General features: G+C 64.3%; 50 protein-coding genes and 1 tRNA gene. 18 read left to right on the forward strand and 33 right to left on the reverse strand.

Going from position 1 to position 56,184, the window contains the following annotated elements; all coding sequences use genetic code 11:
• Nucleotides 1-286 precede the first annotated feature (286 nt).
• Nucleotides 287-892 carry a YceI family protein gene (locus JYP50_RS19100; protein ID WP_206562168.1) on the forward strand — a complete coding sequence of 202 codons (606 nt, stop codon included), beginning with the start codon at nt 287-289 and terminating at the stop codon, nt 890-892.
• A gap of 101 nt (nt 893-993) precedes the next feature.
• Here JYP50_RS19100 and JYP50_RS19105 read toward each other — a convergent pair whose 3' ends face one another.
• From JYP50_RS19105 to JYP50_RS19115, 3 genes are all read right to left on the reverse strand, one after another.
• The gene (locus JYP50_RS19105) at nt 994-3,285 is read right to left on the reverse strand and encodes a tetratricopeptide repeat protein (RefSeq protein WP_347136853.1); all 2,292 of its coding nucleotides are present in this window, start codon (nt 3,283-3,285) and stop codon (nt 994-996) included.
• Nucleotides 3,286-3,377: 92 nt separating this feature from the next.
• Nucleotides 3,378-4,478 (reverse strand): MJ1255/VC2487 family glycosyltransferase, encoded by a 1,101-nt coding sequence (locus tag JYP50_RS19110; protein WP_206562169.1) that lies wholly within the window; start codon nt 4,476-4,478, stop codon nt 3,378-3,380.
• Nucleotides 4,478-4,999 carry a phosphatase PAP2 family protein gene (locus JYP50_RS19115; protein ID WP_206562170.1) on the reverse strand — a complete coding sequence of 174 codons (522 nt, stop codon included), beginning with the start codon at nt 4,997-4,999 and terminating at the stop codon, nt 4,478-4,480. Before JYP50_RS19115 ends, JYP50_RS19110 begins: the two co-directional genes overlap by 1 nt.
• A gap of 199 nt (nt 5,000-5,198) precedes the next feature.
• On the opposite strand from JYP50_RS19115, the gene JYP50_RS19120 reads away from it, so the two are divergent.
• Nucleotides 5,199-5,900, forward strand: a complete 702-nt coding sequence (locus tag JYP50_RS19120) for a glutamine amidotransferase-related protein (RefSeq protein ID WP_206562171.1) — start codon at nt 5,199-5,201, stop codon at nt 5,898-5,900.
• Between the two features lie 253 nt (nt 5,901-6,153).
• On the opposite strand, the gene JYP50_RS19125 is transcribed toward JYP50_RS19120, so the two are convergent.
• Together JYP50_RS19125 and JYP50_RS19130 are read right to left on the reverse strand one after the other, a co-directional pair.
• On the reverse strand, nt 6,154-6,594 hold the full coding sequence (locus JYP50_RS19125; RefSeq protein ID WP_206562172.1) for a VOC family protein: 441 nt from the start codon (nt 6,592-6,594) through the stop codon (nt 6,154-6,156).
• 431 nt (nt 6,595-7,025) lie between these two features.
• Nucleotides 7,026-8,516, reverse strand: a complete 1,491-nt coding sequence (locus tag JYP50_RS19130; protein WP_206562173.1) for an FAD-dependent oxidoreductase — start codon at nt 8,514-8,516, stop codon at nt 7,026-7,028.
• Nucleotides 8,517-8,732: 216 nt separating this feature from the next.
• On the opposite strand from JYP50_RS19130, the gene rdgC reads away from it, so the two are divergent.
• The 3 genes from rdgC to selD are packed head-to-tail and all read left to right on the forward strand — an operon-like array spanning nt 8,733 to nt 12,980.
• On the forward strand, nt 8,733-9,638 hold the full coding sequence (rdgC, locus tag JYP50_RS19135; protein WP_206562174.1) for a recombination-associated protein RdgC: 906 nt from the start codon (nt 8,733-8,735) through the stop codon (nt 9,636-9,638).
• 7 nt (nt 9,639-9,645) lie between these two features.
• Entirely contained in the window at nt 9,646-10,743 is a 1,098-nt protein-coding gene (gene mnmH / locus JYP50_RS19140; protein WP_206562175.1) for a tRNA 2-selenouridine(34) synthase MnmH, read from the forward strand.
• Entirely contained in the window at nt 10,743-12,980 is a 2,238-nt protein-coding gene (selD, locus tag JYP50_RS19145; RefSeq protein WP_206562176.1) for a selenide, water dikinase SelD, read from the forward strand. Before mnmH ends, selD begins: the two co-directional genes overlap by 1 nt.
• A gap of 14 nt (nt 12,981-12,994) precedes the next feature.
• Here the strand turns inward: selD and JYP50_RS19150 are convergent, their stop codons facing one another.
• The 4 genes from JYP50_RS19150 to JYP50_RS19165 form a co-directional block, all read right to left on the reverse strand.
• Entirely contained in the window at nt 12,995-14,056 is a 1,062-nt protein-coding gene (locus tag JYP50_RS19150) for an efflux RND transporter periplasmic adaptor subunit (RefSeq protein ID WP_206562177.1), read from the reverse strand.
• A 71-nt stretch (nt 14,057-14,127) separates the two neighbouring features.
• Nucleotides 14,128-17,232, reverse strand: a complete 3,105-nt coding sequence (locus tag JYP50_RS19155; protein ID WP_206562178.1) for an efflux RND transporter permease subunit — start codon at nt 17,230-17,232, stop codon at nt 14,128-14,130.
• Between the two features lie 133 nt (nt 17,233-17,365).
• A complete protein-coding gene (locus tag JYP50_RS19160; RefSeq protein ID WP_206562179.1) occupies nt 17,366-18,175 on the reverse strand; it encodes a LytR/AlgR family response regulator transcription factor in 810 nt (269 codons plus the stop codon).
• Nucleotides 18,172-19,269, reverse strand: coding sequence for a sensor histidine kinase (locus tag JYP50_RS19165; protein WP_206562180.1), 1,098 nt, complete (start codon nt 19,267-19,269; stop codon nt 18,172-18,174). The genes JYP50_RS19160 and JYP50_RS19165 overlap by 4 nt, the downstream gene beginning before the upstream one ends.
• A 210-nt stretch (nt 19,270-19,479) precedes the next feature.
• Between JYP50_RS19165 and JYP50_RS19170 the strand changes: the two genes are divergently transcribed.
• Entirely contained in the window at nt 19,480-19,695 is a 216-nt protein-coding gene (locus JYP50_RS19170; RefSeq protein WP_206562181.1) for a DUF1653 domain-containing protein, read from the forward strand.
• On the opposite strand, the gene JYP50_RS19175 is transcribed toward JYP50_RS19170, so the two are convergent.
• From JYP50_RS19175 to JYP50_RS19190, 4 genes are all read right to left on the reverse strand, one after another.
• Nucleotides 19,692-20,195 carry a GNAT family N-acetyltransferase gene (locus JYP50_RS19175; protein ID WP_206562182.1) on the reverse strand — a complete coding sequence of 168 codons (504 nt, stop codon included), beginning with the start codon at nt 20,193-20,195 and terminating at the stop codon, nt 19,692-19,694. The two genes, JYP50_RS19170 and JYP50_RS19175, sit on opposite strands and share 4 nt — an antisense overlap.
• 23 nt (nt 20,196-20,218) lie before the next feature.
• Nucleotides 20,219-20,491 carry a TMEM165/GDT1 family protein gene (locus tag JYP50_RS19180; protein ID WP_206562183.1) on the reverse strand — a complete coding sequence of 91 codons (273 nt, stop codon included), beginning with the start codon at nt 20,489-20,491 and terminating at the stop codon, nt 20,219-20,221.
• A 110-nt stretch (nt 20,492-20,601) separates the two neighbouring features.
• A complete protein-coding gene (locus JYP50_RS19185; RefSeq protein WP_206562184.1) occupies nt 20,602-21,027 on the reverse strand; it encodes an ion channel in 426 nt (141 codons plus the stop codon).
• A 73-nt stretch (nt 21,028-21,100) separates the two neighbouring features.
• On the reverse strand, nt 21,101-22,762 hold the full coding sequence (locus JYP50_RS19190; RefSeq protein ID WP_206562185.1) for an aminotransferase class V-fold PLP-dependent enzyme: 1,662 nt from the start codon (nt 22,760-22,762) through the stop codon (nt 21,101-21,103).
• A gap of 155 nt (nt 22,763-22,917) precedes the next feature.
• On the opposite strand from JYP50_RS19190, the gene JYP50_RS19195 reads away from it, so the two are divergent.
• The gene (locus tag JYP50_RS19195) at nt 22,918-23,367 is read left to right on the forward strand and encodes an Lrp/AsnC family transcriptional regulator (protein WP_206562186.1); all 450 of its coding nucleotides are present in this window, start codon (nt 22,918-22,920) and stop codon (nt 23,365-23,367) included.
• A 45-nt stretch (nt 23,368-23,412) separates the two neighbouring features.
• Here JYP50_RS19195 and JYP50_RS19200 read toward each other — a convergent pair whose 3' ends face one another.
• Together JYP50_RS19200 and JYP50_RS19205 are read right to left on the reverse strand one after the other, a co-directional pair.
• A complete protein-coding gene (locus tag JYP50_RS19200) occupies nt 23,413-24,378 on the reverse strand; it encodes a M56 family metallopeptidase (protein WP_206562187.1) in 966 nt (321 codons plus the stop codon).
• The gene (locus JYP50_RS19205) at nt 24,371-24,802 is read right to left on the reverse strand and encodes a BlaI/MecI/CopY family transcriptional regulator (RefSeq protein WP_206562188.1); all 432 of its coding nucleotides are present in this window, start codon (nt 24,800-24,802) and stop codon (nt 24,371-24,373) included. The genes JYP50_RS19200 and JYP50_RS19205 overlap by 8 nt, the downstream gene beginning before the upstream one ends.
• A 109-nt stretch (nt 24,803-24,911) precedes the next feature.
• On the opposite strand from JYP50_RS19205, the gene JYP50_RS19210 reads away from it, so the two are divergent.
• Genes JYP50_RS19210 through JYP50_RS19225 form a run of 4 tightly spaced genes read left to right on the forward strand, consistent with a single transcriptional unit; the run spans nt 24,912 to nt 28,998 of the window.
• On the forward strand, nt 24,912-25,712 hold the full coding sequence (locus JYP50_RS19210) for a HupE/UreJ family protein (protein ID WP_206562189.1): 801 nt from the start codon (nt 24,912-24,914) through the stop codon (nt 25,710-25,712).
• Nucleotides 25,713-25,744: 32 nt separating this feature from the next.
• Nucleotides 25,745-27,793, forward strand: a complete 2,049-nt coding sequence (locus JYP50_RS19215) for a TonB-dependent receptor (RefSeq protein WP_206562190.1) — start codon at nt 25,745-25,747, stop codon at nt 27,791-27,793.
• Between the two features lie 60 nt (nt 27,794-27,853).
• Nucleotides 27,854-28,543: a DUF4198 domain-containing protein gene (locus tag JYP50_RS19220; protein ID WP_206562191.1), complete on the forward strand. Its 690-nt coding sequence runs from the start codon at nt 27,854-27,856 to the stop codon at nt 28,541-28,543.
• Entirely contained in the window at nt 28,543-28,998 is a 456-nt protein-coding gene (locus tag JYP50_RS19225) for a hypothetical protein (RefSeq protein WP_206562192.1), read from the forward strand. The genes JYP50_RS19220 and JYP50_RS19225 overlap by 1 nt, the downstream gene beginning before the upstream one ends.
• 618 nt (nt 28,999-29,616) lie before the next feature.
• On the opposite strand, the gene JYP50_RS19230 is transcribed toward JYP50_RS19225, so the two are convergent.
• The 8 genes from JYP50_RS19230 to mutY form a co-directional block, all read right to left on the reverse strand.
• Complete coding sequence (locus JYP50_RS19230; RefSeq protein WP_206562193.1) at nt 29,617-31,326, reverse strand: tetratricopeptide repeat protein; 1,710 nt, start codon at nt 31,324-31,326, stop codon at nt 29,617-29,619.
• Nucleotides 31,327-31,467: 141 nt separating this feature from the next.
• Entirely contained in the window at nt 31,468-34,689 is a 3,222-nt protein-coding gene (locus tag JYP50_RS19235) for a type I restriction endonuclease subunit R (protein WP_206562194.1), read from the reverse strand.
• 1 nt (nt 34,690) lies between these two features.
• On the reverse strand, nt 34,691-35,929 hold the full coding sequence (locus tag JYP50_RS19240) for a restriction endonuclease subunit S (protein WP_206562195.1): 1,239 nt from the start codon (nt 35,927-35,929) through the stop codon (nt 34,691-34,693).
• Entirely contained in the window at nt 35,926-37,479 is a 1,554-nt protein-coding gene (locus JYP50_RS19245; protein WP_206562196.1) for a type I restriction-modification system subunit M, read from the reverse strand. Before JYP50_RS19245 ends, JYP50_RS19240 begins: the two co-directional genes overlap by 4 nt.
• 40 nt (nt 37,480-37,519) lie before the next feature.
• Entirely contained in the window at nt 37,520-38,029 is a 510-nt protein-coding gene (locus JYP50_RS19250; protein ID WP_206562197.1) for a DUF4124 domain-containing protein, read from the reverse strand.
• Between the two features lie 226 nt (nt 38,030-38,255).
• A tRNA-Phe gene (locus JYP50_RS19255) sits at nt 38,256-38,331 on the reverse strand.
• A gap of 77 nt (nt 38,332-38,408) precedes the next feature.
• Nucleotides 38,409-38,681, reverse strand: a complete 273-nt coding sequence (locus JYP50_RS19260) for an oxidative damage protection protein (protein ID WP_206562198.1) — start codon at nt 38,679-38,681, stop codon at nt 38,409-38,411.
• Nucleotides 38,682-38,726: 45 nt separating this feature from the next.
• The gene (mutY, locus tag JYP50_RS19265) at nt 38,727-39,773 is read right to left on the reverse strand and encodes an A/G-specific adenine glycosylase (protein ID WP_206562199.1); all 1,047 of its coding nucleotides are present in this window, start codon (nt 39,771-39,773) and stop codon (nt 38,727-38,729) included.
• Between the two features lie 157 nt (nt 39,774-39,930).
• Here mutY and JYP50_RS19270 point away from each other — a divergent pair, with 157 nt between their 5' ends.
• From JYP50_RS19270 to hisF, 5 genes are all read left to right on the forward strand, one after another.
• Entirely contained in the window at nt 39,931-40,698 is a 768-nt protein-coding gene (locus tag JYP50_RS19270; protein ID WP_206562200.1) for a glucose 1-dehydrogenase, read from the forward strand.
• Between the two features lie 155 nt (nt 40,699-40,853).
• On the forward strand, nt 40,854-41,447 hold the full coding sequence (gene hisB, locus JYP50_RS19275) for an imidazoleglycerol-phosphate dehydratase HisB (protein WP_206562201.1): 594 nt from the start codon (nt 40,854-40,856) through the stop codon (nt 41,445-41,447).
• A 5-nt stretch (nt 41,448-41,452) separates the two neighbouring features.
• Nucleotides 41,453-42,100, forward strand: coding sequence for an imidazole glycerol phosphate synthase subunit HisH (gene hisH, locus JYP50_RS19280; RefSeq protein ID WP_206562202.1), 648 nt, complete (start codon nt 41,453-41,455; stop codon nt 42,098-42,100).
• Nucleotides 42,094-42,828 (forward strand): 1-(5-phosphoribosyl)-5-[(5-phosphoribosylamino)methylideneamino]imidazole-4-carboxamide isomerase, encoded by a 735-nt coding sequence (hisA, locus tag JYP50_RS19285; RefSeq protein ID WP_206562203.1) that lies wholly within the window; start codon nt 42,094-42,096, stop codon nt 42,826-42,828. The genes hisH and hisA overlap by 7 nt, the downstream gene beginning before the upstream one ends.
• Entirely contained in the window at nt 42,828-43,601 is a 774-nt protein-coding gene (hisF, locus tag JYP50_RS19290) for an imidazole glycerol phosphate synthase subunit HisF (RefSeq protein ID WP_206562204.1), read from the forward strand. The genes hisA and hisF overlap by 1 nt, the downstream gene beginning before the upstream one ends.
• Here the strand turns inward: hisF and JYP50_RS19295 are convergent.
• From JYP50_RS19295 to JYP50_RS19340, 10 genes are all read right to left on the reverse strand, one after another.
• Entirely contained in the window at nt 43,598-43,966 is a 369-nt protein-coding gene (locus JYP50_RS19295; protein WP_206562205.1) for a YciI family protein, read from the reverse strand. The two genes, hisF and JYP50_RS19295, sit on opposite strands and share 4 nt — an antisense overlap.
• A 34-nt stretch (nt 43,967-44,000) precedes the next feature.
• Nucleotides 44,001-44,408, reverse strand: coding sequence for a VOC family protein (locus tag JYP50_RS19300; RefSeq protein WP_206562206.1), 408 nt, complete (start codon nt 44,406-44,408; stop codon nt 44,001-44,003).
• Nucleotides 44,409-44,579: 171 nt separating this feature from the next.
• Complete coding sequence (locus JYP50_RS19305; protein ID WP_206562207.1) at nt 44,580-45,059, reverse strand: nucleoside deaminase; 480 nt, start codon at nt 45,057-45,059, stop codon at nt 44,580-44,582.
• Nucleotides 45,056-45,232 (reverse strand): hypothetical protein, encoded by a 177-nt coding sequence (locus JYP50_RS19310; RefSeq protein WP_206562208.1) that lies wholly within the window; start codon nt 45,230-45,232, stop codon nt 45,056-45,058. The genes JYP50_RS19305 and JYP50_RS19310 overlap by 4 nt, the downstream gene beginning before the upstream one ends.
• A 68-nt stretch (nt 45,233-45,300) precedes the next feature.
• The gene (locus JYP50_RS19315; RefSeq protein WP_241263339.1) at nt 45,301-45,906 is read right to left on the reverse strand and encodes a TrmH family RNA methyltransferase; all 606 of its coding nucleotides are present in this window, start codon (nt 45,904-45,906) and stop codon (nt 45,301-45,303) included.
• 345 nt (nt 45,907-46,251) lie between these two features.
• Nucleotides 46,252-48,714 (reverse strand): TonB-dependent receptor plug domain-containing protein, encoded by a 2,463-nt coding sequence (locus JYP50_RS19320; RefSeq protein WP_206562209.1) that lies wholly within the window; start codon nt 48,712-48,714, stop codon nt 46,252-46,254.
• Nucleotides 48,715-48,896: 182 nt separating this feature from the next.
• Entirely contained in the window at nt 48,897-49,826 is a 930-nt protein-coding gene (locus tag JYP50_RS19325) for a tetratricopeptide repeat protein (RefSeq protein WP_206562210.1), read from the reverse strand.
• Between the two features lie 59 nt (nt 49,827-49,885).
• Nucleotides 49,886-51,427: an L-piperidine-6-carboxylate dehydrogenase gene (amaB, locus tag JYP50_RS19330; protein WP_206562211.1), complete on the reverse strand. Its 1,542-nt coding sequence runs from the start codon at nt 51,425-51,427 to the stop codon at nt 49,886-49,888.
• Nucleotides 51,428-51,528: 101 nt separating this feature from the next.
• Entirely contained in the window at nt 51,529-52,614 is a 1,086-nt protein-coding gene (locus JYP50_RS19335) for a dipeptidase (protein ID WP_206562212.1), read from the reverse strand.
• Nucleotides 52,615-52,784: 170 nt separating this feature from the next.
• Nucleotides 52,785-53,408, reverse strand: a complete 624-nt coding sequence (locus JYP50_RS19340; RefSeq protein WP_206562213.1) for a helix-turn-helix domain-containing protein — start codon at nt 53,406-53,408, stop codon at nt 52,785-52,787.
• Between the two features lie 455 nt (nt 53,409-53,863).
• Here JYP50_RS19340 and JYP50_RS19345 point away from each other — a divergent pair, with 455 nt between their 5' ends.
• Entirely contained in the window at nt 53,864-54,658 is a 795-nt protein-coding gene (locus tag JYP50_RS19345; RefSeq protein ID WP_206562214.1) for a tetratricopeptide repeat protein, read from the forward strand.
• A gap of 68 nt (nt 54,659-54,726) precedes the next feature.
• Nucleotides 54,727-56,136 carry a pyridoxal phosphate-dependent decarboxylase family protein gene (locus tag JYP50_RS19350; protein WP_206562215.1) on the forward strand — a complete coding sequence of 470 codons (1,410 nt, stop codon included), beginning with the start codon at nt 54,727-54,729 and terminating at the stop codon, nt 56,134-56,136.
• Nucleotides 56,137-56,184 lie beyond the last annotated feature (48 nt).

Genomic DNA, 56,184 nt, shown 5'->3' on the forward strand with positions numbered 1-56,184 from the left:
AATTACCGTAGTCTTGTTCATGGTCTCCTCCTCATCCCGTGCAGATAGGATGTACATCTCTATCTTGGCGCATCGCGACGCCGTTGGAGAGGGGAGGAGACCATCTCATCGACCAAAAACGGTGCTCACGGCATCAGTGGCCGAATAAATTCGGCCCTACAACGGTTAAGTAGATGCCATTAGTATCAATCCCCTTTTACCCGGCTGGTCCTGCTTGCGATCCAGGCGTGGTACAGTGTGCGCCGAGTAATTGCACTGTTTCCATTGCCACGATAAGGAGTCAGCCATGAAAGCCCCACGCAGTATTGCGCAGTTGGTCGCGAGCCTGGGAATGCTTGTGTTCGCGGGGAGCGCCCTTGCCCAGTGGGAACTGGATAACGAGCATTCCAGCCTCAATTTCATCTCGATCAAGAATGACGCGGTGGCCGAATCCCACCGCTTTGACTCCCTGGTCGGTTTTATTGGCGCGGAGGGCGCGGTGCGGCTTGCCATCGACCTCGGCAGCGTCGATACCCTGATCGAGATCCGCGACGAGCGCATGCGCGAGCTGTTGTTCGAGACGGCGAAATTTCCCTCCGCCAATGTCACTGGCGATGTCGACCCCGCCATACTGCAGGCCCTGGAACCGGGGAGCGTGGTGACCACCGACATCGAATTGCGCCTGTCCCTGCACGGGCAGGAATCCACCGTGAGCGCGCCGGTGGTGGTGATCAACGAGTCCACCGACGACCTGCGAGTGATCAGCTCCCGACCGGTGCTGCTCAACGCCGCCGACTTCGGCCTGGTCGGGGGCATCGCGGCGCTGCAGAAAGTGGCGGGCCTGGCCAGCATCGACACCGTGGTGCCGGTGACCTTCCACCTGGTGTTCAAACCGGTGGCGCCCGCTTCCTGATTCGCCGCGCAACAGCACCGGCCGGCGAGTGATGATGTCGCCGCCGGCCGAATATGCGCCCCGGCAGGTTGTTGAGTAAGATCCCGCCAGGGCGCGTCCGATCAGCCCCCGGCGGCCCGCAGTCGCTGCGCCAACTGGCGATAGGCGGGATTGTCGGGCGCCAGGCGAAGTAAGGCCTGGGCCTGGCGCCTGGCGCCGTCGATATCGCCCTGTTCCTCCAGATAACCCGCCAGCGCCAGCAGGATGTCGGGGTTTTGCGGCGCTTCGCGTCGCAGGCTCTGGAGTTGCTGGATCGCCGCCCCGGGTTGCCCCAGGTCGTGCAGGGCGACGGCGTAGACGTAGCGCAGGCGCACCCCCTGTTCCTCCGCGGCAGCCGCCCGGCCCAGGTAATCCAGGGCTTTCTCCCGGTTGCCCGCCCGTGTTTCCAGCAGGCCCAGCGCGTGCAGCGCGTTGGCGTTTCCAGGATCTGTCTCCAGCGCGAGGGCCAGCTGCGCCCTGGCCTCGTCTTCCCGCTGCTGGGCGCGCAGCAGGTCCGCCAGGTTGAGGCGCGCGGGAATCAATTGCGGGTTGAGGTACAGGGCCTCGCGATAGGCGGCCTCGGCGCCGGGCAGGTCGCCGCGATTGCCGAGGAACACTGCGAGCTGCATTTGCGAGCCCGGCATGTCGGCGTGGCGTTTGGCGATGTCCTGGTATTCGTGGAACAGGGCCACCAGCTCCGCGGCCCGCGCCTCGGGAAGTTGGTCCAGGGGGACTCCGGCCAGCGCCTCGGCGACGGCCAGGCGCACCGAGGTATTGTCGTCGTCGATCAGCGGCGACAGCAGTTGATAGCGCTGGGGTAGCGGCAGCCAGTCGAGGCTACTCACCGCGCTGGCGCGCAGCAGCGGGGCCGGCGATTGCAGTAGGGGGCGGGCGGTGTCCAGGGCCCGCCGGTCGGCGGCGGTGCCCAGCGACTCCACCGCCGCCGCGCGCCAGATGGGCGCCGCCGACGGATCCGCGGCCAGCTCCGCCAGGCGCGGGTAGCCCCGCTGGTCGCCGTTTGCGAGCGCCGCGAACGCCCGGGCCGGGTGGGTGCCGGTGTCGCTAAAGCGCACGCCCCAGTCGCGCAGGGATTGCAGCGCCCATTCGTCGTTCCGATCCGTGTGGCATGTGGTACAGGCATTGGGCGTGTCGAGCATCACGCTCAGGTCCGGCCGCGGAATGCGCATGCTGTGGTCGCGCCGCGGATCCACCACCATGTAGGTGGTCTCGGGCATGTGGCAGTTGGCGCACAGGGCGCCGTCCGTGCCCGCGGGATGGTGGTGGTGATCCGCGGTGTCGTAGACCTCGGGTTTGTGGCACTGGGCGCAAACCCCGTTGCCCTCGGCCCGCAGTTGCAGGCTGTGGGGTTCGTGACAATTGCTGCACACCACTCCCGCCTGGTGCATCTTGCTCTGCACGAAGGAGCCGTAGACATAGACCTCGTCGAGAATCTGGCCGTCGTGGTGGTACTGGGGTGACTGCGGCAACGACAGTCGGTGAGTGTCGGTCAGGGGATGGCCGTGGTGGTAGTCGCCGAGGGTGCCCCGGCGGGCATGGCAGCGCCCGCAGGTGTCGATCTGGGTGTTGGAATCCAGCGTTTGCCGGCGTTGGGCGATGGCGCCGTCGGCGGGGAAGGCCCACTCCCCGCGCTGCGCCAGGTCGGTGGCGAAGCCGGCATTGTCGGCGCCGCCGAGCTTGCCGGCCAGCGCCAGATCCCGGTGTTGTTGGCCGGGGCCGTGGCAGGCCTCGCAGCTCACATTGATTTCGCTGTAGCGGGTGTCGAAGCTGCGTTCGCCGGCGCGGTAGTTCTTCTCCAGCGCGGTGCTGTGGCACTCCGCGCAGCGGGTGTTCCAGTTCTGGTAGGGGCCGGTCCAGTGCAGGGGGTCGCGGTGGTCGATGGTTTCGTCCGGGTACAGGTGGAACCAGCGCTGGCCACCCTGCGCCGCGGGCCGGCTGTCCCAGGCGATGCTCAGCGCCTGCAGCCGCCCGCGGGACAGGGGCAACAGGTATTGCTGTAGGGGGTAGACGCCGAACACATAGCGCACCGGGAATTCGGTGAGCTCGCCGTCCTCGCCATCGGTGCGCACCAGGTACTGGCCGTCGCGGCGGAAAAAAGTGGTGGTGAGGCCGTTGTAGGTGAATGTGGCGTTGTCGAAATCGCCGAGCACGGTCCGCGGCGCGGGGGTCTGCATGGCCAGGTCGTGATGGGAACCCTTCCAGGCGGCATGTTGCGTGGCGTGGCAGGTCTTGCAGCTGTCGCCGCCGATAAAGCCCGCGATATCGGCGCGCAAGGCGTCGGATCGGGCGGCGGAGGTCCCGGCGAGAAGCGCGAACAGCAGGGCCAGGTGCAACAGCGGTGGGGTGCGGCGCGGCACGGGCGCTCCTTGTCGATGAACACAGCGATCAAAACCGCAAGGCTAGCGCAGGTCGGCGGGAATCCCAAGTCCGCGGCGGCGGAGCGGTCGACTCAGCAGGTGGTCAGCTGCGCGCCGTGTTGATCGCTTCTGCCTTGCCGGCGATCGAGGGCCGGGCGCGGGCGCGCCGGGCCGGCGTTATCGGGCCACAGCCGGCGGTGCAGTTCGGCGGGCGCCTGCGGGCAGCCGGCGGCCAGCCAGTGGGCGAGGACGCTACTGACATCGGCAAAGCGCACCCCGGGCGCCTCGCGGGGCCGGCTCAGCCACTGTGCCAGGCTGTCGCTACAGAGGTCGTCGATAGCCTCGGCGTAGCCCAGCTGGGTGAGCGCCAGGGCGTTGGACAGTTGTTCCATCTGCCCCGCCAGGGGTTTGGTGAGTACCGGTTTTTGCCACTGCAGGCACTCGCTGATGAGCTCGAAGCCACTGTTGCAGATCACCCCGCGACTGCTGGCCAGGTCGCGTTTGAAGGCGCTGACGCTGGTGGGGTGCAGGCGCACGTTGCCGCGGGTTTCCCGCTCCAGGCCGGCGGCGTATTGCACGAATCGGTGCCCGGGGAACTGTTGCAGCCAGCGGGTCACCTCGGCCTGGTCCTCGAAGGGCAGGTAGACCAGCACGTGCTCGCCCTGCTCCCGGGGCAATTCCGGCAGGTCCAGGATTGGCGGCAGGACATTGTCGGCGTAGGGGTGCCAGTGCAGTCCCAGCGGTGTGTCCACCGGCGCGAAGTGGCGCATGATGAAACGCGACAACATATTGCCGCCGCGCACCGGCGTGCCCCCGCCGAAGGCGTATTGGTGGCCGATGCCGATGGTGGGCACTCCCGCCAGCCTGCCCGCCCAGGCGGACACCGGTTCGAAGTCGGTGACGATGGCGTCGTAGCGCGCCAGGCCCAGCGAGCGGATATCGCGCAGGAACTGGAACAGGTTGTTGCCGGTGACCGTACCCAGGTAGGAAATCCCCCCGGAGCGGGTGGCGAAGGTGAGGCCGCGGCGGTGGCGAAAGCCGTCGAAGGGCTCCATGTCGAACAGCCGCTCGCGGGGGCGCCCGGTGAATAGCCAGTCGACCTCTATCGCCAGTGGCGCGAGGGCCCGGGCCATCGCCCGGGCGCGACTGATATGACCCTGGCCGGTGGCCTGAACGCCGTACAGTATACGCATCAAGCCAGGCCCAGCAGTGACGCGACCAACAGGGCGCAGCTGGCGCCCATTGTCGCCCCCGCCAGGGTGTCCCCGGGGAAGTGCACGCCCAGCACCACGCGGCTGAGCGCCACGGCGCTGGCCCACAGGTACATGGCGACCACCGGGCCGCCGTAGACCAGCACCAGGGCGGTGGCGAGCAGGAAGGCGGCGGAGCTGTGACCGGAGGGAAAACTGAACTGGTCGGAGGCGGTGATCAGGCTGCGAAAGCCCGGCACGGCGTCCTGGGGCCGGCGCCGTTTCAGCGAATTCTTCAGTGACCAGTAGAGGCTGCGCTCGAGCAGCAGCGCCGTGCCGAGCAGCAGGGCGAACAGCCCGACGTCCCGGGCGCCCAGCAGGGCCAGCAGCGCGGGTACCAGCAGGTGGAGGTAGCCGTCCCCCGAGCGGGACAGGGCCCGGGCGAGAGGGCGGACCATGCGCCGTTCACCCTGCCTGAAAACGCTGGCGAGCAAACGGTTTTCGAGCTCTTGCAGTGCGTTCATGCTGCGCAGTGTGCACCCGCTACGTGGCAATACGGTGACATTTCGGTGGAGCTTTTGTGACAGCGCCAGCGCGCCCGCCTGCCTCTATGGTGTTATGGACAGTCGCTGGCGGGCTTCCTATGATGGCCGGAGACAGTGGCGGCGCCCGATCGGACAAGGTATGGGCGGTCCGCCGCGAAACCCGCAACAGTGGTGATTTATGAAGCTTGGAATCCTGAAAACCGACGCCGTGCGCCCGGAGTGGGTACCCGATTACGGCGAGTATCCGGACATGTTCATCGCCCTGCTGGGGGGCCTGGATCCGTCCCTGGAATTTGCCGTGTACGACGTCGAGGAGGGCCAGTACCCGGCGGATATCGACGAGGTGGACGCCTACCTGATCACCGGCAGCAAGAGCAGTGTCTACGACGACAAGCCCTGGATCGCCAGGCTGATGGATTTTGTGCGCGAGCTGGACCGGCGCGGGAAAAAGATCGTCGGTATCTGTTTCGGCCACCAGCTGGTGGCGCAGGCGCTGGGCGGCGCGGTGGAGAAGTCCCCCAAGGGCTGGGGCGTGGGCCTGCACACCCACACCTTCGCCGCGACGCCGCGGTGGCACGACCGCGACGACCCGGCCTTCAACATCCTGGTCAGCCACCAGGACCAGGTGGTGCGCAACGCCGATGGCGCCGAGGTACTGGCCAGCTCGCCCTTTTGCGAGAACGCCGTGTGCCAGGTGGGGGAGCATATCCTCACCTTCCAGGGGCACCCGGAGTTCGTGCCCGGCTACTCCCGGGAGATCATGGAATACCGCCGCGAGCAGATCGGCGCGGGGGCCTACGCCGAGGGCGTGGCGTCCCTGGCGCGCAGCCCCGAGAGCGAGCGCATCGGCCGCTGGATTCTCAACTTCCTGCGCGCCTGAACGCCGCGCCTATGCGCGGTGGTCGAATGAATTCGACCCTACAGCCGGCCCGCCACACCCTGTAGGGTCGAATTCATTCGACCAAACGCGAAAACACACCCACCCCTGCAGGGTCGAATTCATTCGACCAAACACCCCCTCCGACCAACCAACGGCCCCGCGCCCGTATCCCGTCCGGGTCGTCACCCAGCTCCCGGCCATCGGTTTACTCCGCCATGCCCGGCAGCCCCGCCTCAAAACCCGGCGCGGCGTTCTACCAGCTGCCGGTATTTTCCATGGAGGCCCAGGGTTCGGCGGGCGGCAGGGCCTCGCCGGCCTGCAGCAGCTCGATGGAGATGCCGTCCGGGGAGCGGACAAAGGCCATGTGACCGTCCCGCGGCGGACGGTTGATGGTGACACCGGCGTCCATCAGGCGCTGGCAGGCGGCGTAGATATCCTCCACGCGGTAGGCCAGGTGGCCGAAGTTGCGCCCGCCCTGGTACTCCTCCGGGTCCCAGTTCCAGGTGAGCTCGACCAGCGGCGCCTGTGCCTCCCGGGCGCGCTCGGCGTCGTCGGGGGCCGCCAGGAAGACCAGGGTAAAACGCCCCTGTTCCACGTCGTAGCGATTGACTTCCACCAGCCCGAGCTTGTTGCAGTAGAAGTCGAGGCTTTCGTCGAGGTCGCGCACGCGGACCATGGTGTGCAGGTATTTCATCGGAATAGGGCTCGTGTGGGGAATACGCCGCCCATGGTAAGAAGGCGCCCCCGCGCTGGCAAGGGCGGGACCTGTGGGGCGAAGGGCCGACCCCTCTTTTTCGGGCTCGGGGGGCTCCTCATTGCGGGTTATTTATTTCGCCGCTTTTTGGTCGAATGAATTCGACCCTACATCGGAGCCCCCCTGTAGGGCGGACAGCGGGCCCCTCATTGCGGGTTATTTATTTCGCCGCTTTTTGGTCGAATGAATTCGACCCTACATCGGAGCCCCCTGTAGGGCGGACAGCGGGCTCCTCTTTGCGGGTTATTTATTTCGTCGCTATTTGGTCGAATGAATTCGACCCTACATTGGCGCTCCCCCCTGTAGGGCCGGATTCATCCGGCCTGGTCGAATGAAATTCGACGCAGTACCTGGCGCGGGGTGGCCGGAGATCAGCCCCCGCGCCTGGCCGCCTGCTGGCCGGCGAGGCGGCCGGTGAAGGTGGCGTCGCCCACCGACATGCCGCTGGCGTAGCCCTCGGCCCGGCGCACCACGCCGCAGGCGGTGCGGCCGGCGGCGTACAGGCCCGGGATCGGCCGGCGCTGTTCGTCGACCACCTCGCCGGTGGGCAGGGTGTCCAGGCCACCGAGGGTGAAGTGGGGCACGAAGGCACCCCTTCCCGGGGTCAGATCCAGGGCCACCAGCGGCGGCTCCAGTGCCTGCAGCCACTGCGGCGCCTTGTGGAACAGGGTGTCTTCACCGGCCGCGCAATCCTCGTTGTAGGTGGCCAGGGTGTGGGCCAGGACGCCGCCGCGCAGGCCAAGCTCCTGCTCCAGTTCCGCCACGGTCTCGCCGGTGCCGGCCACCGGCGCGCCCAGGTAGCTGACCTGCTCGTAGTCGGCGTAGTGCTCCACGGACAGGATCAGGTAGATACGCTCAGAGGGCTGGCGCAGCACGAAGTCGCCCAGCCGCCCGTGGTACACGTCCTCGTTGATGAAGCGCTGGCCCTTGTCGTTGACGGCGATGCCGTAGGTCATGCTCGCCGGCGGGTAGAAGGGCAGGCTGATGAAACCCTCGTGCATGTTGATCGCCGCGCCGCCCACGGCCATGCCCATCTGGATGCCGCTGCCGGTGTCGCCGGGGTTGCCGATGGGCTCGGTGCCCTGGGTCAGTTTGGGGGCGTGCTTGGCCACCATTTCCCGGTTCATCACAAAACCACCGGCGCACAGGATCACGCCGCCGCGGGCGCGCACGTTGAGTTCGCGCTGGTTTTCCCGCACCACCAGGCCGACCACTTCATCGCTGTCGTCGACAATCAGGGTGAGGGCGCGGCTCTCGTAGTGCACGTGGATGTTGTCCCGCTTGTCCACGTTCTCGGTGACGATCTTCATGAACAGGGGGCCGCCGTTGTCGCCCTCCACGTAGAGGTTGTGGCCCCGGGGGCAGGGTTTGGCCAGCGTTGAGAAGGGGTAGGCCTTTTCATTGCCGGTGAACAGCAGGCCGTCGTCGGTCAGGCACATGATCGCCCGCTCGTCGAGGAAGCTGTCCTTGAAGGGCACGCCGATGTCCACCAGCCACTCGAAGTGCTCGACGCTGCGCTCGCAGTAGTTGCGAATCTTGGCCTCGTCCGCCTGCGGCCCGGCGCAGGCCATCATGAACTGGAACATGTCCTCGGTGCTGTCCTCGAAGCCGCTGGCCCGCTGCACCCGGGTGCCGCCACCGCCGCCCATGTAGATTTCGGCGCTGGACAGGGCGGTGGAGCCGCCGCTGGCGCTGGCCAGCTCGAAGATGCGCACCTCGGAGCCGGCGTCCGCGGCCTCGATGGCGGCGCAACCGCCCGCGCCGCCGAAGCCGACAATGGCCACGTCGGTCTCCAGGTCCCACTGGGTGACGTCGCGGCTGTGGCGTGGCTGGCTGGGGTTGGTTTTACTGGCTGCGGCCATGGATCTGCTCCTGTAAGTCATTCAGGGCAAATTAAAACCAGCGGCGACAGCGCTGACAACGCGCGGGCGCGGTGGCGGGGTCAACATGTTGTACGCGCCGGGGCTTTTTACCCGACGCTTTTTCGCGCGGGCCCGGGCGGTTCAAAAGCCCGACCGCGCGCCGCAAGCGCGCCCACCTGCGTTACAATCTGCGCCTTTTGCACGAGAGAATGATTTATGTGGTTCAAGAACCTGCGGGCCTACCGCCTGACCAGCCCCTTCGACCTGTCCGCCGAGCAACTGGAGGAGCAGCTGGCCGGCAAGGCCTTCCAGCCCTGTAGCCCCGCCCAGCCGCTGTCCGTGGGCTGGGTGCCGGCCCTGGGCGAGGGCACCGGAGCCCTGGTCCACGCCGTCAACGGCCGCTACCTGCTGCGGTTGAAGCGGGAGGAAAAGATCCTGCCCTCCTCGGTGGTGCGCGAGCTGCTGGAGGAAAAGGTGGAGCTGATCGAGGCGGAGCAGGGCCGCAAGGTCTACCGCAAGGAACGCCAGACCCTGAAGGACGAGATCGTGCAGGATTGCCTGCCCCGCGCCTTTACCCGCAGCAACGGCCTGTATGCCTACATCGACACCCGCAGCAGCTGGGTGTTCGTCGACGCCGCCACCGCCACCCGGGCCGAGGAGCTGCTCAACCTGCTCCGCGAGTGCATCGGTTCCCTCCCGGTAACCCTGCCCCAGGTGAACAACGCGCCGACCGCCGCCATGACCGGCTGGCTGACCCACCAGAACCTGCCCGACGACTTCGCCCTGGGCGAGGAGTGCGAGCTGCGCGAGCCCGGTGAAGAGGGCGGCGTGGTGCGCTGCCGCGGCGTTGATTTGCTGGGTGAAGAGGTGGAGACTCACCTCAACGCCGGCAAGCTGGTGGCGCGCCTGTCCCTGAACTGGGAGGAGCGGCTGTCGCTGGTGATGGCGGAGGACCTGTGCCTCAGGCGCCTGAAATTCGCCGATGAGCTGATGAAGGAGAACGAGGATTTGCCGGAAGCCGACCGCGCCGCGCGCCTGGACGCGGACTTCGCCCTGATGTCCGACGCGATCAGTGTCCTGCAGGCGCGGGTGATCGCCCTGTTCGGCGGCGAGGCCGAGTAACACCCCAATGGCCCGCCCCGATACCCGGGACTACCGCCGCCTGTTCCTGGAGGACGTGCCGCTGATGGACATGCGCGCCCCCGGCGAGTTCGCCCAGGGCGCCTTTCCCGGCGCCCACAGCCTGCCGCTGATGAACGACGACGAGCGCGCCCGGGTGGGCACTTGCTATAAACAGCGGGGACAGGCGGCGGCTATCGCGCTGGGGCATGAGCTGGTCGCCGGCGAGGTTCGGGAGCGGCGCATGCGGGCCTGGCTGGATTTCGCCCGCGACCACCCGCGGGGCTACCTGTACTGTTTTCGCGGCGGCCTGCGTTCGGCCACCGTGCAGCAGTGGCTGGCGCGGACGGGGGTGGATTATCCCCTGGTGCTGGGCGGCTACAAGGCCATGCGCCGCTTCCTTATCGACAACCTCGAAAAAGCAGTGCTCGAGCGCGAACTGCGCCTGATCAGCGGCCGCACCGGCACCGGCAAGACCCGGGTGGTAGAGGCCCTGCCCCGGGCCGTGGACCTGGAGGGCAGGGCGCGGCACCGGGGCTCGGCCTTCGGCCAGCTGCCGGGCGGCCAGCCCAGCCAGATCGATTTCGAGAACGCCCTGTCCATCGACCTGCTGAAACTCGGCGCCGCCGGCGACGGTCCGGTCTACCTGGAGGACGAGGGCCATATGATCGGCTCAGTGAATCTGCCCCTGGCCCTGCGCCGGGCCATGGCCGCGGCGCCGATGGTGGTGGTTCAGGAGAACCTGGCGGCGCGGGTCGCGGTGGTGGTGGAGGACTACATCGTCGACCTGGGGCGGCGCTATTGCGAGCGTTTCGGCGAGGCCGATGGGCCCGCGGAGCACCGCGCCAAGCTGCGCGCCGACCTGCAGCGCATCCGCAAGCGCCTGGGGGGCGCGCGCCACCAGGCGGTGGACGAGATGCTGCAGTCCGCCTTCGAGCAGCAGTGGCGGACCGGCGATACCACCGCCCACCGGGACTGGATCGCCTCCCTGCTGCGGGACTACTACGACCCGATGTACGACTACCAGCTGCGCCAGCGCGGCGGCCGGGTTCTGTTCCGTGGCAGCCGCGCCGAGGTGATCGCCTGGGCCGGCGGGGCCGCGCGCTAGTGCGGGCATCCCAGCCCCCCCAGCGGGATCTGGTGCTGGTCGGCGGCGGCCATGCCCACGCTCTCGCCCTGCGCATGCTGGCCATGCGGCCCCTGGCGGGGCTGCGCATCACCCTGGTGTCGCCGGACAGCCACACGCCCTACTCGGGTATGCTGCCGGGCCTGGTCGCTGGCCACTACCGCTTCGAGGATACCCACATCGACCTGGCGCGGCTGTGCCAGTGGGCCGGCGCCCGCTTTGTGCGCGCGAGCGCTTGTGGCCTCGATCCCGCGAACAGCCTGCTGGAGCTGGAGGGGCGGCCGCCCCTGGGCTGGGATGTGCTGAGCCTGGATATCGGCTCCCAGCCGGAGCTGGCCAGTGTCCCCGGCGCCGCACGGCATACGGTCCCGGTGAAACCGGTGGCCGGCCTGTGGCGGCGCTGGCGGGCCCTGCGCGAGCGGCTGGACGATCGCGGGGGCGAGCCCGGCCATATCGCCGTGGTCGGTGGCGGCGCCGGCAGTGTGGAGCTGGTATTGGCCATGGCCCACGCCCTGCGGGGGCGGGGTGCGCGCTTCAGTTTGGTCAGCGCCGCGGTGGAGCCGCTGCCGGGCTACAACGCGCGGGCCCGTCGCGCGGTCTCCCGCGCCCTGGCGGCGGCGGGGGTGGACGTCATCTGCAATGCCCGGGTGCGCGAGGTGCGGCCGGGGCGCCTGCTGCTGGAGGCCGGTGAACTCGGCCCCTTCGACGAGATTTTCTGGTACACCGGGGCCGCTCCCGCGCCCTGGGTGGCGGCCAGCGGCCTGCAATGCGACCGCCAGGGCTTCCTGGCGCTGCGCGATACCCTGCAGTCGGTGGACGACGAGCGGGTGTTCGGCGCGGGGGATATCGCCACCCAGCTGGACCATCCCCGGCCCCGGGCCGGGGTCTTCGCGGTGCGCCAGGGGCCGGTGTTGGCGCACAACCTGCGGCGCTACCTGCTGGGCCAATCCCTGCGCGAGCACCGGCCCCAGCGGCGTTTCCTGTCGCTGTTGTCCCTGGGAGAGCGGCGCGCCACCGCCGACAGGGGGCCCTTTAGCGCCACCGGGGCCTGGGTCTGGCGCTGGAAGGATCGTATCGACCGCCGCTTTATGCGGCGTTTTGTCGACCTGCCCCGGAGCATGCCCCGGGGGCATTTTGGCAGCCTTGTGGAACTTGCCAGCCAGGAACCGCAAATGCCCTGCGGCGGCTGCGGCGCCAAGCTCGCCGCCGACGATTTGTCCGCGGCGCTCGCCGCGCTGCGCGCGCGCTACCCTGAGCACTGCCCGCCGGCGGACGCCGCGGACGACAGCGCGCGGTTGCCGGTCACCGGCGGCGCGCCCATCCTGCAAAGCCTGGACATCCTGCGCGAGCTGGTCAGCGACCCCTTCACCATGGGCCGCATCGCCGCCAACCACGCCCTCAGCGACCTCTACGCCAGCGGCGCCGCGCCGGTGGCCGCCCTCGCCGCGGTGACCCTGCCCTTTGCCCGGCCGCGACTGCAGCGTCGCGACCTGGAACAGATGCTGGCGGGCGCGCTGGAGGTGTTCAGCGCGGTGGACTGCGTGTTGCTCGGCGGCCACAGCCTGCAGGGGACGGAGCTGGGGCTGGGTTTCGCGGTCAGCGGCGTGCCGATTGCCAGTGACGGCCGCCTGCTGGGCAAGCGCGGCCTGCGCACTGGCGACAGGCTGTTGCTCACCAAGCCCCTGGGCACCGGGGTCCTGTTCGCGGCCCATATGCAGCTGCGCGCGGACGGGCGCGCGTTGCGCGCGGCTGAAACGATGATGCTGCAGGTCAATCTCGCCGCGGCCCGCCTCGCCCTCGAGCACGGCGCCCGGGCGGCCACCGACGTTACCGGCTTCGGCCTGCTGTGCCACGCCCTGGAAATGCTGGACCCGGCGCAGGGCCTGGCCCTGGACGCGGCGGCCCTGCCGGTGCTGCCCGGGGCCCGGGAGTTACTGGACGAGGGGGTGCGCAGCACCATGCACGCCCCCAACCGCGACAGTGCCCGCGCCATGGGCGCCGCGGTCGGCGACGACGCGCCGCCGATCCTGTTCGACCCGCAGACCAGCGGCGGTTTGTTGATTGGCGTGGCCGCGCCGGCGGCCGACGCCTTGCTGGCGGCGCTGCGCGCCGCCGGGCACCCGCGGGCGGCAATCGTCGGCACTGTGACCGAGGCCGGGGGCGGTAGCGCGGGCAATGAAGCTGGCAATGCCGGGGCCGGACGGCTCGTGCTGGCCTGAGCCGCCGCGCCCGCTCAGGGCGAGATCGCCAGGTGGTGCTGGATGACCCGCAGTGCCTGACCCTCTCGCAGGCGCTCGGCGCCGCGCACCACCACCGCGTCGCCGGGCTGTAATTCGCCCTCGATGGCGATGGATTCACCGCGCCCGGCGCCGGGGGTGACCACCACCTTGCGCGCGGTGTTGTCCTCGTTCACGGTGTACACGAAGACCTCGCCGTCGCGCAGCACCAGGGCGTCCCGGGGCACGCGCAGGGCGCTGTGTCGCACCGAGTCGGGCAACTCCACGGTCACCGCCTCGCCGATCAGCCAGGGGCTGGCGGCCAGCGCCAGGCGCAGCTCCATCATCCGCGAGCGGGTGTCACCCACTGGCACCAGGCCGCGGATACGCGCCATGTCGCGGACCTCGCCGGCTTCCACCTGCACGCTGTGGCCGGGCTGGTTGTGCCGCGCCAGGCGCAGCGGCGCGCTGACGCTGATCTCCAGGGTGTCGGTGTCCACCAGCCGCAGCAGGCTGGCGCCGGTGTTCAGGTATTCGCCCTCGTCGGCGCTGCGCGCGGCCACCACCCCGTCAAAGGGGGCGGCCACCCGGCTGCGCGACAGGTTGTAGCGGGTCCGCTCCAGGGCCACCTCGGCGATCTTGCGCTGCTGGCGCAGCATCTCCAGTTGCGAGCGCAGCTGGTCCAGCTCCGACTGGGCCATGTTGTTCTGTTCGGCGAGGCGCTCCAGGCGCTGTATATGGCGCTGGTGGTAGGCGATGTCCGCGTCCAGGCGGGCGATTTCCGCTGAGTTGTCGCGCTCCTCCAGCCGCAGCAGGTGGTCGTCGAGAATGGCCACCGGGTCGCCCTGGCCCACCCGCTCGCCCACCCGCGCCACCCACATCAGGCGGCCGCTGATCTCCGCGGAGATTTCCGCATCGCGGGTGCTGATCACGGTGCCCGGCAGGCGCACCACCGAGGCGGCCTCGCCCTCGCTGACGCTGGCCAGCTCCACCACCGCCTCCGGCGCCCCCGCCGCGTGGCTCCCCCCCGCGCCGCCCAGCAACAAAGCCAGCACGACACCCTGTAGGGCCGAATTCATTCGGCCAACTGAGGCGGACCGCCCCCCCCAAATTCGCATACCTTGCAAAACACTCATCACAAAACCTCTCATCAAGCCACCGATTTCAACGCGCGCGGCGGCGGCCCGTCGGTGGAACTCACCACCCGAGCCCCGGTCTCGCCCATGCGCAGGAAACAGGGCAGCAGGAACAGGGTGAACAGGGTGCTGACACACATGCCGCCGACGATCACCGCCGCCAGGCCGCGGTAGATCACGCTGCCGGCGCCGGGCATCAGCAGCAGCGGCAGCATGCCGAAAATACTGGTCAGGGTGCTCATGAAGATGGGCCGCAGGCGGGTCTGCAGGGCCTGCTCCACCGCGTGGTGGCGGCTGACACCCTCGCGCTCGGCGCTGCGGGTCTGGTGCACCAGCAGGATGGCGTTGTTCACCACCAGGCCCAGCAGGATCACGAAGCCGATCATGGTCAGCAAATCCAGGGGTTGGAAGCTCACCAGGTTCAGCAGGCGCATGGCGACGATGCCCCCCACCATGGCCAGGGGCATGGCCAGCACCACCAGCAGGCTGTCCTTCATCGAGCGGAACAGGGCCGCCATCAGCAGGAACAGCACCACCAGGGCCAGGGCGAAGTTGCTGCCCATGGACTTTATCGCGCGGGTCAGGGCGTTGGCGCTGCCGCCGTAGAGAATGCTGCCGTCGGCGGGCAGGGCGGCCTTGATTCCGGGCTCCACCTCGCCCTCGATGGTGGCCAGCACATGCTCCAGCGACATGTCCTCCGGCGGGCGCACGTCCAGGGTGATGGTGCGGCGGCTGTCGATGCGGCGCAGCTGGCTGGGGCCCACGGTGCGCTCGATATCGACCAGTTCCGACAGCGGCACCATGTCGCCATTGGGGGTGGCCATGGGCATGGAGGCGAGCTGTTCCGGCGAGTCCCAGGCCCGCGCCCGCAGGATCACGTCCATGCGCTTCTCGCCGTTGAAATACTCGCCCACGTAGAGCCCGTCACCCAGGGCGCGCACCAGGGTGCCCATGTCGGCGCGGGTCCAGCCGGCCTCGGCGATCTTGCGATCGTCCGGGCGCAGGCGCAGTTCAGGTTCGGCCTGTTGCAGGTTGGGGTTCACCCGCACCGTGGCCTCGGGCAGCGCCTCGCGCAGCAGTTCCTCGCCGCGGGCGGCGGCGTCGGCCAGGGCCTCGCGGTCCCGGGATTGCAGGTGCAGGGCCACCACCCGGTCGCCGCCGAAACCGCCGAACAGGTTGCCCTGGGAGGCGAAGTGCTGCAGGTCCGGCAGGTCGGCGAAAATCTCCTCGTTGATGATCTTCTCCAGTTCCTTCACCCGCGACTGGTCCACGACCCGGGCGCCCATGCCGCCGCCCTCGCCCCAGGTGAGGATGTAGTAGTTCTTTAGCGCCGGTTCCCGCTCGCCGCTCATGAAGGGCGCCATGCGCGCGTCCAGCACCTTCACGTACTCCTCGGCCACGGTGCGCTCGGAGATGCCGGGGGGGAACTGGAAGTAGGCGTCCACCGCGTCGCGTTTCACCGGCGGCAGGTAGTCCAGCTCCGGCAGCAGCAGGTAGCTGGTGCCGATGGGCACGCTGATCAACACCGCCGCCAGGGTCCAGCGCTTGCGCGGTGTGCTGGTCAGGCTCATGACCAGGTTGGTGATGCGCCGCCACAGGCCCTTGTTGTGGTCCTCGATGGCACCGCCGGGCAGCCACAGCTTGGCCGCCAGCGGCAGGATGCTCACCGCCACCAGCAGCGACACCACCACCGCGATGGCGATGGTGATGGCCAGGTCGCCGAACAGCTGGCCCTCCACCTCGCGCATGAAGATCACCGGCAGGAAGATGGCCACGGTGGTGGCGGTGGAGGCCAGCAGCGCGCCCCACACCTGGCCCGCCCCCTCCAGCGAGGCGGTGTCGGTGTCGCGGCCCTGCTCCCGCAGGCGCACGATGTTCTCCAGCACCACGATGGCGGCGTCCAGCACCATGCCCACGGCGAAGGCCAGCCCCGCCAGGGAGATCACGTTCAGGGTGCGGCCGGTGAGGTTCAGCACCACGAAGGTGGCCAGCAGCGACACCGGAATGGCGATGGCCACCACCAGGGTGGCGCGGAAGCGGCGCAGGAACCACCACAGGATGGCCACTGCCAGCACGATGCCCAGGGCGATGTTGCCGCCCACCAGGCCGATGGCGCGGTTGATGAACACCGAGGCGTCGAAACTCTGCGCCATCACCAGGCCGCGCTCCGCCACCGGCCCGGCGTTCAGCTCCTCCACCACTGCCTTTACCGCGTTCAGCGTCTGCAGGGCGTTGGCGCTGTTCTCCTTGTCGATGCGGATGGAAATGGCTGGGTTGCCGTTCTGGGTGTTGGTGAGCACGTGCTCGCCGCGGGTCACCGAGATCTCGGCGATGTCGCCCAGGCGTATCGGTCGGCCTTCGCGCCAGTCCAGCACGAAGGCCTCCAGCTCCGCCGGTTCGTAGCGCCCGGCGAAGCGCAGGGTGTACTGGCGCCGGCCGACGTCGACGAAACCGCCGCTGATATCGTTGGCGCGCCCCAGCAGGCCCGCCACCTCGGTGAGGGGGATACCCAGCTGCGCCGCCCGCTCCGGGTCGAACAGGATTTCCAGCTCCTGTTCGCCGCTGCTGTTGTTCTGCGAGGGGGACACCCGGGCCACGCCGGGCACCGCCTCGATGGCGGGGCGGATCACGTCCTCCACGAAGGGCATGTAGTCGTAGATCCTGCCCTCGGTGCCAGGCAGCAGCTGCAGGAAGAAAAAGGTCAGCGCCGGGGTGTCGCCATTGCCGCCGCCGAGCATGATTACCGGCTGGGTGGCGTCCCGGGGCAGGGGGTCGAGGCGGTTCATGCGCGAGATCACGTCCACCAGGGTGCGCTGCATGTCGGTTTCCAGGCCGAACTCCAGGTTGATCCAGGCGTTGCCGGCGTTGGCGTAGGCGCCCATTTCCTTGAGCCCGGGCAGGCCGCGCAATACCGACTCGATGGGCTCGATGATCTCCGACTCGATCTCCCGGGGCGAGGCCGCGCGCCAGCCGGTCTGGATACTGATGCGCGGGTTCTCGATGTCGGGGAACAGTTGCACCGGCAGCCGGGTGAGGCTCCAGGCGCCAAAGAACAGGATAACCGCCACCGCCACGGCGACTCCGGCGGGATTTTTCAGCGAGCTGGCTGTCAGGTTCACGTTGTTCCCCACCGTTTATGCTTGGAATCGGGTGAGGTTAAAAAATAGCAAGCGCCGCGACGTTTGTAAGGCAATGTGCGACAGGCTGGTGCGAGGGCGCGATGAACCGCGCCGTGTGTGGTGCGGGGCCGGTTCAGCCGCCGATCAGGTGCTTCACCTTGTCGCGGTAGCTGCGGCTCACCTTGAGCTGCTGGCCGCTGTCGAGGGTCAGCAGAAACTCCCCGTTGTTGAGCGTCTGGGCGCGGACGATGCCATTGGCGTTGACGATGGTGGAGCGGTGCACCCGCAGGAACTGCTCGGGATTGAGCAGGTCCTCGAGTTGCTTCATGGTGATGCGCATGATGTGGGTCTTGCCGCCGGCGTGGATGCACATGTAGTCGCCCGCCGCGTCCACCCACTGGATATCCGCCACGCGGATGAACTGGATGTCGCTGCCGTCCTTGATTGACAGTTTTTCGGGCCAGGATCTGGCCCGCAGCTCGCCCTCGGCCATTTGCTCCACCGAGCTGGCGCTGGCGCCGGTGATACCCATCACCAGCTCCAGCAGTTTTTCCTTGTCGCGGGCCGAGTCCTGCCGCTCGCGGTGGGTGAGTGCGCGCTGCACGGCCTCCTGCAGGCGCTCATCCTCCACCGGTTTGAGCACGTAGTCCACCGCGTGGATGCGAAAGGCGTCCACCGCGTATTCGTCGAAGGCGGTGACAAACACGATCATCGGCATGTTGTCGGATTGCAGCTGTTCGACCACGGCGAAGCCGTCCATGCCGGGCATCTGGATATCGAGGAACACCAGGTCGGGGGAGTGCTCGGCGATGGCCGCGAGGGCCTGCTCGCCGTTGTGGCACTCGGCCACGACCTCCACCTCGGGGAGCTTGGCCAGGCGCAACGACAGGCCGCGCCGGGCCAGGTTCTCGTCGTCGACAATGATGGTGCTGAGCGTATTCATGCGGCCTTCGTCTCCCGTTCCAGGGGTATGCGTATATTGATGGTCAGCCCGTGGGGCTCGGTGGTGCTGAGGCGGAAATTCTGGTCCTGGCCGTAGAGCTCCTTGAGGCGCTCGCGGCAGTTGGTCAGGCCCACCCCGCCGCCCTTGGGCAGGCGGCCGTTGCGCAGGTCCAGCCCCGGGCCGTCGTCCGCCACCGACAGCAGCAGGTCGCCGCCGAACACCTTGGCGTTGATGGCGATGGTGCCGCCGTTGATCGCATTGGCGATGGCGTATTTTATCGAATTCTCCACCAGCGGTTGCAGCAGCAGGCTGGGCATCAACGCGGTCTCGGCGTTGTCGTCCACATCGAAATGCAGCTGCAGGCGCTCCTCGAAGCGCACCTTCTCGATATCGAGGTACAGCCGCAGGGCGTCCATCTCCTGGGCCACGGTGACCTTCTGCATCGGGTCGTTGTCCAGGGAGTAGCGCAGGAAGCGGCTCAGGCGGGTGACCATGGTGTTGGCCAGGTCGTTGTTCTGGTCCAGGATCAGGGTCGAAATCGCGTTCAGGGTGTTGAACAGGAAGTGCGGGTTCAGCTGGTAGCGCAGCATCTTGAGCTGGGCCTGGTGGGCCATGCTCATCGCCTTCAGCCAGCGCTCCTTTTCCTCCTGGGATTGCAGGTAGTATTTGATGCCGAAGTACAGGGCGCTCCACACCAGCATCACCCAGAACGCGGAGATCGCGCCGTCGAAGTAGGAGTACCACTCCATGCCGTGCTGTTCGTAGGGCTTGCGCTGCTCCGGGAACACCCGGTAGAAAATCGCCCCGCGGCAGGCCATCCAGGCCAGGCCCGCCAGGTAGGAGCCGATGAAGATGGCCACCACCCGGCGCACGATGGGCATTTCCCACATGGCCCGGTACAGCGCCCGCAGGATCAGGGTGAAGCCCATGCCGATCAGGCTGATCAGCGGCAGGTACCAGTGGTAGTTCTCGCTCGGCACCTTGCCCCAGAACAGCACGCCCAGGTAGAAGGTAAAGGCCCAGCCGCTCCAGCCCACCGCTTGCAGGGTCCAGAACATGTAGCGTTTGTTGCTTGTCAGTTGATGTAGGAGCATGGGCTCATTATAGGGCTTCCAGGACTGTATTCGGCGCCATTGGTCGCAGTTCCACCGCATTTCAGCGCAGAATCCCGGCAATTTCCCATCTCGTCAACCCCGCGGGCTCTTGGCGGCGGGGCGTGAACCGCGGTGTCGGAAGGAAACCACGCGCCCTGGCCCGACGCCCGTATCCACGCTACCATCGCCGCCTCATCCAAGGAGGCACCGATGCACCCCGAACCCGGCCGCTATCGCCATTACAAGGGCAACGACTACATCGTGGAGGGCGTCGCCCGCCACTCCGAAACCGAAGAGCTGCTGGTGGTCTACCGCCCCTGCTACGGCGAGGGTGCGCTCTGGGTGCGGCCGCTGGCGATGTTCGTGGAGACGGTGGAGGTCGACGGCGAGCCGGTGCCGCGCTTCGCCCGCATCGGCGAGGCTTAGTTAGAGGTGCTGGGGGCGTCGTCAGCGGCGAAGTCCGCCAGGGCCTGTCCCGCCAGGCGGTAGCCGGTCCACTCGCTCTGCGGGCGGGCGCCGAAGGATTCGTAGAATTCGATGGCGGGGGTGTTCCAGTCCAGCACGTTCCACTCGAAGCGCCCGCAGTCCCTGTCCACCGCTATCCGCGCCAGGTGCTTCAGCAGGGCCTTGCCGGCGCCGCTGCCGCGGTGTTGCGGCGACACGTAGAGGTCCTCCAGGTACAGGCCGTAGCGGCCGGTCCAGGTGCTGTAATTGAAGAAATACAGGGCGAAGCCGGCGGGCTCGCCGTCCAGCTCGCAGATCACCGACCAGGCCCGGGGCTCGGCGCCGAACAGCGCGCGCTCGAAGTGGGCCTCGGTGGCCTCGACTTCGTGCAGGGCTTTCTCGTACTGAGCCAGCTCGCGTACAAAGTGCAGGATCAGCGGGGTGTCTTCCCGGGTGGCCGGGCGGATACTAATTGCGGACATTTGTTGTGCTGGCTCCGTTGTAATCAGGCCTGGTACAGGGTCCAGGCGCCAATAAGGATAAAACCGGTGCCAGCCACGTAGGCCAGTACCCTTTCGCTGATGTAGGCGGACAGCATGCTGCCCGCCAGTACGCCGATCGCCGAGGCGACGACCAGTGCCGCGGAGGCGGCGGCGAATACCGTCCACTTGCTCACTTCCTTGTCTGCCGCGAACAGCATGGTGGCGAGCTGGGTCTTGTCGCCGAGCTCGGCGATGAATACGGCGGCGAAGATGGTGAAGAAAATTTTCAATTCCACGTATCGGGTTCCTGTATGGGGCGCTCGGCGCCAATGACGGCGCGACATTGTATAGCACGATTTAGGGATGATCAGGCCGTGGGCCCGGAATAGTGGAAAAAGCCCGCGACTTACATATCCTCGTCTTCCCAGTATTTTTGCATCTCGATATACAGGAAGGAGGCGGTCCAGGTGATCAGCACCAGGCCGGTGAGGGACTCGATGCCGGTGAGGTAGCGCAGCGGCCCCTCGGGCGTAATATCGCCAAAGCCCAGGGTGGTGAACACCGTGAACGAGTAGTAGGCGCACTCCATCAGGCTGTAGGCGCTGCCGCCGGTCAGGCCGCCCCACTGGAACTCGTGCATCGCCACGTAGTACACCGCGCCGAAGATCCAGATCTCGATGGCGTGGGCCACCAGCGCGCCACCCACCCCGAGCACGATTTTGAAGCGCGGCCGCAGGCGCAGGCGCGGCAGGTAGCGCGAGAGCAGGTGCAGGTACTCGTAGTGGAAAATCACCACCGTGACCACCACCAGGGAGTTCACTAAAAATTCCACGGTTGTCGACTTGATCCGGAGTTCGCCCCCGCACTTTACCGCGAACGGGGCCGCTTTCCCATCCGGCCGGGGGCTAGCGCGCCGCCGCGAGCCGCTTTGCCGCCTCGCTGGGCAACAGGAACCAGCGCAGCGCCTCCACCTCCGGGCCGAATGCCCCGGGCGACAGCTCGGCGGCCGGCCGGGTTTTCAGCAGTTCGGCGGCGGCGGTTTCGAGGGTCGGCGCCAGCGCCGGGGCCCGTGGCAGGGCGTGGGCGGGAGCTCCGTCGGCGAAGTTCCAGCCGGTGAGGCCGGCGCCGGTCTGCTCCGCCGCGCCCCGGAACCGCCAGATGCCGTGGTCGGGACAGTAGTCGTAATAGGGCAGCAGGCGCCAGCCGTGTTCCGCCACCAGCTCGATGGCGTCCAGCAGGTAGGAGTATTCCGCCTCGCTGATGAAATAGTTGAAGCTCAGCCGCACCCAGCCCGGGCGCAGGATGCCCCGCCCGCGCTGAAGCTGGTGGTCAATGGCGTCGCTGAGCGCCTGGTCCAGTTGCAGCAGGCTGTGGCCGTAGGGTCCGGCGCAGGAACAGCCCCCCCGGGCCTGGATGCCGAACAGGTCGTTGAGCAGGGCCACCGCAAAGCCGTGGTGCAGGTCCCGGCCGCCGTGGCGGAAGCGCAGCGACAGGATGGCCAGCCGGTCGAGTGCCGGGTTGCCCAGGATCTCCAGCCGCGGGTTGGCCGACAGCCGTTTCAGGGCCCGCCGGACAAAGGACTGCTCCAGCGCCTCGATGCGCGCCGGCCCCACCTCGCGGCGCAGTTTGAACACCAGCCCGGCGCGGATCGACTCGACGATGCCCGGCGTGCCGCCCTCCTCGCGGCGCTCCCGGTCCTCGACATAGCGGTGACCGTCGGGGGATACCCAGGCCACGGTACCGCCGCCGCTCACCGCCGGAACGGGATCTTTTAGCAGCTGCGATTTGATCGCCAGCAGGCCCGGGGTGCCGGGGCCGCCGATGAACTTGTGCGGCGACAGGAATACCGCGTCCAGGGGCGTATCGCCGTTCATGTCGATATCGACATAGGGGCCCGCCGCGGCGTAGTCCCAGCACGCCAGGGCGCCGTGGTCGTGCAGCAGGGCGCTGATGCCCGCGACGTCGCTCTTGATGCCGGTAACGTTGGAGGCCGCTGAGAAGCTGCCCACGCGCAGCGGCCGCTCGCCGTGGCGAACCAGTTGCGCGGCCAGCGCGGCCTGGTCGATGCGCCCCTCGGGGTCCGCGGGGATGACCACCACCTCCGCCAGGCTCTCGCGCCAGGGCAGCTCGTTCGAGTGGTGTTCGTAGGGGCCGATGAAGACCACCGGGCGCTCGTCCCGGGGGATGCGCCGCAGCAACGCGTTGCGTTGGGCCTCGGAGGTGGGCAGGCGCAGGCCGAGGGCGTCCACCAGGCGATTGACGGCGGCGGTGGCGCCGCTGCCACAGAACAGCACGCTGTCCAGCGGTCCGGCGTTGAGCCCGCGGCGAACCTCCGCGCGCGCTTCCTCCCGCAGCCGGGTCGTAGCGGCGCCGGTGCGGGAGGCCTCGCTGTGGGTGTTGGCGTAGCTGGGCAGCACCGCCTCGCGGATGAAGTCCTCGATGAAATCCAGGGCGCGGCCGGAGGCGGTGTAGTCGGCGTAGACCAGCGGTTTGAGGCCGAAGGGGGTGGGTATGCCGCGGTCGGCGCCGATCACGGCGTTGCGGATCTTCTCTATCAGGGAATCCATGGTTCGGGGTCCGGCTAAAAAGTGGCATTATGGACCGCGATGCCCGATACATTGTCTCTATATCGCCAGTGAATTGCCTGAATATGGAAACATTTGTTCCGTTAATTTAGGATATAGAGAATAAACGTTCTTTTCCCACCTTGTGAGTGAGTACCATGGACCCTGTCGACCGGGCACTGCTGCGCGCCATGCAGCGAGACGCCTCCCTCTCCATTGCCGCCCTGGCGGATACGGTCAACATCTCCAAGTCGGCCTGCTGGCGCCGCGTGCAGCGCCTGGAGGAAGCCGGGGTGATACGCAGCCGGGTGACCCTGCTCAATCCGGAGCGGGTGGGGTTGTCGCTGACCGTGTTCATCTCGATTCGCACCAACCAACACAACGCGCGCTGGGCGCGGCAGTTCAACCGGGTGATGGAGGGCATTCCGGGGGTGCTGGAGGTCTATCGCACCGGGGGTGAGCTGGACTACCTTATCAAGGCGGTGGTGCGGGACATGCCGGATTACGACAGGCTGTATCACCAGCTGATCGAGGCGGACCTGTTCGATGTCTCGGCGAGTTTTGTCATGGAGCAGATCAAGCACACCACCGAACTGCCGCTGGACTGAGGCGTGCCCGCATTCTGGTCTTGAGGGCGATGCCGGCAGGCTGGCCTACAGGGTGATCCACTCGATCGCGGTATGGGCCGCGACCGACAGTCCGACCACCTGGCTGGCCGCCAGCAGCGAGATCATCAGCCAGCTGCCCACGGCCACGGCGCCAGCTTGCTGCGGCGAGCGTAATTTTTCCAGGCGTTGCAATAAAGCATCCGTGTCGCAGTCGCGCCCGGCCCTGGCTGTCGGTGCCGCGGCGCCGGTCGGCTCCGCCTGGCTTAGGCGCGCTATCGCCGAGGCGACCAGGTCCGCGCGATCGGCGCCCGCCGCCGCGACCTGGTCGCAGGCCGCTTCGGTCGCCTGCCGCAGGTCCCGCCACAGGCGCCGCCTTGCCCGCGGCGGCCAGAATACCGTGGCCCACTGCAGCAGGGCCGCGCGCAGGTTGTCGCGGCGCTGGAGGTGGGCCTGCTCGTGCAGCAGCACCGCCTGCAATTGCTCGCCATTCAGCGTGGCCAACAGTCCGCGCGAGATATAGACCTGGGGCCGCAGGATGCCCGCGCACCAGGCCAGCGGCCGTTCGCTATCCACCAGCCGCCAGTGGCGCCCCAGCCCGCGCCGGGAGAGGTGGCGCAGCAGCAGTAGCCGCCGGTGGTTCTGCAGCAGGTTGCGCTGGGCCAGGGCCAGGGCCACGGCCAGCACTACCGCGGTCAGCCCGATCAGGCCGATACCCGCCGGCGACGAGAGGCCGAACTCGGGCCGGTGCGCGGCGCAATTGGCGCCGTGACAGTGGCTGGGCATGAAGGCGGCGGCCAGCGCTGGCTGCAGTAGCATCAGTACGCTGAGGCTGGCCACGAGGACCGGTAATAGACCGTACAGCCAGATGAGCAGGGCGCGGCTTTCGGGGCCGACCGCCGGCGACAGGCGGTAAAACAGCGGGTAGAACAAGGCGGCGATCAGCGAGGCCAGTACGGTCACCAGCAGGCCGGCGGTCAGGGGTTCCACGACGGCGGCGAGCATTTCAATCATGCCGCTTGGAATCCTGAAGGTAGTCCATGAATCCCGACACCATGGAAGCGATGTCGCCGCCGGCGACCTCCTGGCTGATGTCGTGCAGCAGCGAGCTGATCAGCTCCTGGCGCTCCAGTAGCGGCCGGTAGAGGTAGGCCCGGGCCTGCTTGCGCCGGTCCACCAGCGATTTGCGACAGAGCCGCTCCAGGGTGCTTTGTATGGTACTGAGGGCCAGGGGCTTGCCCGGCATGCGCTCGAGCACCTGTTGGGCGCTCAGGGCGCCGTCCGCCGCGTCGGGCCTGCGATTCTCGGGTTCCTGGGCGAGCCACAGCGCGTGCAATACCGCCAGCTCGCGCTCGCCGAGTGCCGGTGTGCGTTGCGTCCGTCGCCCGGCGCCGAGCCGGCTCAGGTGCTTGTGAAGTGGCTTGGTGATTCCTGCCATGGCGGTATCTGCTGTCGGAAAACCGATCCCTTATCGAAGTTTGGCCGGCCGTGGAAGAATGACCGCCATCGATACTACAAAATGCCGCGGCGGAATTCTAATTAGCCACATGTTCCATCCCGTTCACCTGCTTTTGCGCGCTCCCGGGCGCCGCCTGCTCCCTTGGCTGGCGTTGTTGTTGGCGCTGCCCGCCCGGGCCCACGAGGTTCACGACCAGGCCCGCCAGCGCCTGGCGAACGGCGACTGGCTGGACTACGTCTGGACCGGCGCCGAACACATGCTCAGTGGCTACGACCACCTGCTGTTCCTGCTGGGGGTGGTGTTCTTTCTCGGCCGTTTTGTCGACATCCTCAAATTCATTACCGCCTTCACCCTGGGCCACACGCTGGTGCTGCTGGGGGCGACCCTGGCGGGTGTCGCGGTTGTACCCTATTACATCGATGCCTTTATCGCCATCACGGTCATGTACAAGGGCTTCGAGAACCTGGATGGCTTCCGTCGCTGCCTCGGTGTCCGCGCGCCCAACCTGCTGCTGATGGTGTTCCTGTTTGGCCTGGTTCACGGCCTCGGCCTGGCCACCCAGTTCCAGACCCTGGCCGGGCCGGGCGAGCCGGGGCTGGTCGGCAAGATCCTGTGGTTCAACCTGGGGGTGGAGCTGGGGCAGGTGGCCGCGCTGTGCGTGATGATCGTGGTGATTCGGGCCTGGCGCCGCACCACCGTGTGGATGCCCCTCAGCCGCGCCATCAACGGCCTGCTGATTATTATCGGTTTCATGTTGATGCTGTTCCAGCTGCACGGCCTGGCTCACAGCGAGGATCACGGCCCCGTCGCTGCCGGGCATGCCAGCGGCAACGGCGGGCAGGAAAACGGCTGGCACAGCCACGACGGCGGTCCGGCGCACCGGCACTGACCCCGAAAAAACAGATACAGGAGTCCTTAACCATGTCCGCTACTTACCGTTCAGGTGCGCCCCTGCTGGTGCTGGCCGCGCTCACCGCCAGTCCTCCGGGCCTGGCCGATGCGCCGGCCGGTGGTGCCGGTGCCCCGGACAGCGAACGCCTTCCCATCGCCGAAATCGTGGTCAAGGGGCAAATCATGGACCGGGCGGAGACGGCTTTCTCCGCCACCCGCTTCGACGCCACCGCGCTGCGCGAGCAGAAAATCTCCCAGCCGGAGCAGATATTCGACCAGGTGCCCGGCATGAGCATTCGCGACTACGGGCTGTCCGGCGTCGCCAACAGCTTCAGTATCCGCGGTTTCGGGGACGGCGGGCACGGCGGCGACCTCGGCGTGGTGATCGACGGCATCCCCCTCAACGAGGCCATGTCCCACGCCGACGGCTATGTGGACCTGAATGTGATCGTGCCCCTGGAAGTGGGCGGGATGACCGTGTTCAAGGGGCCGGTGTCCTCGCTCTACGGCAACTACAATCGCGGCGGCCTGGTGAAAGTGGATACCCGCAAGGGCGGCGACTACCGCGACCTCGATGTCAGCGGCGGTTCCGACGGTTTACTGGATATACAGGGCGCCGTCGGTCTCGAGCCGGCCCCTGGCCAGGCCCTCAACCTGGCCCTGCAGCACTACCAGAGCGACGGCTTCCGGCCGCGGTCGGATACCCGGCGCGACACCCTGTCCGGGCGCTGGGCCTTCCCGCTGGGCGCGGATACCCGGCTCGCGCTGTCCGGCCGCTGGCACGACGCCGACAGCGACAGCGCCTCCTACCTCACCGAGGCCGACTACCGCCGCGACCCCTACGGTATCAATGCCAACGTACAGAACGACGGCGCCGAGAAATCCTTTGCCACCCTGCGCGCCGACCTCAGCCACCAGCTCTCGTCCAATTTGCAATTGCTCGGCTTCCTCTACGGTACCGAGCAGGACTTTAGCCGCTGGTTCTCCCGGCCGGTGGGTGGCGGCCAGTGGCGCCAGCGCGAGGAGAGTTACGATCGCGAGGTCGCCGGCGCCGGTATCAGCCTCAACGGCCAGCACGAAGCGGGCGGCACTCCGCTCACCTGGGTGGCCGGGGTGGAAAGCTACCGCGAGGCCACCGACTACGTTTATTACGACGGTCTCGACCGGCGCCAGCGCACCGGCCCGGCGATCAACGACCGGCGCACCGAACTCGACAGCGTCTCCGCCTTTGCCGAGTTGCAGGCCGAATGGCACCCCTTGTTTCAGCCTTCCCTGGGGCTGCGCTACGACCGCTTCGACGGCGATTGCCGCAAGCAGGGACCGGAGACCGGGACCAGTCCCTGCAGCGAGTTGAACGACCTGGACAACCTCAGTCCGAAACTTGGCCTGCGCTCGGACTGGACCGACAACCTGGTGGCGCGCGCCAGCTGGTCGGAGGGTTTCGCCCTGCCCTCGGGCTGGATCAAGTACCAGAGCGAGGCGGCCAACCTGGATCCGGTCACCTTCCGCCAGCTCGAGGCGGGCATTACCTGGACGCCGATTGAGACCCTGGAGCTGGACCTGGCCCTGTTCGAGGTGGATTCCGATGGCGAGGTGCGCACGGTGGATACCGGCATTTATGAAAACTACGGCGAAACCGAGCGCCGCGGCCTCGAGGCCTCCGCGGCCTGGCAACCGCACCCGAGCCTGTCCCTGAGCGCTGTGTACGGCGTCAACGACTCGGAAGTGTTGAAAAATGCCGACCCCGGTCTCGTCGGCAAGGAAGTGGGGGGCGTGTCCGATTACTCCGCCACCCTGCAGGCGGGCTGGGCCTTCCTGCCCGACTGGCGGGTAAACCTGATCTGGCGCGCCGTCGGCGGCTACGCCCTGAACGCCGACAACAGCGCCTACGCCGACAGCTACGACGTGGTGGACCTGGAACTCGACTGGCGTATCAACCCCCGGACGAACCTGTACGCCCGCGTGGACAACCTGGCGGACGAGGAGTACGCCCCGACCCGCTTCATGTTCGGCGGCGAAAACCTGTTTGCCACCGGCGCGCCGCGACAGCTGCGCCTGGGCCTGCAAATCAGCCTGTAGATGGAGATCGACATGAACCGCCAATCCAACAGCGTCCCGCCCCTGCGCCGAGCATGGTTGATGACGGCCGCACTCCTGGCCCCGGCCCTGGGCCAGGCGCACACCGCGTGGCTCGAACCGGTGGCTGGCGAGCCGCGACATTACGAGGTTCTGTTCGGCGGCCACGCCGACCAACTGGAGACCTACGACAGCGCCAAGATCGTGTCGATCGACGCCTACGATGCCGCGGGGCGGCCCCTCGACGTCCTGCGCCGGGACGCCCCCGGTCCCGGCGAAGGCAACACGGTGCTCACCCTGGCGCCGGACACCGCCCTGGTCGCCATCCACTTCGACAACGGCATCTGGGCCCGCGACCCGATGGGGCGAAGCGTCAATCGGCCCTTGAACGAGGTCCCCGGCGCCAGCAGGGCGACCAACGCCATCAAGTACCACAAGACCATTGTGCAGTGGTCCCCGGTTGTGACCCTCGAACTGGGGCAGCGCTTCGAGGTCATTCCCCTCAGCGAGAGCCAGCCCCGCGCCGGCGAGCCGATGCGGGTCAAAGTCCTGCTGGATGGCAAAGCCCTCCCCGGCGTGAAGCTGGGCCAGGGGGAGGCGGGCGATGCCGGCGAGACCGATGCCGAGGGCATCGCCACCTTCGTCCCGCAGCCCGGCTTCAACCGGCTGTGGGCCGGCAAGCGCTTCGCCGTTGACGAGCCCGGCTATACCGAACTGAGCTACGAGTACCTGCTCGGCTTCGAGGCCCGCTAATGCCCTGCGGCCTGTCTGCTGCTTTGCCGCGCCTGCTGCTGCCGGCGCTGGCACTGCTGTTCTCTCTGTGGCAGCCGCACGCCGCGGCCCACGGCATGCACCTGCAGGCCCGGCCCGCGAGCACCCATGACGGCTGGGTGATCCAGGGCCGGCTCAGCTACTCGGACGACAGCGCCGCGGCGGGCAACTACATTCGCGTGGAGAACCTCGACCAACCCGACTTCCCGCCACTGGCCCTGCAAACCGGCCCCGCCGGCGCCTTCCAGCTGCCGGTTCTGGCCGGCCATCGCTACCGCGTCACCGCCCAGGGCGAGGAGGGCCACACCACCGCGATGGAAGTGCTGGTAACCCCACCGGAAGCCGCCGCCGACGACAATGGCTGGCCGATCTACCTCGTTATCGCCGCCTTCCTGCTGGCCTCACTGATCCCCGCGCATTTCCTGCGCAAACCATAGGGGACGGATACGAATGGCATTTACATAAGTCAAAAACAGGCTATTTTGCGCCCTGTAGGGTCGAATTTATTCGACCAAAAGAGGTGCTCATGGCATCAACGGCCGAATAAATTCGGCCCTACAACGGTTAAGTCAGTGAGAGTGCTGACCCATAAAAAAGCCCCGTCATCAGACGAGGCTTCTTAATAAATATGGTGCCCGGAGACGTATCACCATAACGGTTATATCTAATTGTAATTTCTAGATATTTCTACTAATAGAGCTATTTTGTGCCCCCAAAAGTGCCCCGTATCGGCCTAGGTTGGCCGGTCAGTATTCAGCAACCTTCTAGTTAGCCGAGCCGTAATGTGGGGCTGCGAGAGTTAGTCGTCTTAAGGGGAATGGCTTGCGGGGCCAAGCGACTGAATAGTTGAGACGCTGTAGCAGTTTTGCTGTTCTAGAAATCGCTTTAGGCCCGAAGTTTCTTTTTATAATCAGTAACTTAATAGAGTGAATTAGCCATCATTGCTAGGGCGCAACATGTCTATTCTCCTTAGGTGGGTTGGGTTTGCTGAAGCTTTACATAAAAGTAGGGGCGCAATCAGTAAATGTCAATCGTTTATTGGCCTTATGAGAACTTCATCCAGGTTCGATTTGTTCCAGAAGCCTGCGGGCATCTTGGGCAATTTCGAGCGCTTCGCGGCTGTCTACCCCATCAAGCTTGCCAGCGAGGACAAGATTGATAATTCGATTTGCTATTTGAGTTGCAGACTCCATCCGTCCCAGAAGGAACATGCCTTGGGCTAGTGTGTCTAGCCGGCTTACATTTTCTAATTGATCAATATTTTGGTTTTCTTCGAGGAAGGTCATGTGCGATCGGCCAGCCTCTAACACAGGGTCTATGTCCATTATCTCGCTGCAGTACTTTAATTTATCGCAGCTGTAATAGAGCAAATTATTGTGTGCTTGTAATAGGGCGCTTTCTTCGTTCGTTTTTAGGGCAGGAAGTGTTGCTTCGTAGGCTGCTGAGAGAAATTCCAACTTCTCTTCGGCTGTTTCGGCTCGTTCAGATTTTTCCCAATGGCTGTAGCCCAGCATGCCTGGTAAGCGTGCCAGAATATGTTTGTAATCAAGTTCAGGTAACTCATCTCCTCCGACAGAGCCGCTTTCTTCGTATTCAGTGGTTTGCAACCAAGCTAGATTGAAGTGCTCAATAGCTTCGTCGATGTCTCCTAGCTTGCTATAAGCTTGAGCTAGCCGGTGTTTTGCTAGGGGGTGATTCGGGAACTGTGTAACAATTTCTCTATAAATATCTCTCGCCCGGTAAGCTTCATCCGTCTCGCCAGTTGACAGCAAGCAAATGGCTTCGTTCATCTTTGAGTAATAGTAGAAAAGACACTCAGAATCAGAGCGCTCTTTTGCTAGTGATCCAAAATATTCAGCTGCAGCGTAAAGTCTTTCAGAGTCGCCACTTTCAATAGATGCTGTTTTGATTTTTCGTGCTTCCACATACCCTTCTATTAGATTCCCATCAATTTTGAGATCTATAAACCGTTGTATTGTTTCATCATCTGCCTCTATCGAAATTACATTTCCGGCAGCTGTTGGTTTGGCTAGGTCTTCAATTGCCTCTTTGTGGATTACATCAGCATAGTCAGCGCATGCGTCAGAAAATTGCTTTAGTACTTTCAAGTGAGCGAGTACGGATGCCGGGTTGTGTATAGGTTCGCCTTCATGCTTTCCAGTCCGAATTACATAGCCATACTTATGATCAATTTCTCCCCATGCATCCTCAAAGACAGTCCTAACCTGAATTTCTAGAGGTATTAGGTAGCTATTTTCTAGCCGCGGTAGATCAATCTCTTTATTCAGTCGAGCAACGATATGTATACTCGAATAGCCCTCTTTTGAATTTTTTTCTTCAAGCTTTTCCGCCGCGATAGGATTCTCCTGAATGACTTTGCGTATTTTTTCAAAGAGTGGATCGCTGGCTGTATTTCCTTTGAAGAGAATTATTTCTTCCAATCCACCGGCGAAGAAAGGATTAGGATTTAAAGGGTTGGAGTGATCGATAAGGGATAGTATTTCTGAAACTATAGCGGGCATTTCATGCCGAAAGAGTGAGACAAAGCGTACCCCTACCACATCGGTGATGTGGTGTATCTCATAGTCAGGTCTCTCTTTTACTTTAATAGACTTTTTGTGGATCAACTTGGAGTTAGGTTTTACGCGAGATTTGTACGCATAGCACATGGATGGCAAATTTGTCAGTGCAAGCGCTGAAAGCAAGTCTACAATTGCAGCATTTGCCCCTAACTCAATCCTCCCCGCGGCGAGTTCGTCTTCCATGTCCTGCTGTGATGCTGGGCCTATCACTATCAACTTCCTTATATATCATAGGGTCCCTATCTGGGACTGATATTAAAATTATATACCTAGCGGGGTATGCCTCGGTATTAGCGTACGATTTTTAGTAGTGAAACCTGATTCCTAGGAAGCGAGTTTATCTGCCAGTAGCTCTGCTTGTTTTAAAATAGTTGCTGTTGCTGAAGCTTCCTTATCAGGCGGATATCCATATTTCCTTAAAATTCGCTTTATCATTACTTTCATTCTAGATCGAACTGTCTCTTTTACCGTCCAGTCTATGGTCGCATTCTTCCGTACCTGCTCTACAAGATCATGGGCAATCTCCCGCAGCTTCTCATCCCCAAGAATAGCGACGGCGCTATCGTTGACCTCCAGGGCATCGTAGAAGGCCAGTTCATCTTCGGTCAGTCCAAGCTCCTCTCCTCGCTTGTCAGCCGCGGTGATTTCCCGCGCCATGTCGATCAGCTCCTGAATGATCTCAGCCGCGGTCAGGAGGTTGTTCTGGTACCGGTTGATGGCGCCATCCAGCATCTCGGATAGCTTCCGGCTCTGGGTCATGTTCCGGCTCGAGCGGGTGCGGATCTCATCGTTCAGGATTTTCTTGAGCAGCTCCAGCGCTAGGTTCTTGTGTTGCATCCCCTGGATTTCAGCCATGAACTCGTCGGACAGTATGGAGATATCTGGCTTCTTGATACCGGCAGCGTCGAATACGTCCACGACCTGGTCCGATACAACTGCCTCGTCAATCAACTGTCGGATGGCGGTGTCGATCTCTTCCTTGCTGCGGCCATTCCCGGGCTCAAACTTTGCCAGCCGAGCCTTCACGGCCTGGAAGAAGGCCAACTCGTCCTTGATGGCCATGGCGGCCTCGTCGGGGGCCACGAGGGCAAAGGCTTTGCCCAGCAGGGTGACTTCCCGGGTGAAGCGGTTCTTGCCGTCCTCCAGCCCCAGGACGTACTCCTCGGCCTCCAGAATCAGGCTCAGCTTGGTCGAGGTGTCCGCGGTGAAATAGCGGCGGTAGTCGAACCCGGCCAGTATCTGGTCCACCACCTCGAATTTCTCCTGCATGGCCGCGATGGCCTCGCAGATGTCCAGGGTGGGCTTACCCTTGCCGCCACCCTCGGTGTAGGTGGCCAGGGCGCGCTTGAGGTCCGAGGCGATGCCGATGTAGTCCACCACCAGCCCGCCGGGCTTGTCCTTGTACACGCGGTTCACGCGGGCGATGGCCTGCATCAGGTTGTGGCCCTGCATGGGCTTGTCCACGTACAGGGTGTGGAGGCAGGGGGCGTCGAAGCCGGTGAGCCACATGTCACGCACGATCACCAGCTTGAGCGGGTCGGCCGGGTCTTTGAGGCGCTCGCCAATGGCCTTGCGGGCAGCCTTGTTGCGGATATGCGGCTGCATGGCCTGGGGGTCGGAGCTGGAGCCGGTCATGATGACCTTGATGGCGCCCTTGGTGTCGTCCTCGTCGTGCCAGTCGGGGCGCAGGGCGACGATGGCGTTGTATAGGGTCACGCAAATGCGGCGGCTCATGGCGACTATCAGCGCCTTGCCGTCGAAGATTTCCTGCCGTCCCTCGAAGTGGGCCACCAGGTCCTGGGCCACGTTGTCGATGCGGCTCTGATGGCCGACGATGGCCTCCAGGCGGGTCCACTTCGCCTTGGCCTTGGTGCCCAGTTGCTCGAGGTCTTCCTCACCGCCACCGTAGCCTGCGGCTTCCTCCATGATCTGGTCGAACTCCTCGTCCAGGTGCTCGCGTTGCTCCTCGCGTATCTGCACCTTGGCCAGGCGGCTTTCGTAGTAGATTTTGACGGTGGCGCCGTCTTCCACGGCCTGTGAGATGTCGTAGACGTCGATATAGTCCCCGAACACGGCGGGGGTGTTCTTGTCGTCCAGCTCTACCGGTGTGCCGGTAAAGCCGATGAAGGTGGCGTTGGGCAGGGCGTCGCGGATGTACTTGGCGAAGCCGTAGGCGGTCTTCTTGCCGATGACCTGGCCGGACTCGTCGCGGATGTCCACTTCCCGGGCCGAGAAGCCGTACTGGCTGCGGTGGGCCTCGTCGGCGATGACCACGATGTTGCGCCGGTCGGAGAGCAGCGGGAACAGGGCCTCGCCCTCCCGGGGGCCGAACTTCTGCAGGGTGGTGAAGATGATGCCCCCGGAGGCGACCCGCAGCTTGTCGCGCAGGTCCTCGCGCCCCTCGGCCTGCACCGGCTCCTGACGCAGGAGCTGGCGGCTCGCGGCAAAAGTGTCGAACAGCTGGTCGTCCAGGTCGTTGCGGTCGGTGAGGACCACGATGGTGGGGTTGTCCAGTTCCAGCACCAGCCTGCCAGCGTAGAACACCATGGAAAGGGACTTGCCGCTGCCCTGGGTGTGCCACACCACCCCCGCCTTGCGGCTGCCCTCGGTATCCGCGGCGTGCAGGGTGGAGGTGACGGCTTTGCCCACGGCGTAGAACTGGTGGTAGGCGGCGATCATCTTGACCGTTTCCACTGTGGTCAGGCCGGTGTCCGGGTCTTCCTTGCTGGAGCGGGCGAACACGGTGAAGTGGCGGATCAGCTCTAGCAGGGTGGCCGGGGTCAGCGCCGCGCCGATGAGCGTCTCCAGTTGAGGCGTGTACTTACCCGCCTCAGATTCGCTTTCCGTAGTCTTCCAGGCCATAAAGCGGCTGAAACCGGCAGAGAGGGAGCCCATGCGGGCCTTGTGCCCGTCCGAGACCACCAGCAGGCCGTTATAGGTGAACAGGCCGGGGATGGCGTTCTTGTAGGTCTGGAGTTGCTCGAAGGCGGAGCGGATGGTCGCGTTCTCGTTGGCGGCGTTTTTCAGCTCCAGCACCGCCAGCGGCAGCCCGTTGACGAACAGGATCAGGTCCGGGCGCTTGTTGGTGTTGTTCTCGACGATGGTGAACTGGTTGACCACCAGGTAATCGTTGAGGTCGGGCTTGTCGGTCGCTCCCGGCGTCCTGCCTCCCGCGACACTCGCACTTCCCTGTGCGTCGAAGTCCACCAGCCAGACCTTGTCGCCCCGGGTCTCGCCGTCGTGCTGGTAGGTGACCTCCACCCCGTCAGTGAGCAGGCGGTGGAAGACTTCGTTGGCGGCCAGCAGCTCGGGGGCGTGGGTGCCAAGCGCCTCCTTTACAGCCTGTTCGCGGGCCTCTGCGGGAATGTCGGGGTTGATGCGGGCCACAGCGGCACGCAGGCGCTCGACCAGCACCACATCGGCGTATGAGGTCCGCTCGGGGTTCTCGCCATCGTGGGCGATGTCCGGGCCGTGGCGGTAGTCGTAACCCAGCTCAACGAGACGCTCGATGGCGAGTTGTTCGATGGCGTCTTCGTTGAGCGTCATGTCAGGATACCCGTAGTTCGCCGGACATGAGTTTGGGGAGAAGGGTGTCGCGGACTGATGCCAGAGTTTTGCTTGCTTCGAGGTTCATGGCTTGTTTTTGAATCGACGAAAGTGCCGCTTCGTTGAACTTGCATATCAACTGCCCCGGTGGAATTGGAATCTCGATACTCAACAAGTCTGCAGGGTTGATACGCTGGTGACTTCCACTGGTGCCGGAGACGCGGTTAACCATCTCAGACCTGACGTACGGAGATTTCAGTAGGCATAACACAAATGAATACGAGCTTTCCTTCGGTACAAACACTTGAAATTCGGTCGAACAAATTGAGTTCGGGCCAGGCAGCCCGAGGACAGCCCAGATTCTTGGAAAACGTGGATTGAGCTTTGATACGAGGATCGAGTTTTCTTCGACTCTATACTTGTTGCTCTGAATCGTACCCCCCAACTCAATCTTTGCATCACGATCTGCATCGAAATTTGGGATGCTGAAGTGGTTGAACTCTGTATCGGGTTCAGACGCAGGGTTTATGCTTTTTTTCTTATGCGCCACAAAGTCGCCAATACAGCCAATTTTCCACCCCACCGGAATCTCCCCCAGCTCAGAGGGCTGCATGGCGCCGCCGCTGGATTTGTAGGGTCGGCCGTTTTCGTCGGGGAACTCGAAGTCCACGAACCAGTGCTTGAATAGCGCCTGGGCGATGGCTTCCAGGATGCGGTTCTGCTTACGGTTGAGTTCGATTTTTTCGTCGAGGGAGGAGAGAGTATTCGCGATTGATTGCTGCTCTTTAAACGGTGGCAGCGGAATTAGAACTTTTTTTAGTTCGCTGGATTTAATCCCTGAAACTGTACTGCCTGATGACCTGCCGGTAAGGCGGTGTTGCATGGTCTTGCTCTGAAGCGAATATCGCAGGAAGGTATTATCGAGTACTCCTGATTTTCCCCTTAAGGTGATTATACGCTGAGCTAGCGCCACTTTCTTGTCCGTGGAAATTTGAGCGACTTCCCCGAGAGGTGCCTCGGTCGTCAAAACTACATCACCATTTTCTGGCAGTCCTCGACGCATCCACGCATCATAATCCGCTTCAGCGATAAATTCCTGAGGCTCCTGAATAAAGCCACCCTTAACTATCTTCGCAGTTATCAGTGGTATTCCAGAAGAAGTCTTAGTTGGGGTTTTCCCTCGATAGTCGATAAATTTCTCTACAACTTCCTCAAGTGGGCGCTCCTCTGCAAGACTCATGTTCGACAACCCACATTTGCCAAGTTCTCACGAATGCGCATATCGAGTGCTTGGCCCTGAGCCATCTGCTCTTCCAATTCGGAAGTCAGCTTTGCCATCTTCTCCTCAAACGGCACCCCGTCATCGTCCTCATCGGGAATTCCAACATACCGCCCCGGTGTCAGCACATGGTTGTGCTTCAGCACTTCCTCCAGTGAGGCGGCCTTGCAGAATCCCTTCTCGTCCTCGTACCCGCCGTCTTTGTTACGCCAGGCGTGGTAGGTGTCCGCGATGCGAGCGATGTCCTCGTCGGCGAAGTCCCGATTCCGGCGGGTAATCATCTCGCCCATATTGCGAGCGTCGATAAACAGCACCTCATCCTCCCGCTTGCGGAAGTTGTGGTTCTTGCGGTCCCGGGAGATAAACCACAGGCAAGCCGGTATGCCGGTGTTGTAAAACAACTTGTCCGGTAGGGCCACGATGCAGTCCACCAGTTTGGCTTCGACGATGGCCCTGCGGATGTCACCCTCGCCGCCGGAGTTGGAGGACAGTGAGCCGTTGGCCAGCACCAGCCCCAGCGTCCCGGTAGGGGATAGGTGATAGATCATGTGCTGCATCCAGGCAAAGTTGGCGTTGCCGGTGGGCGGCACACCGTACTGCCAGCGGGGGTCGTCGCGCAGCAGCTCACCGGACCAGTCGGAGTCGTTGAAGGGAGGGTTGGCGATTATGAACTCGGCCTTCATGTCCTTGTGGGCATCGTTGAGGAAGCTGCCCTCGCCGTTCCAGCGCACGTTGGAGCCGTCGATGCCGCGGATGGCCAGGTTCATGCGGCACAGGCGGTAGGTGGTTTGGTTGGACTCCTGGCCGTAGATGGAGATGTCGTCGATGCGCCCCTGGTGGGCCTCCACCAGCTTCTCGGCCTGCACGAACATGCCTCCGGAACCGCAGCAAGGGTCGTACACGCGCCCCTTGTAGGGCTCCAGCATGTTCACCAGCAGCTTAACGATGCTGACGGGGGTGTAGAACTGGCCGCCCTTCTTGCCCTCGGCGGCGGCGAACTCGCCCAGGAAGTATTCGTACACGCGCCCCAGCAGGTCTTGGCTTCTGGCCTTGGCGTCACCCAGGGCGATGGTGGCGATCAGGTCGATCAGGGCGCCCAGGCTGGCCTTGTCGAGGTTCTGGCGGGCGTACTGTTTGGGCAGCACCCCCTTGAGGGTGGGGTTCTCTTTCTCGATCGCGTCCATGGCCTCATCTACGTCTTTACCAATCTCGGGGAGCTTGGCGCGGGCCTGCAGATGGCTCCAACGGGCGTTGGCGGGGACGAAGAACACCCGCTCGGCGCGGTACTCGTCCGGGTCTTCGGGGTCCGCCCCCTCGTACTCACCTTCACCTGCGGCCAGCTTGGCGTGCAGCTCCTCAAAGGCGTCGGAGATGTACTTGAGGAAGATCAGGCCGAGTACAATGTGCTTGTACTCGGCGGCGTCCATGTTCTTGCGCAGCTTGTCTGCGCTTTTCCAGAGGGTTTTCTCCAGCGGCTCCACGGCCTTCTCGGCCTTGGGTTTTCTCGCCATGGGTGGTGGTCCTTAGACGTTCTTGGGCAAAGCCGGTAGCTTAAAGACTTTCGGCAACCCGGTCAGCTTTCTCCTGCAGGCGGTCAATTTTTCGCCGCTCGGAGTCGATCTTGGACTGGTACTGATGGTTGATGGCCTGCATTTCCGAGGAGATGCTCTCCTCCCAGGTGGCACCGGCCAGGTTGTTGTTGGCGTAGCGTTTTTTGTTCTTGAGGGCGGCGATTTTTCGGTCGCGTTCTGCCTCGAGGCTCTCAATCCGGTCTTCGCGTCGGTCGATCTCACGCCGGGCTTCTCGCAGCGTGTTGGAGGCTTCTATCTTGTCCCAGGTGGATGGGCCATCAGCGGGCGCTGTAGGGACTCCTGGGGCGGCTGCTGTGGTTCCTCCTGTGTGCTGAGGGCCTGACACCGAGCTGGTCTCGGCATCGTCGCCACAGGGGCGCTGGCTGAAGATGGGTTGGCCCCATTTATCCTTGCACTTGTAGAACTGGGTTTGGGCGGACGCAGTGCTGGCCAGGGTGGCGAGCAGTATCAGGGCGAATCCATGCCTCATGTGTCATTCTCCGGAATTTCCCAGCCGGAAATGGTGGCTAGATGAGCGCAACGACGCAACGTCGGGTAGGTAAAACTGTGAACTGGATGGCTTTTGGGCGCCGTTGGTTACGGATGGATGCCCGTCCCCCGTTAATGGGGTAGAGCCGGCCGGCGTCCCGGGGCCGACACACGGTGTCGGCCCACAAAAAAGCCCCGTCACGGACGAGGCTTCTTCTTAATAAAGATGGTGCCCGGAGACAGAATCGAACTGCCGACACGGGGATTTTCAATCCCCTGCTCTACCAACTGAGCTATCCGGGCGGAGGTTGCGCTGGGCGCGAGGGGGCGTATTAAACCCGCCAGCGCGGGCTGAGTCAAGGGCTGGCGGTGTCGAATACCTACTCCGAGGGCGGAACGTAGCCCTCGGCCTTGTCGTAGTCCTCGCCGGCGAGAAACTTGTCCATTTCCTGCTGCAGGTACTTGCGCGCCTCGGGGTCCATCAGGCTGAGCTGTTTCTCGTTGATCAGCATGGTCTGGTGGTTCTGCCATTCCTGCCAGGCCTGTTTGGACACGTTGTCGAAAATGTCCTGGCCCTTGGGGCCGGGGTAGGGGGGCGCGTCGAGGCCTTCCAGTTCCTTCTGGTATTTCTTGCAGAAAACGGTGCGGGGCATGGTGTCTGTCCTGGTTGTGTCGTGCCGGATGTCAGTCGGGCTGTATCAATCGAGAGCGGCCAGCAGTCGGGCCACCGGGGCCGCGAGGCCCACCCTGGCGGGTTGCGCCCTGTTATACCAGAGCTGTTGATCGCTGGCCATGACCGCGCCCGGGGTGGCCGGCAGCCTGGCCAGTACCGGGGTGATGTCCAGGTGGTAGTGGCTGAAGGTGTGGCGGAAGGCCGCCCGCGGCTCGATCGCCGCCGGCGCCAGGCCCCAGCGGTCCGCGCAGGCCGCGGTCACGTCCGCGGTGTTCTCCAGCTCGGGAAAGCACCACAGTCCGCCCCAGATACCGGGCGCCGGGCGCTGTTCGAGGAACACCTCGCCGCTGGGGGCCAGGGCCAGGAGCATCACCGTGTCGCGCACCGGCAGCGGTTTGCGCGGCTTCTTGCCGGGGAATTCCGCCTGCCGGCCTTGTTCCCGGGCGCGGCAGTCGCCCGCCACCGGGCAGGCGCCGCAGTCCGGTTTGCTGCGGGTGCAGAGGGTGGCGCCGAGGTCCATGATGGCCTGGGTGTAGTCGGCGCAGCGCTTGTCCGGGGTCAGGCGCTCCGCCAGCGCCCACAGCTCGCGCTGTACCGGGGTCTTGCCCGGCCAGCCCGCCACCGCACCGTGGCGCGCCAGCACCCGCTTGACGTTGCCGTCGAGGATCACCGCCCGGCGGCGGTGGGCGATGCTGACGATGGCGCCGGCGGTGGAGCGGCCGATGCCGGGCAGCTCGGCCAGCGCGTCCACCGTGTCGGGAAACTCGCCGCGGTGGTCCGCGCAGACGGCGATCGCGGCCTTGTGCAGGTTGCGCGCGCGGGCGTAGTAGCCCAGGCCGGTCCACAGGTGCAGCACGTCGTCGATCGGCGCCGCCGCCAGCGCCTGTACCGTGGGAAAGGCCGCCATGAAACGCTCGAAGTAGGGGATCACGGTGCCCACCTGGGTCTGCTGCAGCATGATTTCCGACACCCACACCCGGTAGGGATTGATGTCGCGCTGCCAGGGCAGGTCGTGGCGGCCGTGCTGGTCGAACCAGGCGAGCAGGCGGGTGGCGAAGGCGGTTTTGGGCATGGTCGGGGCGCTTGATTGTGGAGGCCGCCACGGTAGCGCCCGGCGATGGTTTTGGTCAATGGACCAGCGGCCGGCAATCCTCCATATGGAGTAGGAGCCGCCCGGGCCGCCGGGGTAAGCTTGGGCTCGTTTATCTACATCTACGGAGAATAAAGTGATGGCAAGATTGGAAGGCAAGGTCGCCCTCGTTACCGGCGCCGCCCGCGGCATGGGCGAGGCCACCGCGCGCCTGCTGGTGGAGCAGGGCGCCAGCGTGGTGCTGGCGGACGTGCTGGACGAGCCCGGCCGCAAGGTGGCCGAAGAACTCGGCGACAAGGCGCTGTTCGTCCACCTGGACGTGACCGACAAGGCCCAGTGGCTGGCCGCGGTCGAGGCCAGCGCGCAGTTCGGCACCCTCAACGTGCTGGTGAACAACGCCGCCATCCTGATCCACAAAACCATTGTGGATACCTCAGAAGAGGACTTCCTCAACGTGGCCCGGGTCAACCAGTTGGGGGTATTCCTGGGCATGCAGTCGGTGTTCGAGACCATGAAAGCCGGCGGCGGTGGCTCCATCGTCAATGTGTCGTCTATCGATGGCTTCCAGTCCAAGAATTCCCTGGTGGCCTATTCCGCCAGCAAGTGGGCGGTGCGCGGCATGACCAAGACCGCCGCGCTGGAGATGGGCAAGTACAACATCCGGGTGAACAGCGTGCACCCCGGCGGCGTGTATACCGACATGCACGGCAAGGACTTCATCACCCGCGAGCAGGCCGACGCCAGCTACACCCACCAGGCCCTGCCCCGGGTGGGCATGCCCCACGAGGTGGCCGCGGTCACCGCTTTCCTGGCGGGCGACGAAGCCAGTTTCAGCACCGGCTCGGAGTTCATGGCCGATGGCGGCTGGAACGCGGGCACGATATTCGACACCCTGCCCCAGCTGTAAGCTCCTCGCGGGGGCGCCACCGCGGCGCTCCCGTCTTTTTCGCGGTGAATTTGCCGCCCCTTTCTTCTATAATGGCCGGCTTTTTGGGCCCCCTGGCGCCCGTGAATGCCCCCGGTAAGCGGCGGCGCGGAGAGAGCGTGGACGTGGAGAAGACAATGGCCGAGCGCAAGGCGACGGTAAGCCGCAATACCCTGGAAACCCAGATCACCGTGACGGTGAACCTGGACGGTTCCGGCCTGGCGAAATTCGACACCGGCGTGCCCTTTCTGGACCACATGATGGACCAGATCGCACGGCACGGCATGATGGACCTGGAGGTCGACGCCAAGGGCGACAACCATATCGACGACCACCACACGGTGGAGGATATCGGCATCACCCTGGGCCAGGCGGTGGCGAAGGCGGTGGGCGACAAGAAGGGCATCCTGCGCTACGGCCACGCCTACGTGCCCCTGGACGAGGCCCTCTCAAGGGTGGTGGTGGACTTCTCCGGCCGCCCCGGCCTGGAGTTCCACGTGCCCTTTACCCGTGCCGCCATTGGCGCCTTCGATGTCGACCTGTTCCACGAGTTCTTCCAGGGCTTTGTCAACCACGCCAACGTGACCCTGCACGTCGACAACCTGCGCGGCGTGAACAGCCACCACCAGGCGGAGACCGTGTTCAAGGCCTTCGGCCGCGCCCTGCGTATGGCGCTGTCGGCCGACCCGGCCATGGCCGGCATCACACCGTCCACCAAAGGGGTGTTGTAAGGCCCATGCAACGGGTAGCGGTAATCGACTATGGCATGGGCAACCTGCACTCGGTGGCCAGTGCCCTGGAGCACGTGGGCGCCGGCGAGGTGCATGTCACCTGCGAGGCCGCGGAGATACGCGCCGCCGATAGGGTGGTCTTCCCCGGGGTGGGCGCGATCCGCGACTGCATGGCGGAGATCCGCCGCCTGCAGTGCGACGAACTGCTGCGCAGCGCCCTGACCGAGCAGCGCAAGCCGGTGCTGGCGATCTGCGTGGGCATGCAGGCCCTGCTCAGCCGCTCCGAGGAAAACGGCGGCGTGGACTGCCTGGATATCATCCCCGGGCAGGTGAAGCACTTCGGCCAGCCCCTGCATGACACTGACGGCCAGCGCCTCAAGGTGCCGCACATGGGCTGGAACGAGGTGCGCCAGACCCGGGCGCATCCCCTGTGGCAGGGTATCCCCGACAACAGCCGCTTTTATTTCGTGCACAGCTACTATGTGCACGCCGACGACCGCGCCCTGCAGGCCGGCGCCCTCAATTACGGGGTGGAGGCCGACGCGGCCCTGGCCCGCGACAACCTGTTCGCTGTGCAGTTTCACCCGGAAAAGAGCCACACCGCCGGGCTGCAACTGCTGCGCAATTTCCTGGAGTGGAACCCCGCATGCTGATTATTCCCGCCATCGATCTCAAGGACGGCCAGTGCGTGCGCCTGCGCCAGGGCCTGATGGAGGACAGCACCGTGTTCTCCGACGACCCGGTAGCCATGGCCCGCCGCTGGGTGGACGCCGGCTGCCGCCGCCTGCACCTGGTAGATTTGAACGGCGCCTTCGCCGGTGAACCGGTGAACGGCGAGGTGGTCACCGCTATCGCCGCGGCCTACCCCGACCTGCCGGTGCAGATCGGCGGCGGCATCCGCGACCTGGCCACCATCGAGCATTATGTGAAGGCGGGTGTGAGCTATGTGATCATCGGCACCAAGGCGGTGAAGGAACCCGCGTTTGTCGGCGAGGCCTGCCGCGCTTTCCCCGGCAAGGTGATCGTCGGCCTGGACGCGAAGGATGGCCTGGTGGCCACCGACGGCTGGGCGGAGGTCTCCGAAGTCAAAGCCACCGACCTGGCGAAACAGTTCGAGAGCGACGGCGTGTCCGCCATCGTCTATACCGACATCGCCCGCGACGGCATGATGCAGGGGGTCAACGTGGAGGCCACCGTGGCCATGGCCCGCGCCTCCAGCATCCCGGTGATCGCCTCCGGCGGCATCACCAACCTCGACGACATCCGCGCCCTGAGCGCGGTGGCCCACGAGGGCATCTGCGGCGCCATTACCGGCCGCGCGATCTACGAGGGCACCCTGGACGTGGCCGAGGCCCAGAAGCTCTGCGACGAGGCCGCCTGATGGGGCTGGCCAAGCGCATCATTCCCTGCCTCGACGTGGACAACGGCCGCGTGGTGAAGGGCGTGAACTTTGTCGGTATTCGCGATGCCGGCGATCCGGTGGAAATCGCCCGCCGCTACAACGAGCAGGGCGCTGACGAGATCACCTTCCTCGATATCACCGCCAGCCACGAGGGCCGCGACACCACCGTGCACACGGTGGAGCAGATCGCCGAGCAGGTGTTCATCCCCCTCACCGTGGGCGGCGGCATCCGCAGCGTGGAAGACATCCGCACCATGCTCAACGCCGGGGCCGACAAGGTCAGTATCAATACCGCCGCCATCGTTGATCCCGAGCTGGTGCGCCGGGCCTCGGAGCGCTTCGGCGCCCAGTGCATCGTGGTGGCGATCGACGCCAAGCGGGTGGCGGACGTGGACGGTGCGCCGCGCTGGGAAATCTTCACCCACGGCGGCCGCAAGCCCACCGGCATCGACGCGGTGGCCTGGGCGCGCAAAATGGCCGAGCTCGGCGCCGGCGAGATCCTGCTTACCAGCATGGACCGGGACGGCACCAAAAACGGCTTCGAGCTGGGCGTCACCCGCGCCATCACCGACGCGGTGGACATCCCGGTCATCGCCTCCGGCGGGGTGGGCAACCTCGACCACCTGGTCGACGGCGTCCTCATCGGGGGTGCCGACGCCGTGCTGGCCGCCAGCATCTTCCACTTCGGCGAGTACACCGTGCCCGAGGCCAAGGCCTATATGGCGGAGCGCGGGATCGAGGTGAGGCTCTAGTAGCGCCCCTCGGGCCGCAGGGCCTCTTCCACCGGCCGCACCTCGATCGTGCCCAGCCGCGCCGAGGGCCAGCCGGCGGCAATCTCCAGCGCCTCCGCTTCCGAGGCGACATCGATCAGGAAAAAGCCACCGATCTGCTCCTTGGTTTCGGCGAAGGGGCCATCGGTTACCGCCGGGGTGCCTTTGCGGACCTTAACGGTGTGGGCCCGGGTGGCGCTTTGCAGGGCGTTGGTGAGCAGCAGTTTGCCCCGCTGCTCTAGCCCGGCCACGTAGTCCAGGGTTTCCCGGCGCAGCTCCAGCCACTCGTCTTCCGTGAGCGCGGTCAGTGTCTGCTCTTGCTCATAGGCCAGGCACAGGTATTTCATGGTGTTCTCCCGGTTGGCTTATCGCTTATGCGGATCAATTCCGGGGAATCGCCTGCGGGTCCATCCACATCGGTTCCCAAATGTGGCCGTCGGGGTCCGCCAGGCTGCGACTGTACATAAAGCCCAGGTCCTGGGTGGCGTTGATATCGGCCGTTCCCCCGTTGGCGGCCGCCGCCTCGTTCATGGCGTCCACCGCTTCCCGACTGTCGCAGGCGATGGCCAGCATCACCTCGCTGGAGGTGGCCGGCGGTATGGGGCGATTGGTGAACGTGCGCCACTTGTCGTGGGTTAGAAGCATCACGTTGATGGCCTCGCTCCACACCATGCCAGCGGCTGTATCGTCGGTGAAATGTGGGTTGTTCACGAAGCCGAGCGCTTCGTAGAACGACATGGAAGCCTTGAGATCGGTGACGGGCAGATTGACGAAGATCATCTTGGACATGGGGTGTTCTCTCCAGGTGAGTACAATGTGGGTGTTGCGATCACTGGTCGATTGGCCCGGGTGGGATTCGACAACAGTGCCCGGGATAGTTGAACTTGGACATGTAGGGGCGTGTTCCCGCTCCAGATGAATGATTGTTCGAGCACTGTCCTGGCTCGGGTTTGCGTGTCGCTAGCCGGATGCGCGGTGGCAGCGAATATGCAGTTTATGCACCCGCTCGACGAGGTCCGGGATCGGCCCCTCCACGGTGACTGTGGGGACTATTTCCTGGATCGGCAGCGCGTTGACCGGCGGGGAGGGGAGGCCGAGCTCAGCCAGCCAGGCCGATAACTGCCCGGTGGAGCTGATATACACAATGCGGCCCAGCCCCGCCCACCCGTGTGCCGCGGCGCACATGGGGCAGTGTTCGCCGGAGGTATAAACGACCGCCGCGGCTCTCGCCTCCGGCGTCATGTTTGCCGCTGCCCAGCGGGCGATCTCGAATTCGGGATGCTGGGTGCGATCGCCGGATACGACCCGGTTGCGCGCCTCCAGCAGAATCTCTCCGTCACCGGAAACGAGTAGCGAACCAAAGGGTTCATCCCCTGCGTCCAGGGCTTCCCCGGCGAGCTCTATACAGCGATGCAGAAAGGGTGCTTCGGATTCCTTCATTCGCTGTTCTTTGCACAGTGCAGGTCAACGGCATCGAAATACTGCGTGAGAATAAGCGGTTTCAGCGCGATAAGGTCCTCCTCGGCCAGAAAATCGTGGGTCGCCCGAACCGAGGCCTCCCAAATCGCTATGAGCACCTGGTGATCTGTCTTTTTCGCCTTTTCTATCTTCATTACCGCCTCAATAGGGAGCCTGGCGCCTGCATAAAGGTACATGCCAGATCAGTTTTCGCCTGATTTTTTCACTTCCGGTTGGCGCGTTTATACGCTTCCTGATACGCCCGCCTTTGCTTGGTGATCTCGTAAAGTACGATTCCGGTGGTCGTGCCAAGATTCAAGCTCTCGATGATGCCGAACATGGGGATCGACACGCAAAACTCGCTGGCAGCCACCGCTTCATCGCTGATGCCCCGGGATTCATTGCCAAACCAAACAGCCAGTCGCGGCATGGTGTAGTCGGCCTCGTGGAGGATCTCGTTTCTCATGCCCTTGATATGGGGGGAAGTGACCACGGAGACAAACCTGTTTTTCTGCAGGTGCTTCAGGCACGCTTCGGTGGTGTCGAATCGTTTCACGAAGCTCCATTTGACCGCGGAAACCGAGGTTTTTGACAGCGCCTTGCGCTCTCTCATTTCTTCCCAGTCGTCTGGAAGAGATTTCCCGCTGTCTACAATATAGGTTTTCTCAACGCCCAGGGCGTTTACATTGCGTATCACCGTGCCAATATTCTTGATGTTTTTGGGGTTCTCCAGAACCGCAATCAGATTCTTGCAACGATACGGCTTGATTTCATCCGCGCGCTGACGCAGCGGGCTTTTACTGGCCTTCTCCGGGTGTTTATTCATCATATACTTTGCCCTTGGCTTCGGGGGTGTCCGGTCAAGCGTATGACGTTTTTGCCAAAGCCCAATAACGACCTGAACGGTTGCGCCGCATACTTTTTGCTGCGCGGCCTGGGGGGTATGGCATCAGGAGTTCACTTTATAGCGGCGGGGCAAATCTGCCAACCGCGCTCAGCGCTGGGGGCCCGGGTTTACTGGAACACGGCCAGCCTCAGGCCTGCGTAGAACAGTCTTGTCGGTCTGGTTGTTGATTGTGAGGGCAAAAAAAAGGAGCACTCCAGGGGTAGAGCGCTCCTTGTAAGTGTGGGGCCTCGGGCGCTTTGGCGCACCCCGAAGCCCCCGAGGGTTTGCCTAGAACTCGTACCGCAGCCGCGCGTAGTAGAAACCACCACTGAGTCCGAATACGGAGTGGTTGTCGTACGGGGTGCCGCGGTCGACAAAGGCCTGGCGGCGCGGCGGCGGATACTTGTTGTCCAGGTTCCGGGCGCCGACAGAGATGGAGACCTGATCAAAGCCGCGGTAGGTTACCTCCGCATCGAAGATGAATTCACCATCACGTGTTTTGATGTAGTCGCGGTCAACACGGGTCCACTCGCCGTAGTATGTCGCGCGGCCCATCAGGTCGAAATCGCCGATGTGGTGCGTAACCGTGAAGTTGCCGCGCCAGCTGGGAATCCCCTCTTCGAACTCCAGCACCTTGTCGTCGGTGAACACACCCTCGGGGTCGCTACGCAGGATTTGCTCGTTGTAGCTGACCGCCAGGCTGTAGTCGGTGGACTGGCTGCTGTTTTCGTAGTCGGAAAAGTAGGTTGCCACCAGGTCGGCGCCGCGCACGCGGGTATCCAGCTGGTTCTGGAAGAAGCGCACGCTGCGCACGCTGATGCCGTTGGGATAGCCAATGGCGGCCAGCTGGGCGCGCTGTTCCGCGGTGGTATCGATCTGGTCGGAGAGCAGGAGGCGGTCGTCCACGTCGATCTGGTAGAAGTCCAGGGTAGCGGTGAACCGCTCCAGGGTCAGTACCAGGCCGGCGGAGATGCTGTCCGAGGTTTCCGCTTCCAGCGCGTTGGAGTTAAAGATGGATGCGGCATCCGAACCGGGCACCAGTACCGCGTCGAGGATGAAGTCACCGTTGGCCGCCAGCTGGGAGGTTTGCGAGGTGCCGAACAACTGCCCGGCCGCGGGTGCGCGGAAGCCGCTGGTCATGGCGCCGCGAATGGCGAAGTTTTCGTTGAAGTCGAAGCGTGTCGCCAGCTTGTGGCTCAGGTTGTCGCCGAAGGCCTCGTAGTCTTCGTAGCGGACCGCGGCCGAGGCTGTCCACTGCTCGGTGAAGTCGACTTCGGCTTCAATGTAGCCGGCATAGCTGCTGGCGGAGAAGTCGCCGGCAGTGTCCGGGCTATAACCCTGGAAGCCGTTGGCGCCCACAGGGAGGTCAATGAGCGCGCCCGCCTGGTAGGAGTCGCGGTCACCGGCGCTGATGGTGTACTGCTCGTCGCGGTGGTTGAAACCGCCGAACAGGAACAGGTCGCTGGCAAATGCATCGACCGGGATCGACTTGAATACCTCGAGGCTCAGCTCGTACTCGCGCTGTGCCAGCGCGCCGGGCTTGAAGCTGGTCGGAGACTCAGCGCCCATAGACGCATTGATGGTATTCCACAGGCTGTATTCGATCTCGTTGCGGCCCCAGCGGAATGAGGCATCCCATCCAAAGAGTTCGTTCTCTTCCTGGCGCACGCCGACGATGGTGCTGAAGTCGTCCTGGTCACCGCCAAACTGCGGGATGTAGCCGCCCGGGTACAGTTCGGTCAGGTCGAAGGTCGAGGGGTGTGCCGGGGTGTTGTCAAACAGGCTGTCGGCGAAGGTGGAGTGTGCGCCCAGGCCGCCGGCGTCCTGCGATTGACGATAGGAAAAGCCGACCTCGCTTTCGGACTTCAGATAGTTACCGAAAAGGTAGGCTTGGCGGCCGCCACCCAGGTCCAGGCCCGCGTTCCACGCGGTTTTCACCGCCTTGTATTCGGGGTCGCCCGTTCCCCCCGCGTCGGAGGGCACGCCGGGCACGCCCATTTCACGCAGGCCCTGTGCGCCGAGGTGGGTGCCAACGCGGATGGATTCGGCCTGGTCGATCACCTGGGCGCTCAGGTTCAGGAAGCCGTCATCGGTCAGGGCGAGGCCAATGTTGCCCTGCACGTCGATGGTTTCGCCGCCGCCGTCGAAGTATTCGCCGGTCTCGACAGTGACCGAGCCGCCTTCACTGGCGTCTTTCAGCGACAGGTTAATTACCCCGGCAATGGCGTCCGAGCCGTACTGGGCGGATGCGCCATCGCGCAATACCTGAATGGACTTGAAGGCGATAGGGGGCAGGATATTGAAATCCTGGCCCTGGGAGCCTGAGGTGGTTGCGTGCCCGGTGCCGATCTGTACCGTGGCGGAGCGGTGGCGGCGCTTGCCGTTGAGCAGCAACAGCACGTGATCCGCGGGAGAGCTGCGCAGGGTGGCCGGGCGAACAAAGGAGGAGCCGTCGTTCAGCGGCAGGCGTCGGACGTTGAATGCCGGCACCAGTGTCCGCAGTGAATCATTGAGGTCGGAATAGCCGGTGCTGCCAATCGCGTCGGGCTGAATCACGTCAACCGGGACCACGCTCTGGGTATCGGTGCGCCCAGCGCGGCGGGTGCCGAGTACGAACACCTCTTCCACGGTATCGGTATTGCTGGATGTGGCCCCGGAGATTTCCTTCACCGGGTCCTGTGCCTGGGCTAGCGCGGACGAGCCCGCCATGGCCATCGTCGCATAGGCGATCGGCGTTAATAGCATCTTCATCATTGTTTTCCTCTTATTGTCATCTCATAGCCAATACTGGCATAGATTTGAGTAAAGAACATTAATATTTCCTATAGTAAAGTTTGTTGCCGAAAACACAAGAGACACCACCCCCGATTGGTACAATTGCAGCCTTTGGGGGCGGTTATCCTGTTTTCATTGGCGGGTCATGGGCTGGCGGGTCACAGCTCGCCGGCGGCGAGGTCTGCCTCGGCTGCGATGTAGCCAAAGGCGGCCCATTGCGGCCCGTCCAGCAGTCCTTGCATGATCTCCCGGGCTTTGCCGGGCTTGCCGTTGTACAGGTGCCAGTTGGCAACGCCGTACACCAGGCCGGCGTTGCCGGAGCCGCTGGTGTCCTCCGGCAAGACGCTCTCGAGGGGAATTTCACCCTTATAGAACAGGCAGGCGCGGTGATAGGCGAAGTTCTCAATGATGTTCATGTCGGCATGAATGCCGTCGAGCAGGGCCTCGGCTTCCTGATCGCGGCCCATGCGCCGCAGTATCATGTACAGCCAGTGAGTCGAGGCGACGATGCCGTCATCGTTGTCGGTCTTGCCAAGGTCGTCGGCGAAAATGCGCCGGGCGGTTTCCCAATCCTGTTTCAGGTAATACGCCAGGCCCAGGTGGTAGCGAATATTGCCCTGGGTGGTGGTTAGCGGAATGTTCTTGGCGTTGGGCATGCCGTCCGGCTCTACCTGGTCTTCCTGGCCAACCATCAGCCGCGCGGCCTTTGAGAGATCCTCAATGGCCTTGTCGAACTGGCGGGTGGAAATGTAGCGGTGGCCGCGATGGCGCAGGATTCTAATGTCCCGCGGATGTTTTTCCACGCCTTCGGAAAAGATCTCGATGGCCTCCTGGTAATGGCCCAGGTACGCCGCCCTGCGCCCGTACCAGATCAGTTTGTCCGGATCGTTGGGGGCCGCTTCGTAGGCCTGTTTCGCGGCGTCGTACTTACCCAGTGCCGCGGCTGTCGGAGTGCCGGCATACAGTTCCTTGCCGAGCAGTGACACGGCCTGGGGGAGGTTTTCTTCGGACGAGCCGGCATTGCCGGGCGCGGCGCTGGTGAAAAAGATCGCGGCGGAGGCGCAGCACAGCAGGGTTCTCAAGTTCATACAGTTTCCTCTTTTGCTATTTATTGGTGAGCGGGCATGTCGCCAGCCCGCTGTCGTGGTCACACATCAAACTCAACGCCTTGCGCCAGGGGCAGGCTTGAGGAGTAGTTCACCGTATTTGTGGCGCGGCGCATGAAGGCCTTCCAGGTGTCGGAGCCCGCGGCCCTGCCGCCGCCGGTGGCCTTTTCACCGCCGAAGGCGCCGCCAATTTCCGCGCCGCTGGTGCCGATGTTGACGTTGGCAATGCCGCAGTCACTGCCGCTGGCGGACAGGAAGTACTCGGCCTCGCGCATATCGGTGGTGAATATCGCGGAAGACAGGCCCTGTGATACGCCGTTTTGCAGCGCTATGGCCTCGTCGATAGTGGCGTACTTCATCACGTACAGAATCGGGGCGAAGGTTTCCTGTTCAACGATGTCGCTCTGCGCGGGCATGCTTACTATCGCTGGATTGACGTAGAAGGCGTCGGGGTACTGGTCCTCAAGCACGCGCTCGCCCCCGAACACGCTGCCTCCTTCCGCGCTGGCCTGTTGCAGCGCGGATGCCATCTGCTGGTGGGCGCGTTCATCGATGAGCGGCCCGACATGCACGTCGGGGTCGTCGGGGCGTCCCACCCGCAGTTGCGCGTAAACCGTCTTCAGTCGCGCCACGAATTCATCGGCGATGGACTCGTGCACGATCAGGCGGCGAAGACTGGTGCAGCGTTGCCCGGCCGTGCCCACCGCGGCGAAGGCGACACCGCGGATCGCCAGGTCCAGGTCGGCTTTATCGGAAACGATGGCGGCATTGTTGCCCCCCAGCTCCAGGGTTGAACGTCCCAGGCGCGCGCCGACACGCGCCGCGACATCGCGGCCCATGGTGGTGCTGCCCGTCGCGCTCACCAGCGGAATGCGCGTGTCGGAAGCCAGTTGCCGGCCGAGTTCGGCCCCGCCCAAAACCACCTGGGCCAGCTTGGCGGGTGCGCTGTCGCAGGCCGCGATGGCCTGATCCATCAAGCCACTCAGGGCGATGGCGGTCAGCGGGGATTTCTCGGAGGGCTTCCAGATAACGCTGTCGCCGCAAACCAGGGCGATCATTGCCCCCCATGACCACACCGCCGCGGGGAAGTTAAACGCGGTGATCTGCCCGAAAATACCCAGTGGGTGCCAGGTTTCGGCCATGCGGTGTTCCGGCCGCTCGGTGGCGATGGTCAGCCCGTAGAGCTGGCGGGAGAGTCCAATCGCGAAATCGCAAATATCGATGACCTCCTGAATCTCGCCAAGGGCCTCGGTTTCGGTCTTGCCGCAATCCAGTGTCACGACCGCGGCCAGTGCCGCTTTATGGCGGCGCACCAGCTCGGCGAAGGTGTAGACAAGCTTGCCGCGCTCCGGAGCGGGAACCGTGCGCCAGCGTAGAAACGCCTGCTGGGCGTCGTCGATCGCCCTGTTCAAGCCCGCTTCGTCCGTCAGGCCCAGTTCACACAGCTTCTCGCCATCGATCGGGGAGTGTTTGCCCAGGTCGGTCCCTTTGAAGCGCTCTAGAGGCACGTTGATGCGTGAGAAAATTGTCTGCACATCCTCGCGAGGGAAGACGCTATTGTTGCGCGAGGCCTTGGTAGCCATGAATAAAGGTGCTCCGTCTGCTAAAGAAAACAAAAACCGCGCGCCTGGCCCCCGTTCGGCAGGGCAAGGCGCATCGGGGCAATGTTGAATCGGGAGGGATGTCAGCCAATCACGCCCTGGTAGAGGCGCTGCATATTGCCGCCCATGATCTTGTCAATATCCGCCGTGGCGTACCTGCGCTTGCGAAGCCCGTCCCATATGACTTCCATGCGACGGGGACCGTTGAGTTGGTCGATGTACAGCGGCCATTTCTTGAGGTCGAAGTTCTCGCCTTCCTCCCGGGCCAGCTCGGCGAGGTACGCGTCGCTCATTTCGATGACGCGGTGGTCGCGATCGCTGCCGATGGCCACATGCTCGACGCCGGCGACATTCACGGCGTGATCGATATGTTCGAAATAGGCCGGTAGGGCGGCATCCGGGCCGGCATCGGTGATGAAGGGCCGGATCTGGCATATACCCACGACCCCGTCCCTGTCCGCCAGGGCCTTCAATGCGGTGTCGCTGGTGTTGCGAACGTTGTCGTACACCGCCAGGCAGGCCGTATGGGAGATAACCACTGGCGCGCTGGAGACATTGATGGCATCGAGCATGGTCGACTCATTGGCGTGCGAAAGGTCGATCAGCATGCCCAGGCGGTTCATTTCACCAATGAGTTCCCGGCCGAACCGGGTTACCCCGGAGCCGCGGGTTTCCTTGCAGCCGGCGCCGGCCCAGTTCTGGTAGTTATAGGTCAGCTGGGCGCTGCGCGTGCCCAGCCTATAGAACTCATCCACACGCGACAGGTCGCGGCCGAACTGGGTGCTGTTCTGGAAAAGGTAGAACACGGCAATCCGGTTCTGGCCTCGCGCGCGTTCAATATCCGCGGCGGAGGTGGCCTTTACCAATAAATCGGGGTGCTCCGCCAGGAACCTGTCGTACTCGGCCACCGCGGCCTTGGCCTCGTTGTAGGCCTGTTGTTCATACACCTTGGGATCGGTCAGTGTCACGGTGATGGCATTGAGGCCGCTGTCCCTGATGGCTTCAATCAGCGCGCGCGAGTAGTTAACCCGAATCTCGCCCATGGCATCAAACACCAGGGCGTCCCGGGTGGAGCCCGACAGGGATTGCGCCAGGGCGGTACTGGACAGGGCCTGGGTCGCGAGCAGGGCGGCTGACGTGCCGGCAATGAAGTTTCTTCTATTTATCATAAGCGCCTCGTTATTTCCTATCGTAAAACTCTAGCGCACTTCAGAAATTCAGACAAGCCCCCGCTTGGCGATCGGGCGCGGGGAGGCCCGTGCGCATGGAGCTACTGCGAAGGGGGTTCGGCGGTGGGTTGTTGCTGGCGAGGGGGGGAGGGTGGTGCCGCGAGCCGGGTTTAGCCGGTATTGATCCAAAGGACCCTGGCGTCTTCTTCGCTGGTGGAGATGCAGGCGTGGCGCATGGCGCTATCGAGGTAAATGCCGTCCCCCTCATTCAGGTCGGCGGGTTCATAGCAGTCTGTGTAAAAGCGCACCGAGCCCTCGAGAACAAAGAGAAACTCCTCGCCGTCGTGGGCGCCCCACTCCTCGAAATCATCGAGCGAGCGGGCTTTCACGATGCTGACAAACGGCAGGATCTTCTTGTTGATGAGGTCGGAGGCAAGTACCAAATGGCTGTAGGCGGCGGTCTCGTAGGGGCGGCCGCCGCCCTTCCTGACCACGCTCCTGCGGGTTTGCTGTTGCGTGTTTTCCGAGGAGGAGAACAGCTCGGTAATGTCAATCGAGAACCCGGCCGCGAGCTTTTGCACCACATCGAATGTCGGGGACATCCGGTCATTCTCGATTTTTGACAGGGTGGAAACGGCCAGGCCGGTGGCTTTGGCCAGGTCGCTCAAGGTCCAGTTCCGGGCGCGGCGCAGCGCCCTGACCTTCTGGTCGAGCTGGATTTTGGAGCGCGGAGTCCGTCGCTCGGGTTTGACCTGGTCGAAGACTTCGGCGTTGGTGAGAGTTGGTTTTCGCATTTGCTTAATTCTTTACCTAAAGTCAATCGAAATCAAGGCGGTAGCAGGGCGGTCCGCGCGCGGTCCACCCGCGGTATGGGACCGCGAAACGGCGGGATTATTCCTCTGAAAGGACCATATTATACCGCGTTGGGGGAAGCTGGCCGGCAAAAGTGCGAGAGAATTGGATGGAATATTTAATATAGGAAAATAATTTCTTATAAGGGCGTTTTGTTGACAGTACGCTTTCGCCAGGACTATTCTGCGGCGGTGTCTCCCGGTTCGGCTAGCGATTTCGACCTATGATAGTACGTCCTTCACTCCCGGTGGCCCCTTCAATACGCAGGCCGGGCCTTGTCTTAAGTGCATTGCTGCTGGCGGCGGCGCTCCCGTCGGCGGCCCAGGCCGGCTCCCTGTCAGCGGCGGCACCCAGCGCCCGGGCGGCGGCGGGGGTGAGTGACTTGGGTGGAGCGGTTTTGCCGGATACCTATCGGCAAGGGCTGGAGCTTGACCTCAAGGTTGCCCAGGCCGCGTTCGATGCGGCCCCGGACAGGGAAGATTCCTACATCTGGCTGGGCCGCCGCTATGGCTATCTCGGTCGCTATGACGAAGCGGTTGAAGTGTTTAGCGCGGGGCTGGAAAAATTCCCCGACAGCTACAAGTTACTGCGCTTTCGCGGCAGGCACCTGGCGCGAAGCCGGCAGTTTGCCGCGGCCATCGCCGATTACCAACTGGGGTTGGAAAAGATGCGGGGCCAGGCGGACAGTTTCGAGCCGAACGGCATTCCCAATGCCCTCGACCTCACCACCTCAAGCTATCGCCAGAATCTTCACTATTACCTTGGGCAAACCTCCTTTGCCGTGGGTGACTACAAGGCGATGTTCGAGCAGCTGGAGAAATCCCGCGAGCCGCTGGTGGTCCTGCCCTTTGACGATCATGAAATAGCGGTGATTTTCTGGCAAACCATTGCCTTGCGGAAGCAGTCGCGCCACGATCAGGCCAAGGCCCTGCTGTCGCGCCTGCAAGAGCCCGCGCGGATTCTGGAAAACGCCACCTATTACCAGGCCCTGCGGGTACTCACCGGGCGCGCGGATGAGAGCGGGGAGACCAGTGGCGATAACCTTGCCAGGTTCGCGCTGGCCATGAAGCGCGAGTTTGCGGGCGATGTGGATGGCGCCCGCGCGGTGCTGGAGGCAATCCTCGCCGACAACGCCAAAGGCTATTGGCCCGCGGAAGCGGCCCTCGCCCAGCTCTCAACCGGAGCGCGCTGAGAGCCGCGAGGCTTTTGTTCGCGGGCCTATTCATCGGTAGGGCAAGCAGACCCAGCAGGAGCAGTTGCATGGCGGGCATCAAAGCAGAGGACACCAGGGCATCCCGCAGCGAAGCGGATACGCTGGGCATGGAGGCCGAGGAAATGCGGCGCCTGGGCCACCGGGTCGTCGATATCGTTGTCGATCGGTTGATAAACCGGGCTGGCGAGCCGGCCATACTCACAGGCGAGGCGGACGAACTGCTGGCACAACTGGGCGGGCCGATCCCCAATCAGCCGCTGGACCCCGAGGAATCCCTGCGGCTGCTGGCCGAGGTCGCCTTTACCCACCAGCAGCGGGGCGATCACCCGCGTTATTTCGCTCGCGTGCCGGGGCCCAGTTCCTTTGGCGCCATACTGGGTGATTGGCTGGGCACGGGTTTCAATGCCATCACCGCATCCTGGGCGGGAGGCTCCGGCCCGGCCACGCTGGAATTGGTGGTGATCGACTGGTTGCGGCAGCTGCTGGGCCTGCCCTCGGACTATGAGGGGGTACTCGTTAGCGGCGGTTCCCACGCCAGCCTGACGGCCTTCGCGGCGGTGCAGGCGCAGCGCGGAACCGGCACAGTGTACCTGACCGACCAAACCCATTCCTCCCTGCCCCGGGCGCTGAAAGTGTTGGGCTTTAGTGAATCACAGATTCATATCCTGCCGTCCGATGAGCAGTTCCGGATGCCCGTGCAGGCCCTGCGCGAGGCCATCGCCGGGCATCGCCGCGCCGGGGCCAGGCCGCTGATGGTGATCGGCACCGCCGGCACCACAAACACCGGCACTGTCGACCCCCTGCCCGAGCTGGCCGCGATCTGCGAGGCGGAAGAGTTGTGGTTGCACGTGGACGCCGCCTACGGTGGGCCCGGTTGCCTGAGCGCCAGTGGGCGGGAGGACTTGAAAGGCATTGAGCTGGCGCATTCGCTGGTGCTGGACCCGCACAAGTGGCTGTTCCAGCCCTACGACGCAGGTTGCCTGCTTATCCGCCCGGGCATGCTTGAGCGCAGCTTCGATATGAACCCGGAATACCTGCGCGATGTCACGGCCGGCACGGGCGAAGTGGACTTTCGCAATCGCGGGTTGGAACTGACGCGGCGAACCCGGGCCGCCAAGCTGTGGTTGAGCCTGCGAACCTATGGCGTGGAGCGGTTTCGCGAGGCGATCGATCACGGCCTCAATCTGGCGCGCGAGGCGCAGAAGTACCTGGCCGCCAACCCGCGGCGATGGGAAATCATCGTGCCGGCGCAGCTCGGCATCGTCTGTTTCGCGCTTCGCGGCGCGGGCGATGATGAGCATGAGGAGCGGGTCAGGCTCTTGTCCGAGAGCGGCTATGCCTGTATTTCGTCCACGCGCCTGAAGGGAAAGACGGTATTCAGGCTCTGTACGATCAACCCCTTGACAAGTACCGATGATCTCGAGGGTACAATCGACAGGCTGGCCGCTCTCTCGTGATTTCCGTGGTGCTTCAAACTACCCTGTCGCCGAGACCCGGCGGAACAC

The sequence above is a fragment of the Parahaliea mediterranea genome, assembly GCF_017255185.1.
GTDB lineage: Bacteria > Pseudomonadota > Gammaproteobacteria > Pseudomonadales > Halieaceae > JAFKCZ01.

Coding starts and splice junctions, on each gene's coding strand:
- JYP50_RS19120 (WP_206562171.1), top strand. CDS start 5,199: ATGAAGCTTGGAATCCTGAAAACCGACGCCGTGCGCCCGGAGTGGGTA.
- JYP50_RS19340 (WP_206562213.1), bottom strand. CDS start 53,408: ATGCGAAAACCAACTCTCACCAACGCCGAAGTCTTCGACCAGGTCAAA.
- JYP50_RS19130 (WP_206562173.1), bottom strand. CDS start 8,516: ATGGCCGCAGCCAGTAAAACCAACCCCAGCCAGCCACGCCACAGCCGC.
- JYP50_RS19325 (WP_206562210.1), bottom strand. CDS start 49,826: ATGAACTTGAGAACCCTGCTGTGCTGCGCCTCCGCCGCGATCTTTTTC.
- JYP50_RS19210 (WP_206562189.1), top strand. CDS start 24,912: ATGTTCCATCCCGTTCACCTGCTTTTGCGCGCTCCCGGGCGCCGCCTG.
- JYP50_RS19195 (WP_206562186.1), top strand. CDS start 22,918: ATGGACCCTGTCGACCGGGCACTGCTGCGCGCCATGCAGCGAGACGCC.
- JYP50_RS19215 (WP_206562190.1), top strand. CDS start 25,745: ATGTCCGCTACTTACCGTTCAGGTGCGCCCCTGCTGGTGCTGGCCGCG.
- mnmH (WP_206562175.1), top strand. CDS start 9,646: ATGGCCCGCCCCGATACCCGGGACTACCGCCGCCTGTTCCTGGAGGAC.
- amaB (WP_206562211.1), bottom strand. CDS start 51,427: ATGGCTACCAAGGCCTCGCGCAACAATAGCGTCTTCCCTCGCGAGGAT.
- JYP50_RS19230 (WP_206562193.1), bottom strand. CDS start 31,326: ATGGAAGACGAACTCGCCGCGGGGAGGATTGAGTTAGGGGCAAATGCT.
- JYP50_RS19235 (WP_206562194.1), bottom strand. CDS start 34,689: ATGACGCTCAACGAAGACGCCATCGAACAACTCGCCATCGAGCGTCTC.
- JYP50_RS19165 (WP_206562180.1), bottom strand. CDS start 19,269: ATGCTCCTACATCAACTGACAAGCAACAAACGCTACATGTTCTGGACC.
- JYP50_RS19240 (WP_206562195.1), bottom strand. CDS start 35,929: ATGAGTCTTGCAGAGGAGCGCCCACTTGAGGAAGTTGTAGAGAAATTT.
- mutY (WP_206562199.1), bottom strand. CDS start 39,773: ATGCCCAAAACCGCCTTCGCCACCCGCCTGCTCGCCTGGTTCGACCAG.
- JYP50_RS19245 (WP_206562196.1), bottom strand. CDS start 37,479: ATGGCGAGAAAACCCAAGGCCGAGAAGGCCGTGGAGCCGCTGGAGAAA.
- JYP50_RS19350 (WP_206562215.1), top strand. CDS start 54,727: ATGGCGGGCATCAAAGCAGAGGACACCAGGGCATCCCGCAGCGAAGCG.
- hisH (WP_206562202.1), top strand. CDS start 41,453: ATGCAACGGGTAGCGGTAATCGACTATGGCATGGGCAACCTGCACTCG.
- JYP50_RS19220 (WP_206562191.1), top strand. CDS start 27,854: ATGACGGCCGCACTCCTGGCCCCGGCCCTGGGCCAGGCGCACACCGCG.
- JYP50_RS19115 (WP_206562170.1), bottom strand. CDS start 4,999: ATGAACGCACTGCAAGAGCTCGAAAACCGTTTGCTCGCCAGCGTTTTC.
- JYP50_RS19320 (WP_206562209.1), bottom strand. CDS start 48,714: ATGAAGATGCTATTAACGCCGATCGCCTATGCGACGATGGCCATGGCG.
- hisF (WP_206562204.1), top strand. CDS start 42,828: ATGGGGCTGGCCAAGCGCATCATTCCCTGCCTCGACGTGGACAACGGC.
- JYP50_RS19300 (WP_206562206.1), bottom strand. CDS start 44,408: ATGTCCAAGATGATCTTCGTCAATCTGCCCGTCACCGATCTCAAGGCT.
- JYP50_RS19250 (WP_206562197.1), bottom strand. CDS start 38,029: ATGAGGCATGGATTCGCCCTGATACTGCTCGCCACCCTGGCCAGCACT.
- JYP50_RS19200 (WP_206562187.1), bottom strand. CDS start 24,378: ATGATTGAAATGCTCGCCGCCGTCGTGGAACCCCTGACCGCCGGCCTG.
- JYP50_RS19175 (WP_206562182.1), bottom strand. CDS start 20,195: ATGTCCGCAATTAGTATCCGCCCGGCCACCCGGGAAGACACCCCGCTG.
- JYP50_RS19335 (WP_206562212.1), bottom strand. CDS start 52,614: ATGATAAATAGAAGAAACTTCATTGCCGGCACGTCAGCCGCCCTGCTC.
- hisA (WP_206562203.1), top strand. CDS start 42,094: ATGCTGATTATTCCCGCCATCGATCTCAAGGACGGCCAGTGCGTGCGC.
- JYP50_RS19190 (WP_206562185.1), bottom strand. CDS start 22,762: ATGGATTCCCTGATAGAGAAGATCCGCAACGCCGTGATCGGCGCCGAC.
- JYP50_RS19125 (WP_206562172.1), bottom strand. CDS start 6,594: ATGAAATACCTGCACACCATGGTCCGCGTGCGCGACCTCGACGAAAGC.
- JYP50_RS19260 (WP_206562198.1), bottom strand. CDS start 38,681: ATGCCCCGCACCGTTTTCTGCAAGAAATACCAGAAGGAACTGGAAGGC.
- JYP50_RS19205 (WP_206562188.1), bottom strand. CDS start 24,802: ATGGCAGGAATCACCAAGCCACTTCACAAGCACCTGAGCCGGCTCGGC.
- JYP50_RS19150 (WP_206562177.1), bottom strand. CDS start 14,056: ATGAATTCGGCCCTACAGGGTGTCGTGCTGGCTTTGTTGCTGGGCGGC.
- hisB (WP_206562201.1), top strand. CDS start 40,854: ATGGCCGAGCGCAAGGCGACGGTAAGCCGCAATACCCTGGAAACCCAG.
- JYP50_RS19160 (WP_206562179.1), bottom strand. CDS start 18,175: ATGAATACGCTCAGCACCATCATTGTCGACGACGAGAACCTGGCCCGG.
- JYP50_RS19305 (WP_206562207.1), bottom strand. CDS start 45,059: ATGAAGGAATCCGAAGCACCCTTTCTGCATCGCTGTATAGAGCTCGCC.
- JYP50_RS19270 (WP_206562200.1), top strand. CDS start 39,931: ATGGCAAGATTGGAAGGCAAGGTCGCCCTCGTTACCGGCGCCGCCCGC.
- JYP50_RS19315 (WP_241263339.1), bottom strand. CDS start 45,906: ATGATGAATAAACACCCGGAGAAGGCCAGTAAAAGCCCGCTGCGTCAG.
- JYP50_RS19170 (WP_206562181.1), top strand. CDS start 19,480: ATGCACCCCGAACCCGGCCGCTATCGCCATTACAAGGGCAACGACTAC.
- JYP50_RS19110 (WP_206562169.1), bottom strand. CDS start 4,478: ATGCGTATACTGTACGGCGTTCAGGCCACCGGCCAGGGTCATATCAGT.
- JYP50_RS19225 (WP_206562192.1), top strand. CDS start 28,543: ATGCCCTGCGGCCTGTCTGCTGCTTTGCCGCGCCTGCTGCTGCCGGCG.
- JYP50_RS19310 (WP_206562208.1), bottom strand. CDS start 45,232: ATGAAGATAGAAAAGGCGAAAAAGACAGATCACCAGGTGCTCATAGCG.
- JYP50_RS19100 (WP_206562168.1), top strand. CDS start 287: ATGAAAGCCCCACGCAGTATTGCGCAGTTGGTCGCGAGCCTGGGAATG.
- JYP50_RS19295 (WP_206562205.1), bottom strand. CDS start 43,966: ATGAAATACCTGTGCCTGGCCTATGAGCAAGAGCAGACACTGACCGCG.
- rdgC (WP_206562174.1), top strand. CDS start 8,733: ATGTGGTTCAAGAACCTGCGGGCCTACCGCCTGACCAGCCCCTTCGAC.